Source organism: Gilliamella sp. B2887 (assembly GCF_026537015.1).
GTDB lineage: Bacteria > Pseudomonadota > Gammaproteobacteria > Enterobacterales > Orbaceae > Gilliamella.
Map to the genome: position 1 here is coordinate 309,818 of NZ_JAFNMX010000001.1, position 57,671 is coordinate 367,488.

Genomic DNA, 57,671 nt, shown 5'->3' on the forward strand with positions numbered 1-57,671 from the left:
GACATTTAAAATGCATTATAAGATACCAACCGATACTAGCATTCCCACCTACAACGAAGATCAGCTGATGGTCATTTGGCGTGACATTACCGATAGTATCAGGATCAGGGAGAGTGCTTTTGACGATGAATAAAAAATACTCTAAAATATCAATTTAGATGAATAGGTTAATGAAAAAATAAGTGGCTATTTAGGTCGTTAACTTAAACTGTTGAAGTACTATTTATTTTTGGTTGAGTAATAACCATTGTTAATATCTGTAAAAATAGTATAACTTTGATACTTTTTTAAGTAAAATAAGTCTAAATAGCCTTTGTTAGATGAATAGTGAGATTTTACATGTCATTAAGAATCATCAAAAAACAAAATTATCTTATTGCCATATTAACAATAATTTTTTTATTAGGTTATTTTGTTAACTATTTGTTTGTTAACTTTAATTTATCTTCGCCTGTGATTCAGGCTTCACAGCACAACGCATTTATGCCAGCAGTAAGCAAGAAACCTAGCAATTATCATCTTTTAGCCAAAAAATCCAAATTTTTCTCAAATTGCATACATTTTAATCACTACTCATCTTGCAAGATACTCATTCCTGATATTAGATTTGATCCGGTGTTATTGCCCCATCGTGAACCGTATGTTTCCTATAACTTTGCGCCACAATACAAAGAATGTATTCCTGAATTAAAACCACCTAGAATCGCTTAATTACATATTTAATTTGTATTTATTCTAAAAGTTAGTTCAAGTAGTTATCAGTCAAGTGACCGTTTTGCGATCAGTTTTATCGTTACTAACAAAAGAGTCATTATTTTATTTTATTTGAATGAAGATGAAAGGTATATTATGAAACGTCGACATTTTTTATTAAATATTACCACTGCAATCAGTGGATTAGCGGTTACCAAAGCCTTTGCCAAAATGGACCACTCAACTATGAGTCATGCCATGTGCACAACAAATTCTGATGAATGTCAAAAGGGGGACAGTATGCACCACGAACATATGAGTATGAATATGAATATGAGCCATAACAACTCTCCACAAAAACTTTTACCTACTTCAGCATTACCACAAGGTCGAAATTTACCAGAATTAGTACACTTAAAAAATACTAGTGATAAACAAGGTACTTTCGAAGCAGATATTGAAGCTAAACCCGTTAAAATTAAATTAACACCAGAATTAACAACAGAATTTTGGGCATATAACAATAGTATTCCTGGCCCAGCAATTGAAGCGTTTGAAGGTGATAAAGTCAAAATAACCGTTAAAAATAGTTTACCGCAAGCAACCACTGTACATTGGCATGGTTTACTGATTCCATCCAATCAGGATGGCAATCCGCAAGACGCAATCCCAGCTGGTCATAGTCGAACTTATGAGTTTACGATTCCTGAAGGTAATTCAGGTACCTTCTGGTATCATCCTCATGGACATGAAACTGTTGCTGAACAAATTGCCCGTGGCTTAGCCGGAATATTTATTGTACGCAGTAAAAACGACCCTCTCGCCTCTTTACCTGAACAAAACTGGTTCTTTTCCGATTTAAAATTGACCGATAAAGGTGAAATTGCCGATAACTCAATGGTTGATTGGATGAATGGTCGTGAAGGACAATTTGTATTAATTAACGGTGCTTATCGTCCTAAAATCACGGTGAATACTGCAACCCGAGTACGTGTTTGGAATGCGTGTTCTGGACGTTATCTAAATTTATCCATACCGAACTGTGATGTTTATTTAGTCGGAACGGATGGAGGATTGATGCCTGAATCCATTAAACTAACTTCACCATTATTATTGTCACCAGCTGAACGTGCTGAATTAGTTATTGTACCAAAGAAATCTGGAGTCGTTTATTTACAATCAATTGGTTACGATCGTGGTAAAATGGGCAATGTCCCCCCAGAACAAGATATCATACTCGGAGAATTAGTCTTAACACAATCATCCTCAATTACTTTACCGTCAATCTTACGTGAATTACCAAAAGTAGGACAAGCAACTGCCCATAAATCACTAGAATATACAGAAGTGATGGATATGAAAGAACCGCGTGGTGGTATGCTATTTTTAATTAATGGCAAACGTCATGATATGCAACGTATTGATTTAGAGAGTAAAATTCATGAAATTGAAGAGTGGACAATTTTTAATAACTCTCATATGGATCATAATTTTCATATACATGGTGCGCAGTTTACCGCTGTTTCACATGAATTCGACGGTAAAACGACACGACCTGAATATGTGGCATTAAAAGATACCATTAATCTACGCCCACGTGAAAAAATCACTCTAAAAATTCAACAAAATATGCCGGGATTACGTATGTACCACTGCCATATAGTTGAACATGAAACATTGGGCATGATGGGACAATTAATGGTGAAATAGTTTGACTATCCCCTCCCTATTTTTAATCGCTGTTTATTAAAATTAGAAGGGGGGGAAGATTTTGTTAATAAAGAAAGTTCTCAGACAGAGTTTAAAGATTAGAATATTAGCTAATCGCTTTTTAAACTAATTTTAATCACAACTTTCAAGGTACAACTTATTACCATGCAAGTTTTGATCAATTTAAATTACTTTTTATTGATAATAGGTCTTATTAGGTTTATCCGCTTATCACTTCAGTACTTCAAATAATCGCTTAACTTGTTGTAATAATTATTTTTGATTTTGACAAAAAATGCTAATATACTGCCAAAATGATCATGATCAATTATTGGCAAAAAATCAGCAAACGCTTGATTATCAATACTGCTTTATCGCACTTATTATTAGGTGTGATTGCTGCTGGGTTTGGATTATGTCAAGAAAATGCTTTACCGGTACAATTGTCAACATCCCAAGTTGGCATCATTACTATTACCCTAATCGTACAAGATCATCAAGCGCCGATAACAACAAAAACACAAACATTAGCCTTATCACAAAAACCACAATTTTATAAGTCATTTACGCCATTAAATTACACTGAGATTAGTCCAAATACCATTATTCGATTATCACCAAATAATGGCATAAGAGCTGGACCCGATGCTACTGCTTGATGAGCCTACCGCTCAATGTATTTAAATTGTTGTATAAGGTATCAGCCTTACTATATCTATTAAAAAGAATAAGAGAAAAGTTATGTTATTAAAATTATTAACTAAAGTATTTGGTAGCCGCAATGAACGCGTATTAAAAATGATGCGTAAACGTGTTGAAAGAATTAATGCCCTTGAACCGCAAATGGAAGCATTAACTGATGAGGAACTTAAAGCTAAAACCACAGAATTTAAACAAAGAATTGCAGATGGTACTAAGTTAGATGACATTTTAGAAGAAGCTTTCGCCGTTGTACGCGAAGCAAGTAAGCGCGTTTTTGGTATGCGTCATTTTGATGTACAACTTATTGGTGGCATGGTTTTAAATGAACGTTGTATTGCTGAAATGCGTACTGGTGAAGGTAAAACGTTAACAGCAACCTTACCCGCTTATTTGAATGCCTTAACAGGTAAAGGGGTGCATGTTGTTACCGTCAATGACTACCTAGCACAACGCGATGCTGAAAATAATCGCCCACTATTTGAATTTTTAGGATTATCCGTTGGCATCAACTTACCTAATATGCCACCACACATTAAACGTGAAGCTTACAATGCCGATATTACTTATGGTACGAATAATGAATATGGCTTTGATTACTTACGTGACAATATGGTATTTACTAAAGATTCGCGCGTACAACGTCCATTACACTATGCATTAGTCGATGAGGTTGACTCAATTCTAATTGATGAAGCCAGAACACCACTTATCATTTCAGGACAAGCTGAAGATAGTTCAGACCGATATATTAGTGTCGATAAAATTATTCCATTTTTAGTGCAACAAGAAAAAGAAGATTCCGAACAATTCCAAGGTGATGGTGATTTTTCTATTGATGAAAAATCTCGTCAGGTAAACTTAACTGAACGGGGATTAGTGAAAGTTGAAGAGTTGCTTATTAAAAACGGTATTATGAGAGGTGACGAATCACTTTATGCACCCGGTAATATTGTATTAATGCATCATGTTAATGCCGCATTACGCGCTCATCACCTATTCCATAAAGATGTTGATTACATTGTTAGAGATAACGAAATCATTATCGTTGATGAACATACTGGTAGGACTATGGATGGTCGACGTTGGTCGGATGGTTTGCATCAAGCCGTTGAAGCCAAAGAACATGTTAAAATTCAAAATGAAAACCAAACATTAGCATCAATCACATTCCAAAACTATTTCCGTTTATATGAAAAACTAGCAGGGATGACAGGAACAGCTGATACTGAAGCCTTTGAATTCAATCAAATTTATGGTTTAGATACCATTGTTATTCCAACCAATCGCCCGATGGTACGCAAAGATCAACCTGATCTTGTCTATATGACTGAGAAAGAAAAAATCAATGCTATTGTAACTGATGTGAAAGCTTGTGTAGAGCGCGGACAACCTGTCTTAGTTGGGACAGCCTCAATTGAAAAATCTGAATTAGTTTCATCTGCTTTTAAAAAAGCAGGGATTAAGCATAACGTACTTAATGCTAAATTTCATGCTCAGGAAGCGGAAATCATCGCTCAAGCTGGTCGTAAAGGTGCCGTAACAATTGCCACCAATATGGCGGGTCGTGGTACTGATATTATGCTTGGCGGTAACTGGCAAAGCGAGATAGCGAAACTTGAAGAACCAACCCCTGAAGATATCGAAACAGCCAAACAAGCATGGCAAGCAAGACACGAAGAAGTCATTGCGCTTGGCGGACTTTATATTTTGGGTACTGAACGTCACGAATCCCGTCGTATAGATAACCAGTTACGCGGTCGTGCAGGTCGTCAAGGTGATCCGGGAGCATCACGTTTTTACTTATCACTGGAAGATCCGTTAATGCGTATTTTTGCTTCTGATCGTGTAGGCAATATGATGCGTAAACTTGGTATGAAAGAAGGTGAAGCCATTGAGCATCCTTGGGTAACTAAAGCCATTGCTAACGCTCAAAAGAAAGTTGAAAGTCGTAACTTTGATATTCGTAAACAGTTACTTGAATATGATGATGTTGCCAACGATCAACGTAAAGCAATTTATCGACAACGTAATGAATTACTCGATAATTCAGATATTAAAGAAACGATCAATTCAATCCGTGGTGATGTCTTTAACGCATTAATTGATCAATATATTCCACCGCAATCCATTGAAGAAATGTGGGATGTTGCAGGACTCGAAACAGCACTTAAAAACGATTTTGATTTAGATTTACCTATTGCTAAATGGTTAGATGAGGAACAAAATCTGCACGAGGAAACATTACGTGAACGTATTTTACAAATAGCACAAGATACCTATATCGAAAAAGAAAATATTGCTGGTTCTGAAGCATTTAGACAATTCGAAAAAAGTGTTATGTTACAAACACTCGATACTTTATGGAAAGAACATCTTGCGGCAATGGATTATTTACGTCAAGGGATTCATTTACGTGGTTATGCTCAAAAAGATCCAAAACAAGAATATAAACGCGAATCATTTAACATGTTTGCCAGCATGTTAGAATCGTTAAAATATGATGTAATTGGTATTTTAAGTCGTGTACAAATTCGTTCACAAGAAGAAGTCGATGAAGCTGAACGACAACGCCTAGCAGAAATGGAAAAATTAATGGCAAAGCAACAAACCAACCATGAAGAGGTAACTAGTATGGGTAGTGAAAGTAAAGACCAATCAGCTGGATCGTCATCACAACCAATCGTAAGGAACCAAACCAAAGTTGGACGTAATGATCCATGTCCTTGTGGCTCAGGTAAAAAATATAAACATTGTCATGGTGCTGTTCACTAAGGCAAAAATTTAGTATCATCAAATAATATTGATATTAAATAACCGATTAAACTCGGTACTTACATTATCAGGGAAAGTAGCCACTTTCCCTGATGTTGATAACAAATAGACAGGATTATGAAAAAACATACTGAAATTGCTGTAGGTATAATTCGTTCACAAGATTGTCAGATCTTTATAACTCAACGCGGTGAAGACTCACATCTTGCTGGTTTTTGGGAATTTCCAGGTGGCAAGATTGAAGTAGGTGAAACCCCATTTCAAACCTTACAACGTGAAATAGCTGAAGAAGTTGATATCCAAATTCATCAAGCCCAATTTTTAAATATTTTTAAACACAGTTATGATGATCGTCATATCACTATTCATGCTTACCTCGTTGAAGAATGGGACGGCGTACCATTTGCTAAAGAAGGCCAACCTAGCCGTTGGATTGATCAACAAGATCTCAATGCTGACGAATTTCCAGATGCCAATAGACCGATCATTGAAATGCTTAAGAATCTAGATAAACAAATTTGATTTATTTGTCTGTTGGCTTTAAATAGCTTTGAATGTTTTTGAAGCTAGGGTGCTTTTTGTTTTTTTATCATATTAAAACTCTCTAATTTACTTATTCACTTTTGCAAAACGATGTCATCATCATGATTCTATATCATAATATTCACCAAAATTCTCTTTTTTATACTGAAACGTTTGCATTACCTGAAACGTTTTAACAAAATCAGAATTAAACAATTTAGATTGATTAATCCTAAAAATCATAAGGTTCAATATTTGTTTAATTGGCTAAAAAAGGTCTAATTTCTGTCTGTTTTTTAATATCACAATCAAAAAAATGACTATATTGGTAAATGGATTTAAGGTTTAACCATATGAAAGAATATAAAGTAGTACTCTATCGAGAAGGTACGTTATCTTCATTGCTTTAGGTATAGCTAACGCTAATCCAGTAAAATTGTCTGATTTTTTAAATAAATATGCAGTTCAAGGTTGGCAAGTTGTTACTATGGAAACAGACATACGTCGTTTGTTTCTATTTTGGCGTAGAGAAGCTTACTTAGTTATCATGGAACGTGAAGGCAACGAAATTAAACAAAACTTTTTCTAACCGGACAATTATGAAAGGAATCAATATCCCTAATAACTTTATTGATTCCTGATAATAAATAGATCCAATCAATAATCAATCTTAAAAGTTAGCAAGTCAAAAAAATAACTTTTGTCAAAAAGTTTCAGGTAATGCAAACGTTTCAGTATAAAAATTTACTTTTTGCATTGTAATTTTTGCTCAGCTAACGCTAAAAATACAATACCAATAATAATACATAGTCCACCAAGCAAACGAGTTAACGTTATATGTTCATTAAACACAATTATTGAAACTAGCATAACCGTCACCACTTGTAGATGAGAAGCAGCAAAAGCTGGTCCTACCGGCGCATTTTTTAATAAAACCATCCAAGTCATAAATGCACCAGTGTAGCCTAAAATTACCAAATAGACCCATCCATGACTAAAAATACGAATTAACCAATCGAAACTTATTTCAAATGGTAAAGCTGATAATGCGGTTAATTTGAAAGTAGTTTGACCAAACGTATCAAAAAACAATAATAAGATAAAACCAATGATATAAAATTTTTTCATTAAGTCAGTCCCACTAATATCACGCCGATAGTGATAAACAATATACCGATAAGACGAAATGCTGTTAGATGTTCTTTGAATAAGATGCGTCCAGCAACCATAACCGTGATGATATTAAACGATCCTAATAAAATACCTTGCGATAATGGAACTTCACTTAAAAAAGCCAGCCAAAAAATAAAACCAACAAAATAAGTACCAAAACCTAACCAAAGCCAGAAATTACCAAACAATTTTTGCCAATAATATAAACCTTGTTGATGTTTTGAAGTTATCGCGGCATATTTAAATGCAATTTGTCCGACAGTATCACAAAATAAATTAACAAACCAAAGAATAATAATTAAGGCTGACATGACTGACAAATTCCATGGATTTCAAGCACACTATGTTTTATTAAAAACTCATTTTGTTGCGCTAACTGCTTAAGTTGTGTTTCTATATCTTGAGAATGTTTTTCAATAATCTGTTGACACTTATCACAAATAAACAGTATGGAAATATGTTCTGGATCATGAAAATTTGGACAAATAATAAAACTATTAGACGATTCTACTTTATGGATAAAACCTTGTTCAAGCAAAAATTCCAATGCACGATAAATTGTTGGCGGTTTTGCTTTTGGTTCACTGACTTTAAGCAAATCTAAAAGATCATATGCACTCATTGCCTTATTTGCTTTGAGCATAATGCCTAACACAGTTCGACGCTGTGTTGTTAATTTAATCCCACGCTTCTTGCATAAATTTTCTATTTTTTCAATTAGCAGATTAAGCATTGTGTTTCCTTTGCTTCATAAACTATTTTTTTGCTGCTCTTCTTCGTCTGATTTCTTTAGGATCATTAATTAATGGGCGATAAATTTCAATACGATCACCATTTTTCACCAAATCATTAAGATCACAACGTTTGCCATAAATACCAATCAAATGCCCATCCAATTTTATCTGACATATTGATAAGATATTGGATTTTGTAATTGCTTGCAAGACATTCGTTTGCTCATCAACATCGCAAGTAATGATGGTTGGATTATTTGGTAGCGCATAAACAACTTGAATACTGTTCATCTTAATAAATCTGCCTTGCTCTTTGTGAAAATGCATTAACCATGTTAGACATCACCTCTTTAAAAACTGGAGTGAACGCTATATCAAGTAATTTATTTTTGAATTCAAAATCCAAATCGAAACTAATTTTACTTTTGTGTTCACCTAATGCAGTAAATTGCCATTTTCCCGATAAGTATTTAAATGGGCCGTCTAACAAACTCATTTCGATAGAATGAGGCTGATTAATTTTGTTTAATGTTGTAAAAGATTTCTTAAACCCTAATTTTTCAACTTCAATAAATGCGGCCATTAAATTATCTTGTTTTCTAATAATGCCAGTTGCGATACAATCAGGTACAAATTCTGGATAGTGAGTAATATCATTGACCAAAGTAAACATTTGCTCAATTGAATAAGGCTCGATAACCTCGTGAAAAACATGTGCCATAATAATAAAATGAAAAGTTAAAATTAATGGCATATAGTACCACGTAACTTTATAATATCGCACATTATGACTAAGAAAAAATCACACAAGCCGGGTTCGGCAACTATAGCACTAAATAAACGCGCACGCCATGAGTACTTTATTGAACAAGAAATCGAGGCAGGACTATCCCTGCAAGGCTGGGAAGTAAAATCATTACGTGCAGGTAAAGCCAACATAAGTGATAGCTATGTTTTACTTAAAGATGGTGAAGCATGGTTATTTGGCGCAACAATTACACCATTAAATGTTGCATCAACACATGTAATATGTGAGCCTATGCGCAATCGAAAATTGTTATTAAATGAACGTGAGCTCAACTCATTATTTGGTCAAATCAATCGCCAAGGTTATACTGTTGTCGCCCTTTCTTTATATTGGAAAAATGCTTGGGCGAAAGTAAAAATTGGTGTGGCGAAAGGTAAAAAAGAGTACGATAAACGCTCCGATATTAAAGAGCGTCAATGGCAGGTTGATAAAGCCCGTATTATGAAAAACGCCAATCGTTAATCATTGCGTGATTCATCGCGCTATGCTCAACTTAATGATGGCGTATTATTTGTGGTTTGATAAAAATTGCAGGGTTTTTTAACTCATTAAAGTTAAGTAAATTATCGATAACATCAACACAAACATGCGCCATACTTTGAAAATCCTGCGCAATTGCATCAATCGGGTAATAAGAGTAATCTAAATAAATATTGTAGTCATAAGAACATAAGCAAATTTTTTTTGGATCGAGCTTGATTTCCACCAAATAACTAAGCACTTCTTGTAACAAATTTCCTGATGGTGTAAAAATCGCTTTTGGTAATCGCCCTAATTTGTGATGTAAATTTTTTAGTAATTCGTATCCTTTATTGGGACAATAATCATCACTGACTAGCCAATGTGGATTAACGGTTAAACCAGCTTTATTCAGACCTTGCTTAAATCCTTCAAGCCTTGCATCAATCGATGTCAATTGTGTATCACAGCCAATAAAATAAAACTCATCTAATTGTTCGGCATAAGGTCGAATTAATTCAGCAACTGAATGCAATGATTCACTTGTAATAAAAGGTAATGAGGTGTCTTTAAGATAGCGGTCAAAAAACAGAACCGGAGTGTGTTGGTTAATACTCACATAAAATTCATCACTGTCTAAAGATGTCACCACAATCATCGCATCCACTTTGCGTTCAACTAAATTTTGGGCGACATTCACTTCGACATCTTTATTATAATGACTGCACGTAATTAATAATTGAATGTTTTTTTGCCGAAATGATGCTTCTAAATGATGCAAAAACATTGAAAAAAAAGAATTCGACATATCAGGAACAATCACACCCACCGTATTGGTACTGTTAGCTTTTATCAAACATTGACGAATATGAGATTGATCACTATATTGCTGAGCAATGGCTAATACCCGTTGTCGTGTGTGCGGTGAAATACGATATTTTTTGTCTCGTTTATTAAAAATATGACTGACGGTCGTTGCCGACACGCCAGCCAAACGAGCAATATCATTAATTTTTATTTTATTACTCGCCATTTACTCATCTCTCAATTATCGTGGTGTACGTTGTTGTTTATTCGGAAATACCGGATTATGGTTTTCCGATGGACTTTGATACCAATAAGCAACACTGGCAATATCATCACAACGTTCATATAATCTTATATCATCATTACCAATTTGTTGGAATGCAAGTTTGATATTTTTATGGAATGCGATTGGATCGGGTAAATGCCAACGATATAAGCCATGCATAGGTAGGCTATCATCACCAAAACCGTGTACGGGGTTAGAATCTCCTGTTTGAAAAAAATCACGCGTTGCATCACGATTGGTTTGATATGGATACCCCATAAATAACGTTTGGAAACATTTAGCCTTTGGCCGACCTTGAGTATCTCGGTTATGAAATGCCCATGCACCACCAAAATAGTCTTCTGAACCGGTTGAATGCTGAGTTGGGTAATTGCTATCATCATCTAGATAAAACTTAAACTCACCTTCTCCCCACCAATAGCGCTCAAGGGCAGTCAGTGCTAAGTAAGTACCAACATAATAACCATGACCTTCAACATTGTCTAATATTACATAGTCTTGCGCATAGTTGGTGACGCGTTGTCTACGCCATTGTGCATGGAAATAAAGCGGTGCCTCAAACGGTTTTGGCATAATGGCATAATTAATAGTGAAGAAGAAATGTTGTAAATCCGCTTCGTGCTCATTTTGAATTTCAATGCGCGCTTTTTTATTAAATGGCATTCTAAAATAGCTATTAAACCCACCTGTTGGATTAACAACAATTGGCACAGAATTAATATCGCATCTTGCCCCAAAACCATTACAGAAAAAATCCCCAATAGGGCTTTCAACGGAAGGAATTTTTTCATCGTCCCAATAGATGCGAATCACTACATCACGAAGCACAAAACTACCGCGATGCGTTCTATCAGTTAAGGTAAACCACATATGGCGAATCTCGGCCGGACCTGTGATTTGGGCAATGGTTACCGTTTCGCCTGAAGCAATTGAAATGCAACCTTGTCCCTTACGACTAGGACCTAATGCGCTGCTTTTCATGCACGATTGTCCTTTTTCACCAGTCATGTTTTCCGGTGAAATGGTGCGAGTTTGTTCAAAGTGAAATTGTGTTACAGAATTATATATGTTCATTGTGAATCCTTACTAACGTGATTAAATTCGATTAATGAAAATTAAAAACAGTGTTAACTTAATTAACTTCCTGCTCAGTTTCGATATTGATACTTTTCCTGTCACGACTTAGGAAGATGATGGCGAAAATCATAAAGCCTAGCACAACTAAACCAAGATTATTAAATGTAGTTGCCGCCCCTGCGGTATCATAAAAATCACCAACTAACGTTGAAAATAAAATGACCCCCACTGATCCTGCAACCTGATAACCAATTAAAAAAACAGTCGCAGATAAGCGAGCATTAAAGTTATTATCAATATATTTAAATACTGAAACCAAAATGGTTGAAATCTCTAAGCAGTGCATAAGCTTAATCACTGAGATAATTGCAATACTGCTAACGTGACCCGTTAGAAAGATACGAGAAGCCGAAATAAATGCTGCAAAAATCAATGCATTTTTTGCACCAACACGATTCACTACAAATGGTACACAAAACATAATGGCGGCTTCTAAAAAAACTTGGAAAGAATTTAAAATACCATATAAGCGATAACCATCATTGATATCGTCAAACTGTTGTGTGAAATAAACCGGAAATAACTGCTGATCATAAATATTATAAAGACTATAGGTTCCGAGTACATAAATAACAAATATCCAGAATTTTTTCAGGGTAAAAACGGAAAGGATCTCACTAAAACTGAGTTTATCCTTTTTCTGAAACACCGCTTCTGATGATTTACTCAAATCAGGTTTGAAGTTGAAATTAAGAATCATGAAACAAACACCAACTGCCGATGCCGCCCAAAAATTAAGGTGAGGGTTAAGACTAATTAAAATACCTGCAATAAAAGTACCAACAGCATAAGCAATACATCCCCATGTTCGACATTGACCAAACTCAAAACCAAACGCTCGGCTGATTTTTTCGCAATAGGAATCAATTAGCCCCATGCCAGCAATCCAACCAAAGCCTAAAAAGAAACTACCAAAAATCACTCCTACGTAGAAATTATGGCGTAATAGTGGCTCATAGACGTAAATTAATGCTGGAGCGGCGCAGGTAATAATAATACTTTGAAACCAGACAAGGTGTTTTTTTAGCACTAGTTTATCTTGGTAAACGCCATACATAATCATAATGATTAATGAAATAAAGTAGTTAAACGAATAAATAATGCCGGTCTGTTTTGCGCTTAAGCCTATCTCTTTACTTAGCCATATAGCATAAAAGGAAAAAACAAAACTTCCTGCTGCGTAATACATAAAACTGTAACAGGAAGCGAACCAATATGTTGGTTTATTATAAAATGCAGTTGTCATAATTTATCCTATATAGAGTGAACCACTGCAATTGAGTATGCAGAGCTAAAAATTTAGCTTTAAAAGGTTTATTAGATAAATGTGATCAACATCAAAGTTATTTTACTAAAGAAAAGTAAACAAAAATTCTAAGCTACCTAACGATCAGTCGTTGCTAAGTTTAGAGCTGGTCATGTAGACCGTAAAATAACGCACAAATTCTGTAGGTTGGTGTCATTAGCTATGAAATTAACAGCGCTGTTATCCGTTGGTCTCACCTTTCTCATGTCAATAAAGATTCATTACATTTTTTATGTGCAGCAGGATTTACCCCCAGCGAAGATAACTTCCACTCAAATGATAATGTGGTGTAAATTTGCAATGCATATTGGATAGATTTTAATGTGGATTAATTAAGTAAAAGGAATAACAGTAGATAAATCATTAAAACGTTTTTTGAATGTCAGAGTACCTCTGTTAAATGGTAAAAAATTATCGACAAGTTTATGCCAACCTATTTTTAAAAGGAGAATGCTTAAGTTATGCTTTTTAATGATAAAAATAACCGCTATTCAAGCGGTTATTTACTAACAATCACTGATTTTTTTAATAGAATTTAAAAGATCAGTGATAATGCTTTTAAACTTCCAGTTTAATTAATTTGCCATCCTGCTTCACAAATGTTTGATTAACATGAACATCAAGACTGTTTTTAACACAAAGTGGCTCACTCACAACATTATCGACAATAACGTTATTAAACAAAATACTTTGTGCATTTTCGATAAAAAATCCTTTACCTGCCTCTGATTTAACATCCTTAAACATATCAACTTCGCCGGCTTCGGCATTCATTTGCATTGATACTCGTACATTATCAAAAGAAATATTGGTAATGGGCGATTCAGGAATACCATATAAAAATCCAGCATAAGCACGCACATTTTTAGCAATAATATTTGAAAAACTAATATTATGGCAGGCTGGTGTTGCTTCATTTATTGGCATCGGATCTTTATTCCAAACAATTGGATCGTTCCCTTTTGGTCCACAGTAATAATAATAGTTCATCACAAAAGCTGATAGCACTTCATCCATAACAATATTACTAAAAGTAATATCTGAAATGGTGCCACCGCGACCACGACGTGTTTTAAATCTCACACCACGATCTGTTTTTTGAAATACACAGTTAGTAATCGTCACATTACGAATACTACCACTCATTTCACTACCCAATACTACCGCACCATGACCATGAATCATATTACAATTAGTTATTAAAATATTTTCACAAGGACTTTTGTCCGCTGTTTCCTCAGTACCAGCTTTGATTGCGATGCAATCATCACCCACATCAATATAACAATTTGAAATTCTAACATTACGGCAAGATTCAGGATTGATACCATCAGTATTAGGTGAATCAGCAGGATTTAAAATCGATATATTATCAACCACCACATTATTTGACTCCATTGGATGTACCGTCCAACTTGGAGACTGAGTTAAAAAGACTTTTTCAATCGTTATACGTTGGCAAAAATCAAAACCAATTAAGTAAGGTCTTGGATACCTTAGGCTATCACGATTATGACGGAAAGTATGCCACCATTTAGCACCATTGCCGTCAATTTTACCTCCCCCTGTGATAATAACATTTTCAAGATATTGACCATAAATACAGGGCATATACACATCTTGCTTTACCCCTTCCCAACGTGAATGAACGATTGGATAATCTTGCTCATTATCGGAAAATAATAAAGTCGCATTTTGTTCAATCACTAAAGTTAAATTACTGCAAAGCTTTATTGCGCCAGTCAAATATGTCCCAACGGGAACGATAAGGATTCCACCGCCTTGTTGTTCAATATGGTCTATTGCTTTGGCAAATGCAGCTGTGTTGAGCGATTTGCCATTACCTATAGCGCCAAAATCTTTAACAGATACCATTGTCATTGTTGCTTCCTTTTGTATTTTAGTGTGAACGGTAGACTTTAATCGTCTACCGTTCGCATTTTTTTGATAAGAAGGCCAGCTGGTTTAGCCTTGATTGTAAAGTGTTATAGCGTTACACCACTTTTTAATATCGCTAGATTTCTGAAATTATTTATTTCATTGCGAGTCTGCTGACCATTAGCAACCAGTACGATATAGTCAATAAATTCAATTAATAATTCTTGCATAGAGACACCTTCAATCAGTTTGCCAGCATTAAAATCAATCCAATTGACTTTTTTGTCAGCTAATTGCGAATTAGTAGCAATTTTCACCGTTGGTACGATTCCACCATAGGGAGTACCACGACCAGTAGTGAACAACACCATATGACATCCTGCTGCTGATAAAGCCCCGGTGGCGACCGCATCATTACCAGGTGCACTGAGTAAATTAAGACCAAGCTTTGTTAGTCTTTCACCATAGTTCAAAACATCAATCACTTCACTTCCACCAGCTTTTTGCGTACAACCAAGAGATTTTTCTTCTAAAGTTGTTATCCCTCCTGCTTTATTACCCGGAGAAGGATTTTCATAAATAGGTTGATTGTTTGAGATGAAATACTGTTTGAAATCGTTGATCATATGCACGGTTTTATCGAAAGTTGGCTCATCAACACAGTGCGACATTAAAATATTTTCAGCACCAAACATTTCCGGTACTTCAGTTAAAACACTGGTTCCACCATGAGCAATGACATAATCGGAAAACAGTCCCAACATCGGATTGGCGGTTATGCCTGAAAAACCATCTGATCCACCACATTCTAAACCAAATTTTAACTCACTCAAACGCCCTGCTTCGCGTTTATCTTGCTTCATAATGGCATACAATTCTCTTAGCTGCACCAAGGCACAAGCGACTTCATCGGCTTCTTGTTGAGCAATAAGAAATCTAACACGCGACTCATCATAATCACCAAGATCGGCTTTAAATTCAGAGATTTGATTATTTTCACATCCAAGTCCAATAACTAATACAGCCCCCGCATTAGGGTGTTTAACAAGATCTTGTAATATTAATTTAGTGTTTTTATGATCTTGCCCAAGTTGCGAACAACCATAAGGATGTTCAAGTACGGTAATTGCATCAATTTCTAATTGATTATTGAGCTCATCACAAAACTGTTTAACAATTTGCTGAGCAATACCATTAATACATGTTACCGTTGGTATGATCCAAAGTTCATTGCGGATCCCCACTTCGCCATTTTTTCGACGGTAAATGTTTACTGGTTTATCCGCTATTTCATGCAGTGCCTGATTTTTGGATAAATTAGGCAGATATTTATAATCATTAATATCACTTAAATTGGTTTTTAAATTATGTGAATGAATATGTTCACCAGTTTTAATTAAACAAGTGGCATGTCCTATTGGTAAACCATATTTAATGATATTTTCATTAGGCTCTATATCTTTAAGCGCAAATTTATGTCCTTGTTTGATCGCTTGTGGTAAATCGATGGCGTTTTCATCGATTATAATATTACTTTCATGTGCTTCAATATCAGATAATGCCACAGCAACATTATCTTTATTATTAATTTTTATATATTTTACCATTGCACCACTCATGTTATTTGCTACCAGTAACACATTTTTTAATAGCACTGCGCATTCCTTCTTGAGTAATGACAGTTAAATATTGTGTTAATGTTTGTGATAATTGCGGAATGCTGAGTAAATCACAATCCCAATGAGCACGATCACTGAGTACTGTTTGAACTAATTGTGCAAGTGTTTCATTGCCACTATTAACCTTCGCCCAGCCTGTACTGAAACGCTCTAACCAAATTGCTTCATCCTGTAATGGATAATTTTGATTACTTCTCACACCACGATAAAAAGCAATTAAGGCAGCGAAAGAGAAGACTAAATGATTAGGTAATGCGCTTTTTGCTTTTTGATAAGCGAGCAACTGCGGAAGTATACGCGTTTTAAATTTGGTCATACTATTTAGAGCGATTGACAATAATTGGTGCTCAATAAATGGGTTTTTAAAACGATTGATAACTGACTGTGCAAAATCAACTAATTCTTGGTGTGGTAAATCTAAAACAGGAATAATCTCATCAAAAATGGTCTCTTTAATGTACTCGAAGATTTGTGAATCATTCATTGATTCACCTACCGTATCAATTCCTGCCAGATAAGCAACAGGAACCAACGCGGTGTGTGCACCATTTAAAATCGCGACTTTACGCTCTTTATATGGCTTAATATCATCGACAATTTTGATATTCATGTTGCATTTATCTAAGCGCAATTTCTGTGCTAACCATTGTGGACCTTGGATAACAAAAAGATAGAAGTATTCTGCTGAATCAATAAAGTTATCTTTATAACCTAATTCCGATTCTAATTCAGCCATTTGAGCTTTAGGGTAACCAGGTACAATCCTATCAACCAATGTTGAACAAAATACATTATCATTTTCTAACCAGTTAATAAATTTGTCTGACAAGTTCCATTGTTTGGCATAGTTTAAAACTAAGTTTTTCAGTGCGTCACCATTATAATCAATTAACTCACATGGAATAATGATTAGACCACTTTCTTTGCTACCAGAAAAATGGCTAAATCTTTCATATAAGAAAGCGGTTAATTTAGCTGGATAGCTAGTAGCTGGCTGGTCAGTGAGTTTGTCACTTTCAACATAACTGATGCCCGCTTCAGTGGTATTAGAAAAAATAAATTGGATATTAGGATCTTTTGCAAGTTCAAGATATTGGTCATATTGTGTATAGACATTTATCTCAGTGTTAACCGAACGAATCATCCTAAATTCTTTTACCGTTTCATTGCTTTCATTTAATCCACGGATTAACGTGGTATATAAACCATCTTGCGTATTTAATGATGGTGGAAAGTCTGTATTAAGTGGACGAATAATAGCGACACCAGCATCAAGATCGGTTTTTTCATTCAAGATATCCAATTGCCAATCTAAAAAAGCACGCAAAAAATTGCCTTCGCCGAATTGTACAACACGCGTAGTATATTTAGCACCAGGAAAATCAACTCTGTTTAATGTTTTCATTACTATCACTCTAATCTATTAATTTAATTCAATACCAAAATAGTTTTTTGCATTATCAAAACTGATATTTTTGACCATCTGTCCTAATAATTCGATATCACCTGGTGCTTCACCATCTTCAACCCAACGACCAATCATACGGCATAAAATGCGTCTAAAATATTCATGACGGGTATAAGAAAGGAAACTGCGGCTATCGGTTAGCATTCCAACAAAACGACTTAATAAACCAAGTTGAGCAAGTTGGGTCATTTGCCGAATCATGCCATCTTTTTGATCGTTAAACCACCAACCTGAACCAAATTGCATTTTGCCTTGTATTGATTCCCCTTGGAAATTACCTATCATCGTACCCAAGATTTCATTATCAGATGGATTTAAACAATAAAGAATGGTTTTAGGGAGAGCATTTTGTTTAGCTTGTGCATCTAAGAGTCGAGACAATGGTTGAGCAATTGGCGAATCATTAATAGAATCAAAACCAACATCAGGTCCCATCAGTTTAAACATTTTTGAATTGTTATTACGTAAAGCGCCAATATGGTATTGCTGAACCCATCCACGTTTGTTGTATTCACTGCCTAAGTAGATGATAACCGCAGTCTTGAATTGAGCGATCTCTTTCGAAGTTAAATTTGCACCCGTTAACCGTTTAGTTAAAATTGCATCTAATTCTTTTTCTGTTGCTTCTTCATAAACTACTGTATCTAAAGCGTGATCAGAAACTTTACAACCATGTGCAGCAAAATGATCCATACGTTTTGCTAAAGCCTGACAAAGTTGGTGAAAGCTTGAGATGCTGATATCTGCTACTGTCGATAATTTTTCTATATAAGAAACAAAAAATTCAGAATCAATATTAAAAGCTTTATCAGGACGCCAACTTGGTAAAACTTTAATATCAAATGAAGTATCTTGAGCAATGGTTTTATGGTGAATTAAATCATCAATTGGATCATCGGTTGTGCCTACCATTTTCACATTCATTTTTTTCATAATACTACGCGCAGTAAAATCTTTAGTTTCAAGCATTGCATTACAGGTATTCCAAATGGTTTCAGCCGTTGCAGGTGAAAGCGTAATGTTATCGATGCCAAAGGGTCTACGTAATTCTAAATGGGTCCAATGATAAAGTGGATTACCTATCGTATGAGGTACTGTTTCAGCCCATGCTTTAAATTTATCAAAATCATTAACGTCGTTGCCCGTACAAAATTTTTCTGGTACACCATTAGTGCGCATGGCACGCCATTTATAATGATCGCCTTTTAACCATATATCGTATAAATTTTTAAATTGATAATCTTGCGCGATTTGTTCTGGCGGTAAATGACAGTGATAATCAAAAATTGGCTGTTGTGCCGCATAATTGTGATAAAGTTGACGAGAAAATTCTGTATCAAGTAAAAAATCTTCAGTTAAAAAACGCATGTTATTCTCCATAAACCGTATTTATCTATTGGATTGCACACGCCAATGGCATGTACAACTTGATTAATTTATTGTTGTTCAGTTGTAGATGGTGCTTTTAATATTGTCCATACCGCTAATGCAGCTAAAAGATCAAGACAACTTAATATTACAAATAATGGACTAAAACCAACTGATTCCGCAACCGCTCCCACAATTAAAGCAAAGATAGTACTTGCAAGCCATGCCGCCATACCTGTAAAGCCATTTGCAGTTGCAACTTCATTTCGACCAAATACATCGGAAGATAATGTAATTAATGCACCAGATAATGCTTGGTGAGCAAATCCTCCAATACAAAATAAAAAGATAGCAACATAGGGATTTGCAAACAGCCCAATTAACCCAGGAGCAATCATTAATATGCCACCAACAGTCACAACTAATTTGCGTGAGTTAATCAAACTGACATTAAAATATTTTTGGAAAAATGGCGCCATATAGCCGCCAAGTACACAACCAAAATCAGCAAACAGCATTGGCATCCAAGCAAAAATTGCAATCTGTTTTAAGTCAAAACCATAAGTTGTAAACATAAATAATGGGATCCAAGCGTTAAAGGTTCCCCATGCCGGTTCAGCTAAAAATCTAGGAATGGCAATACCCCAAAAGCGACGAGTACTCACAATTTTATATGCAGGTAATTTTTCAGTATTTGAAGTTTGGTGACTTACTTCTTGCCCAGATAGAATGTATTTTCTTTCTTCTTCTGATAATCGTTTTTGGTTAGTTGGATGACGATAAAGAGCAAACCAAAATACCCCCCAAACAAAACTTAATAAACCACAAATAATAAATGCTAACTGCCAGCTATGTAACCATATTGCTCCGGCGACTAATGGCGGTGCTATCATTGCCCCAACCGATGATCCTAAATTAAACCAACCAACGGCAATTGATCTTTCTTTCGCTGGAAACCATTCACTTGTTGCTTTTAAACCAGCAGGAATCATAGCCGCTTCAGCAGCACCCACTGCTCCACGAGTGAATGCAAGACCAACCCAACTGCCTGAAAATGCAGTACTAATACAAAAGATTGACCATAATAGAGCGAATACCGCATAACCTACGCGTGTACCCAATAAGTCAAGTACATAGCCAGCTACAGGTTGCATTACCGTATAACAGGCTGAATAAGCAGCAACAACATATGAATATTGTTGAGTTGTCATACCCATGACTTCATTAAGCACTGGGGCAGCAACAGCAATTGAATTTCGAGTTAAATACCCAAGAATGGTGCCAATGGTTACTAACGCTATCATATACCAGCGAAGATTTTTTATTGCTTTGTACATTTTATGCTCCCTATACATTATAAATTTTGGCGCATATTAACATGTCAGTCAACTTAAAAAGTTGACATACATCACAGAACATAACAATTAACCACCATAAAAATCAGGTTGTTCATTTGTCAGTCTTATTGAAAAAATATCAGATAAGGTTACAAAAATTTAATCAAAGCTTGTTTAACTCTAAGCAATTAGATGGTATTTTAAGAACCAAACTAGAATTATGGAATTATTCAAACATTATTATGATCCAAGAGCAAAATGAACATCAGCGTCTTTATCAAGTTATCGCTACAGAATTAAAAAACCGTATTATTAATGGTATTTATTCTGTTGGAAGTAAATTACCGTCAGAAAGACTTATTTGTGAAGAATTAAAAGTCAGTCGTTCGGTGGTAAGAGAAGCGATTATTATGCTAGAAGTTGAAGGTTTTGTTGATGCTAGAAAAGGGTCTGGTATACATGTTATTGCAAATAAGCAACAGACCATCAATATAATTAGTGACTCACACGGACTTAATTTTGCAACAACAGGGCCATTTGAATTATTACAAGCCCGTCAATTAATTGAAAGCAATATTGCTGAGTTTGCTGCAACTCAGATCACAAAAGATGATATTGTAAATCTATTAGAAATTCAGCACAATGCCAAAAAAGAAGATCACTATCGTGACTCTGATTGGGATCTGAAATTTCACACCCAAATAGCCATGATTACGCGTAATACAGCTTTAATAACCATTGTTGAAGAAACATGGCGACAGCGAACTTTAAATCCTTTATGGAAAAAACTTCATGAACATGTACAGCAACAAGATATCGAAAGCTGGTGGGAAGAACATGATAAAATTCTTGAGGCATTAATCAATCGAGATCCCAAAGCAGCCAAATTAGCGATGTGGCAACATCTAGAAAATACGAAAAAAATGTTATTTGATGCAGCGAGTGAAGATTTTGAAACTAAACGCGATCATTACCTGTTTTCAGATAATCCAGTTGTCAGTATTAATGAAAATGAATTTGAATAAATATTCAATTTATGCCTTGTTCATCCATATTCTTGATATCAAACTAACCTCATATTTTATATAGAACAAGTGAATGATCGGGGCTTTTACTCGTGTTATTTTGAACATGACAAGTTAATATCAAAAAGAACTTTTTATACATAACAATAGGACTCAATCAAACCGATATGGCATAATAATACTAAAAAAGATTCAATAAATTTAAAATATAAGTTATGTTATCGCTTGTTTAGTCAATGACAAATCAGTACGATTTTTTTAACCTAACTGATTCTAGATTGATACTCAATAAACTGATCTTAGAAATAAATATTTATAATATTTTTCATATAAACACTGAATGATCATATTGGCAATATTGAATGGCATAATTAAGTTCAGATAAAAGACATTCACTGATATTTTACAGAGTTCTCATCTTTTATCTGATAGCTTGTTAAAAGTCTTTAAAACTGATAAAGTTCATTACTCATTTTATTAATAACGGTTTAAAATAAAAAAATAAATAAGAGACATAAATAAATTTTCACATCACTTAAATCATCTCTACAGAGAACTAACGTTGATCATCAATTGTTATACCTGCTGGTGGAGTAAATTTAAATTTGTCTGAGTCAACTTTGCCAAGTTTTTGGCTAAATAATTCATAGTCGCTACGTTGCCCATCTTCTTCAATAATGGAAAAGTTAGAAATCATGCCCGTTGGTAACACCGAAATAACAAAAACCTGATTAGATCCATCTGTTGGTTTTAATGTAAATGAATCTTGTTTACGAGTCACATTATAAACATTCCAAATGGCATTGTGACTATCAGTAATCAGTAGCATCAATCGATTATCCACTGCTTTTTTTAAATCCATTACACTCACCTGCTCAACCGCTGGTATATAGACCCACATATCTGTTCCATCGGAAATAATTGAGGTTTCATCGGGTTCGTGCATTGTCCAATTAAAATAATAAGGTCTTGTAACCCAAAGCTCTCCTTTACCTTCTTGAACCATTTGGTTATCAGCAGTTTTTACCTCTTGAGAAAAATGTGCATAAAAACCATCTATTTTATCAAGGCGGCGTTGTAACAACTCTTTATCGCCAGCCCATACTGAAGCGCTAGCCAACAATCCCATTAACAATAAAAACTTTTTCATAACTCATCCTTATGTACTTTATTTGGCAGTATTGAAATCAACTTCGATAATTGAAATTACTTAAAATATTACTGTTTTTTAGTTAGAGGGAAAAGATATTTTCTTTTCTTTTTCACTAATTTCATTCAATAAGTATATAATACCTATAACTTTGTAAAACTGGACTCAATGTGTTATGCCTAGTATGTCTTTTGAATTTACGACAGAAGAATTTAAGCCGTTAGCGGCAAGAATGCGTCCTCGTACGTTATCAGAATATATTGGTCAAACACAACTTTTGGGTGCTAACAAACCTTTACCAAAAGCGATTACTGCCGGTAATTTGCATTCGATGATTTTATGGGGGCCTCCTGGGACGGGTAAAACGACACTTGCTGAAATCATTGCCCATCATGCCAATGCTAAAGTTGAAAGAGTTTCGGCAGTGACGTCAGGAATCAAAGATATTCGTGAAGCCATTGAAAGGGCGAAAATTAATCAGCAAGCGGGTATCCGTACCATTTTATTTGTTGATGAGGTTCACCGTTTTAATAAAAGTCAACAAGATGCATTTTTACCCTATGTTGAAAATGGTACCGTAACATTTATAGGGGCTACCACTGAAAATCCTTCATTTGAATTGAATTCTGCATTATTATCACGTGCTCGTGTGTATCTGCTTAAATCATTAACCACACATGATATTGAGCTAATCTTACAACAAGCGATAGATGACCCAGAACGCGGATACGGTAAATATAAAATTACCCTACCAGATGAAACCAAAAAACAAATCGCGGAATTTGTGGGTGGGGATGCGAGACGTGCCTTAAATACTCTTGAACTTTTAGTCGATATGTCTGATGGACAACCACTTACGCCTGCATTACTCAAAGAGATAATTGGAGAACGTAGCGCTCGATTTGATAATCAAGGTGATCGTTATTACGATTTAATCTCTGCTGTTCATAAATCGATTCGAGGTTCAGCACCCGACGCAGCACTCTATTGGTATGCTAGAATTATTTCGGCGGGCGGTGATCCACTTTATGTTGCTCGCCGATTGTTAGCTATAGCTTCGGAAGATGTGGGTAATGCTGATCCAAGAGCAATGCAAGTTGCACTAGCGGCATGGGATTGCTTTACACGTGTTGGTCCAGCTGAAGGTGAGCGCGCTATCGCACAAGCAATTGTGTATCTTGCTTGTGCACCAAAAAGTAATGCGGTATATTTAGCTTTTAAACAAGCTATGCTTGATGCGCAATCAAAGCCCGATTATGATGTTCCACAACATTTACGTAATGCACCAACAAATTTAATGAAAAAGTTAGGTTATGGTGCTCAGTATCGTTATGCTCATGATGAACCTAATGCATTTGCAGCAGGAGAAAATTATTTTCCGCCTGAATTAGCCGATAGCAAGTATTATTATCCAACCATGCGTGGTGCCGAAAAAAATTATCGTGATAAACTCGCTTGGTTAGAATCGCAAAATCAAGCCAGCCCTATTCAACGTTATAAACCATCCAAAGATTAAATCAATCTGTAAAATGGTCATATTATGACAAAATGATGACTTCCAATTATATAGAAATATATTGCTATTCATCATTGGGAAATACTTATAGTGCATTAAATTTAGTAACGCTTTCAATTCAACATTTGTTTACTAATATCAACTCTAAAGTCATGATATTGACAATTTATTGATTACCCTCAATCGTCAAAACCTATTGTTTTCCCTATATTTTCATCTTTAATTCAGCAAAAAGGCTATAACATTTTCTAAGTTACGATCCTAAAAGGCATTAACATTTTCAAGTATATTTTTAAAACTCCTGTGACTCGATACCGTTAATAATGGGTATCATTTACATTACGAAATATTACTCGGGTATGGACAATAACTTCTATTATTTTAAGCAAACAAAAAATTAAAAAACTTATTGTTTATTATGAATATATTTCATCAGATGTAAGACAGTGAATTATACCTATCATGTTCATTTTTACCTGTTAAAAAGGGTTATATCGCTAATATTTACTTTTTAAATACACAATAATTGACAAAAATTAAAAAAAAACGGTAGTTTTAGATATAATTGATCGACTAGCTATATTATTTTTATTATAATCAGCTCATTAATGATTCAGGTTATCGAATCATTAATTAAAATAAACTAATATATAAAACAAATAATTACATAATAAAATTAACAATTTTAAACATGAAAGTGAATACAATGATCAGATCCTTAAAAACAACTAGGTATGCTTTACTGCTATTACCTTTTTTTCAGTTAAGTTATGCTAACTTGACCATCGAAACAGCTAAAACAATACAAGGAACACAACCAAGATTATCAGAAGACTTAGAAAACGAATTACTAAATAATGGCGAATTAAAACAGTTATTTGGATTACGTATTGATCATAAAGATTATTATGGTGAAGAAGGGATAGCTAGCATGCCAGTTCCAATTAATCATCCATTTAAAAATCGATTTATTCCTGCACAAATTAAACAACCTAATGAAAATGAATATTTTGATAGGGACGGTGATAAATTATCGTACATTTTACCTGCAGATCCGTCAAAAGATATTAAAATGCAATGGTACTATACAGATTCAAGAAATAACGACATTGCCTTTACACCCAAAGACACTGATACATTTTGTTCATTGTCAGCAGAAGGAAAATTTGCGCCCTATAAAGTTAAATTATCTACAGATTTAGTTTTATTTTCTGAATCTGGTGATCCTGATCATACTACTTATCCTAATGACGTTATTAAAAATCAACCATCGGCAACATTTACTGTTATAGATGATATTGGCATTTGTTTTGCAAAACCATCATTAAGACCTAATCTTCCTTCAAGCGATAAAGATCAGTGGATTGCCCAAAAAGGGTTCAAAACTCAGTCAAATACAGACCCAACAAAAAACTTTCCAAATACCGGTTTTGTTGGTGCTAAATTTGAACTAATCCTATCTCAAACAAACCTTTATGCCAATTATGAATGGAATGTAAAACAGGGTAATGATCTTGTCACAGTTACCAAAGATGCTAGAACGAATATACCAACAGTAATCTTCAATGGACCTGATGCAAAAGATACAGAAAAAGCTTGGGAGCATGTTATGGGTGGCTCAGGAGATGGATATCCAGTTGTTATAGAAGGAAAAAACACTAAAACCGGTAAAATAATCCAATATGCCTTTACCATTACCAAATGGTTTGATACTTGGGAGCAAACTGTTATCAACAACATTTATTATGCAAAAATAGATACCGTTGCGAAAGTTGTTGCAGCATGTAAGAAAAAACCGGGTCATTACCGTTTAAGTCAAACTTCCGATGTAACGAATGCTATTGAACCAGATACCGCTAAGACTATTTATATTACGCGTGAAATAGGGACTTTATTTAGCGAATGGGGTGATGTGGATCAATTGAATTACCCAGGATCTTTTGCTCCGAATGTAGCAGGTACTTACAAATTCTTTTATGTAGAACAACCAAGTAATAACAAAGTTTGTGACATACATATTGATACAGGTATATATCATTGTCGTCCTGTTGACACAGAACTAAAAAATGCTGTCTGTGCATCCTATAGACCTTAATATCTAAATGCGGTAAATTCTATTTAAATAAAATGACCATCGAAAAAAGATGGTCATTGTCACTCAACTTATTATTCTATTCTTCGATACCTATCGTATTGTTTACTTCATCATCAAATCAATAAATTAATTTCTAATAACAATGCATTTTTATTAAAAAAATTCTGTAATTTAATGATTGATAGAATTTTATTCATTTTAATGATCTATTTTTCAGTTTGATCTTTTTTGAATGAATTTAACAATACACATTGCGATAAAATTTACAGCATGTTAAATATCCTTGCCAATATGAAGATACTGAAGATAAATTGGTGATGGTGAATTGATATAAAACTTGTAACTCAGTTATGTTTCTGTAAATAACACCTAGCATCTATGAAAAGATGGTCATTATCAATTAAATTGTCGTTTTTTTCTTTTATCTCTTTCTTTTATTCATTTCTTACTAAAAATTATCAAAGTACTGATCAGTGACCATTAACTTCATTATTTATCATTTTAGAAAGCTTTTCATTCGATTGTTAACACAATATATCCGTTAATCATATGAATAAATGAATGATTATTTAAATAGTAAATTCTCATATTTAATTTTATTTTCTTTTCGACTAAACTTAATAATTAAGTTATACTATTTGTAAATATAGAAAAGTTTATGTAAATAAACCTTCTTTTTTCCAATAAATATTTAATGAAAGAAATAAAATAATGAAATTAATAACTTTTAGCCGTCATATAAAAAGCATTACATGTACATTACTTTTGTTGCAATTTTCTACCAGCAGTTATGGATATTTTACATCTCAAACAGCGCAAACAATTCAAGGTAGTCGTCCATCTTTAACACAAGAAATGGAACTGAATATTGAGAATTTGGAGTTATTTGGTTTGAGTATTGATGAGCATAATTATTACGGTAATGAATTAGCGAATATGCCTGTTCCAATTAGCTATCCATTTAAAGATAAGATAAAACCAGCAAAAATTAAACAGCCAGACGATAAACAATTTTTTGATAGGGATGGTGATAAATTAGATTATCTCGGAGTTGATGGCGATATTAGTATGGTGTGGTACTATACGGATGCTAGCAACAGAGAGATTGAATTTAAACCAAAAAACAATGATACATTTTGTTCATTGGTCGCTGAAAAAAAATATGCACCTTTTAAAGTGAAGCTTTCTGCCAATTTAGTTTTATTTTCTAAATACGGTGATCCAGATAATAATACTTATCCTAACAGTGTTATCAAAACTCAGCCATCAGTAACATATACACTCATTGAAGATGTAGGCATCTGTTATGCAAAACCAGAATTAAAACCAACTGCCGTCTTAACTAGTGATAAAAAACACTGGGATTCAACCAATGGTTTTTTAACTCAATCCATTGTTGACCCAACAAAAAACTTTCCAACTACTGGCTTTTATGGTGCTAAATTTGATCTAATCTTATCTAAAAATGGCCTTGTCAATAATTATAATTGGCGTGTAAAACAAGGTAGTGAACTTGTTACTATTGACTATAGTAATGCCAATGTCGTAACCGTATTGTTCAAAGGACCAGATGCTCAAGATGTAAAAAAAGCTTGGGAACATGTTATGGGTGGATCTGGCAAAGGATATTCAGTTGTTATTGAAGGAGTAAATAAAAAAACCAATGTAGCAATTCACTATGCCTTTACTATAACCAAATGGTATGATGCTTGGCAACAAAATATTACCAATAACAATTATATTTCATTGACAGCTCCCGTTGCGAAAGTTATTGAACAGTGCAGTAAAAAACCTGGTCATTATCAGTTAACTTATGCTGAAGAAATAAGTAATGCTGTTGTGGGAGCGAAAAATGACGTGAAATTTACACGAGAAATCGGTAGATTAATCAGTGAATGGGGTGATGCAAGTCAAAAAACTTATCCTGGTTCTTTTGCGCCTCATGCAGGCGGAGCTTACAAATACTTTTATGTATGGGAACGAACAGAACAAGGGGGGAAAAAAGTGTGTGACATACATATAGATACAGGTGTATATCATTGTCGTCCCGTCGACACAGAAGCAAAAAATGGTGTATGTGTTTCAGTACCTGCACAAACACAAGAGTAATTTTTTTAAGCTCTATTTATTAATAGAGCTTTTTTTTAACTTTTAAATAATAACTTTAAACAATCATTCATAGATAAAGTCTTATATCCTCATATTTTTGTTATTTTAGTTATCATCTCGTTATCCTTATTGTATCATCTGAAAAGATTCATCATTTAAAATGGCTTTATCAATTTTAGCTGTTAAAATCAATAATATAAACTAAGTAACAAACATACTACATATAGTAATTAATTCATTAATAGGTACTATATATTGTATATTTTGACAAATATCAATTATTATAGCCTTCCACAAGACACATACGAAACCGGATGAAAAATGAACAAATCAATGCTTGTCACTAAACGAAATGGCAAAAAAGAACCGATTAATCTTGATAAGATCCATAAAGTAATTACTTGGGCAGCAGAAGGATTAGAGAATGTTTCCGTTTCGCAAGTTGAGTTACGCTCACATATCCAATTTTATGATGGCATTCATACTTCTGATATTCATGAAACAATTATTCGAGCTGCAGCTGATCTGATTTCACAAGAAACACCAGATTATCAATATTTGGCTGCACGTTTATCAATTTTTCATTTACGTAAAAAAGCTTTTAATCAATTTACTCCTCCCCCTCTTTTTGAACATGTTAAAAAATTAGTCGATTGTAAACGCTATGATAAACATTTACTTGAAGATTATACTCAAGAAGAATTTACACAAATGGATAAGATGATTGATCACTGGCGTGATATGTCTTTTTCCTATGCAGCAGTAAAACAGTTAGAGGGTAAATATTTAGTACAAAACCGTGTTACAGGTGAAATTTATGAAAGCGCACAATTTTTGTATATTTTAGTTGCCGCTTGCCTTTTTGCTCATTACCCAAAAGAAACCCGACTTGATTTTATCAAACGTTTTTATGATGCAGTGTCAACATTTAAAATTTCACTACCAACACCCATTATGGCAGGCGTTAGAACCCCTACTCGTCAATTTAGCTCATGTGTTCTTATTGAATGCGATGATAGTTTAGATTCAATCAATGCCACAGCTAGTGCAATTGTCAAATATGTCTCACAACGTGCAGGAATTGGTATCAATGCGGGACGTATTCGCGCTTTAGGTAGTTCAATTCGTGGGGGAGAAGCGTTTCATACCGGATGCATTCCATTTTACAAATACTTTCAAACTGCAGTTAAATCATGTTCGCAAGGCGGTGTACGAGGTGGTGCAGCTACCGTATTTTATCCAATATGGCATTTAGAAGTTGAAAGTTTACTTGTTTTACGAAATAACCGTGGTGTTGAAGAAAATCGAGTTCGTCATTTAGATTATGGTGTTCAAATTAATAAGTTGATGTATCAGCGACTGATTAAAAACGAAAATATAACACTGTTTAGCCCTTCTGATGTCCCTGGACTTTATGATGCATTTTTTGCGGATCAAAATACCTTTGAAACACTCTATCATCAATATGAACAAGATGTAACTATCCGCAAACGTGTGGTAAAAGCAATTGAACTCTTTTCATTGCTAATGCAAGAACGTGCATCTACTGGTCGAATCTATGTGCAAAATGTTGATCATTGTAATACTCATAGTCCATTCAATGCACAATTAGCACCAGTGCACCAATCGAATTTATGTATGGAAATTGCGCTACCAACTAAGCCCCTTAATAATGTTAATGATGAAAAAGGAGAAATTGCGCTTTGTACCTTGTCCGCTTTCAATCTAGGTAAAATTGATTCTCTTGATGATTTTGACGAATTAGCTGATCTTACCGTACGAGCACTTGATTCACTGCTCGACTATCAAGATTATCCCGTACCCGCTGCCCGTAACTCATCTATCAATCGACGAACGTTAGGTATTGGCGTAATTAACTATGCCTATTATTTAGCTAAACATGGAGTCAAATATTCCGACGGCAGTGCCAATCATTTAACCCACCGCACGTTTGAAGCAATGCAATATTATTTGTTAAAAGCGTCTAATAATTTAGCAAAAGAAAAAGGTGCTTGCTCACTTTTTAATGAAACAACCTACTCGCAAGGTATTTTACCGATTGATACTTATAAAAGAGATTTAGACACTATTTGCAAAGAACCATTACATTATGATTGGGAATCATTACGTGAATCAATAAAAACTTATGGTTTACGTAACTCGACCTTATCAGCATTAATGCCGTCAGAAACATCATCACAAATTTCGAATGCGACTAATGGTATTGAACCTCCTCGTGGTTATATCAGTGTTAAAGCATCTAAAGATGGTATTTTAAGACAAGTCGTGCCGGATTATGAGAATCTAAAAAATGCATATGAACTGCTATGGCAAATACCAAATAACACAGGTTATTTGCATTTAGTTGGTATTATGCAGAAATTTATAGATCAATCCATTTCTGCTAATACCAATTATGATCCAACTAAATTCCAAAATGATAAAGTACCCATGAAACAATTATTAGCTGATTTACTGACAGCTTATAAATTTGGTGTAAAAACACTCTATTATCATAATACACGTGATGGCGCTGAAGACATTCAAGGTGATATCCCATTAACTGAAAGTGATGATGGCTGTGAAGGTGGAGCTTGTAAAATTTAGTTAACTTTTATTATTGAAAGATTGATACTTGATATCGTATTTAGGGGGGAAGCTAATAACCCCTAATGATTTCCCCCCTCTTTTCTAATGACGAAAGGTGGCGGTAAAAGCAACCAACTCAATGAGGAATAATTTTATGAGTATGAATTACAGTACCTTTTCGCATGTACATAATGATCAACTTAAAGAACCCATGTTTCTTGGTCAACCCGTAAATGTTGCACGATATGATCAACAAAAATATGAAATGTTCGAGAAATTAATCGAGAAGCAACTTTCTTTCTTCTGGCGACCGGAAGAAGTGGATATCTCTCAAGACCGTATTGATTATGCCGCTTTACCAGAACATGAAAAACACATATTCATTAGTAATTTAAAATATCAAACCTTGCTTGATTCAATTCAAGGACGTAGTCCAAATGTAGCACTGCTTCCACTCATTTCGATTCCTGAGCTCGAAACATGGGTTGAAACTTGGTCATTTTCTGAAACTATTCACTCCCGTTCATACACACATATCATTCGAAACATTGTTAATGATCCTTCTGTTGTTTTTGACGATATTGTTACAAATGAAGAAATTCAAAAACGTGCTGGTGATATTGCGGGCTATTATGATGATCTTATCAGTTATGCAAGTTACTATAATTTATTAGGTGAAGGCAAACATACTGTTAACAACAGTACCATAACTATTGATTTGCGTGAACTTAAAAAAAAGCTTTATCTATGCTTAATGAGTGTTAATGCGCTTGAAGCCATTCGTTTTTATGTCAGTTTTGCTTGTTCTTTTGCCTTCGCTGAACGTGAATTAATGGAAGGTAATGCTAAAATTATTAAGCTTATTGCTCGTGATGAAGCTCTGCATTTAACAGGAACTCAATTTATGATCAACACCCTACGCAGTGGTGAAGATGATCCTGAAATGGCTGAAATCGCCAAAGAGTGTGAGCAAGATTGCTACGATTTGTTTTTGCAAGCTGCCAATCAAGAAAAAGAATGGGCTGGATACTTATTCGAAAGTGGCTCAATGATTGGTCTAAATAAAGATATTTTATGCCAATATGTCGAATATATTACCAACATCCGTATGCAAGCAGTTGGACTAAAATTACCCTTCCAAGTCAAATCTAACCCAATCCCATGGATAAACAACTGGCTCGTTTCAGACAATGTCCAAGTTGCTCCACAAGAAGCCGAAATGAGTTCTTATTTAGTTGGGCAAATTGACTCTGAAATGAATGAAGACGATTTAAGTGATTTTGAATTATAGTTTTTTACTTAAACGTATAGTTAACCTGAAACTTTTTTACAAAAAGAATCGTTTCTTTCATTAAAAATGCTGTATAAAAATACTAATAATCTTTTTTGTCATTCAAAACGATTATTAGTATTTCTTATTTAAATTGACGCGCTTATCGCATACTAATAATCAATTATCCATTAACAAGCTAATTTGCACATAATTTTTTTATCGATTAAATAATAAAATTATTATTAAAACTTATAAACAATTCAAATAACTGTAACTTGACAGTCATCTAAAATCAGGTGACGATATGACAATTGACTCATCCTAATTTAATATGATGACTATGACTCAAACGCATATGTTATACCCTATTTCTCCGCTTAATTTTAGCGATGAACAGATAAATATTAACTATCTCAAACAACAGCTCAATGACTTTCAACAATGGTCTGTTATACAATTTGAACAAAATGTCGATATTGATATTTTAGTGCATTTACGCAGTCATTTTATCGATCAACTGTTGCAACGTTTATGGTGCTATTTTCAAATTCCTGAACAAGTTTCTTCTCTTTTTAAACAAAATCGTATAGCTTTAATTGCCGTTGGCGGATATGGTCGGATTGAACTTCATCCATTATCAGATATCGATATATTGATCTTAAGTGATCATCCATTTGCTAAAGATATTGAAAAAAAAGTCAGTGATCTGGTTCGTTTGCTTTGGGATCTTCATTTAGATATAGGCCATAGTGTTAGAACGTTAAAGACTTGTCTACAAGAAGCAAAAAATGACATCACCATCATGACGAACTTGATCGAATCAAGGATAATAGCTGGCAGTCAATCATTATTAGATGAACTTCGTGAACACATTTTTAGTGATAAGATCTGGCCTTCTGCTGCTTTTTTCCGAGCGAAAGTGCAAGAACAACAAGACAGACATAAACAATATCATAGTACCAGTTATAATCTCGAACCCGATTTAAAAAATAGCCCAGGTGGGCTTCGCGATATGCAAATCATACAGTGGATTGCAATTCGCCACTTTGGAGAAGAATATTTACAAAAAATAGCTCACTTTGATTATTTAACCCCCGAAGATATTGAAGACTTTAAGACATGTCGAAATTTCTTATGGCGTATGCGCTTTGCTCTACACAGTGTCATAACGCGCTATGATAATCGCTTACTGTTTGATCGTCAGTTAAGCATAGCGAATATGCTCGGTTACCATGGTGAAGGCAATACACCAGTCGAAAAAATGATGCGCGATTATTATCGTGTTGCCCATAATATCACTGAGCTTAATCAAATGTTACTACAACTGTTTGATGAATCTATACTGGAACTTAATCCACAAAATAAAAGCTATGATATAGATGAACATTTCAAAATTAGGGAAAAACTCATTGATGTAAAAGATGACAATTTGTTCAAAAAAGATCCAGTCATGATTATGCAACTTTTTTATACTATATTGCTGAATCCACAAATTATAGGGCTTTATTCAAATACGATAAGACAACTACGTTCAGCACGAAGACAATTAACGACACTGCTGAGTGAAGATGCCAAAGCAAGATCACTGTTTATGAAAATAATTAAACACCCAGATGCAATAAAAAAAGCAATCTTACCAATGCATCAATATGGTATCCTCACTGTTTATATACCCGGTTGGAAACATATTGCAGGGATGATGCAATTTGATCTGTTCCATGCTTACACCGTAGATGAACATACTATTCGCCTACTGCTTGAGCTTGATAGTTATAAATCCGAATCCGGCAAACAAAGACACCCTAATAGTTCTAAAGTTTTTGCTAAACTATCTAAACCTGAGCTACTTGTGATTACTGGTTTATTTCATGATATTGGTAAGGGTCATCATGGTGATCATTCCGAAATCGGTGCCAAATTAGTAGAAAATTTTTGTCAATTACACGAATTAGAGCCTAGAGATACAGATTTAATCATTTGGTTAGTACGTTATCACTTACTTATGTCAGTAACCGCCCAAAGCCGAGATTTACAAGATCCAGCGGTTATCAGCGAATTTATTCAAATTGTAAAAAGTGAGCGACGTTTACAATATTTACTGTGTCTGACTGTTGCAGATGTCTGTGCAACAAATGAGACCCTTTGGAACAGTTGGAAGCAAAGCTTAATGCGTCAACTGTATGAAACAGCAAAACGATCATTTGATTCCGGTATTCATCAAATACCTGAGCAACGAAGTATTGCTCGTCAACATAAGCAAGAAGCATTAGCTATCTTACTTAAACAAAATTACGATGAACAAAAAATAAAAAATCTTTGGTTAGATTATCGTATTGACTACTTTTTACGCTATACCACAGAACAAATTGTCTGGCATGTACAAAATTTATTATCACATGATTTGAACCAAATTCTAGTATCGATCAATCCAAATCCTTATCACGGTGGTACTGAAATAATTATTTATTCACCTGATAGACCTTATCTGTTTGCTACTGTATGCAATACACTTAACAATCATAACTTAAGCATTCATGATGCACTCATTATTACAAATAAAAAAGGATTTGCACTTGATACTTTTATTGTATTAGAGCCAAATGGACAAACATTACAAAACGATAGGTATCAAAGCATTATACAAGCGCTAACTAAAGCCCTTAAACAGCCTGTTTACAAAGGTGTGACTATTAAACCACCTAAACAAAGGTTACGATCGTTTTCGGTACGAACACAGGTCAATTTTTTATCTGCTTTCAATGAAAGGCAAACATACATGGAACTCATAGCTTTAGATAGACCCGGATTGCTTGCATGTGTCGGTGAAGTATTTGCTAACTTAGATGTATCATTGAGTAGTGCTAAAATTGCAACTATTGGTGAACACATTGAAGATTTATTTATCTTAACCGATAAAAATAACAATGCGCTAGATGATAATACCTGTTATCAATTACGAGAATCGATTATTAAAGCTGTTGAATTATTGAATTAATTATTCAAATGCAGGATGTAATTTATGCAATTTTTTATTATTTTGTTTCCTATTTTTTGTATTTTTATTGTCGGATTTATTTCTCAGAAAATAGTAAAATTTGACGTTGCTAATCTTTCAAAAATGTCACTGTATGTGCTTTCTCCTTTTTTAGCTTTTAAAACCTTTTATGTCCATACTTTGACCATTGATTACCTATATTATATTTCTTATATTTTAGGACTCTGCTTATCATTAGTATGTATCATCTCTATTTGGTCAATCATCATGAAATATTCGACTAAAGAACGTTGTGCAATAATTTTAAGCTCTTGTTTTATGAATAACGGTAATTACGGTACCCCAGTACTATTAGTATTTTTTGGTAGTATAGGTTTTGAGCTTGGTGTAATTATGATGGTGTTACAGCAATTTGTGATGAGTACCGTTGGCATTTATTATGCGGTAAAAGGGAGTTCTCATAGTGACATTGTTAGCCAAAAAGATGTCATTAATAAAGTAATTCGTATGCCTGTTGCTTATGGTGCACTTTTAGGTATTATTTTCCAGTTATGCCACATCCCTTTGTCGAAATCCATTATGACATCCATTGGCATGATTGGGGATGCATCTGTTGTAGTAATTATGATTATTTTAGGGATGCAGTTGGCTAAAATAAAGATCACACAACTCGATTATCCTAAACTTTCATTTTCGTTAATAACCCGTATGATAATTTCACCGTTGGTGGCAACGTGTATGGTCTACTTTATGCCAATTTTACCTGTTTATAAACAAGTATTGATCGTGTTATCGGCAATGCCAAGCGCAGCTAATACCACTTTAATGTCTGTACAATTTGATACCAACCCTGAACTGGTTTCTAGTGCAACGTTAATAAGCACATTACTCAGTTTGATAACATTACCCACTGTACTATGGCTTGTTAACGCCCCCATCCCTTTTTGATACAAAGTCGCGTTCTTTTCAGCAAAGAACGCTAAATCAAACGATAAAAAAGGTCATCATCTATCCTAGACATACCATTTAAAAATGTTAATCCGTCATGACGTTAAGACCATAGCTTTCTATAAATTGTTCTAAGAAAGATTAATCTTCACCTTGCCACTCTTTTTCAAATTGTTGAACAAATGCAACTAATAAATTATGTCTGGATAAAGCCAATTTTTTTGCCTTTTCTGTATTCATCCTATCTTTCAATGAAAACAGTTTTTCATAGAAATGATTAATAACGGTATTGGGGCGTCTATAACTTTCTTCATCAATAACCGTTCTTGGTAAAAGAGTAGGATCGTGCATAATATTATGCTTATTACCTCCATAATAAAATGTTCGTCCTATACCTATTGCTCCAATGGCATCTAAGCGATCGGCATCTTGTACAATTTGCCCTTCAAGTGATAATGTTTTTTTACCTGATAAATTTTTTCGAAAAGACATATTTTCAATAATATCAATTATCATTTTTATATTATGATCTAATATGTTTAGTGAATTCAGATAATAATATAATTGTTCTGTCGCTTGATGGACATCATTGACAACTTTTTCATCAATAACATCATGTAAATAAGCACTTAAAATTACGATAAAGGCATCCGCTTTTGGTTCATAAGGTAAGATTTTTTTTGCTAATCTAACTACGCGCTCAATATGCGCCATATCATGACCTGAAAAATCATTAGCAAGTTTTTGCTTAACATAAGCTTGTATTTTTTCAACAATCTGATGTTGTTCTTTTGTTAATTCAATTGATTCGTTTATGCTCATTTAATTTATGATTATCCATTTAATTAAAAGAAAATTAGAAATTTAAAAGTTTTAGTAAAGATTATGCTAACCATAACTTAAATAGGTTACCACAATTGATTCGCTATTAATTTAATTAAACTTGAAAATATTAAGTTATTAGATGATTCAACGTTCTTAGATTTGTGTTTAACAATAAACATCAATTCGTTTCCATTCATTGATGTCATTCGTTTATTAAATACTCAAGAAATAGACAAATATTGTAAAAAAATTCTAATGATTAATGGTTTTTTTAAATTTCCTTTAGTTTCTCACGATTGTTTTCATTAGTTTGCAACGGTAGAATGCGCCAATCTAAAACACCATTAAAGCAAGTATCGGAGTTGCTCACGTGAAAATATTAGCGCGTAAAGTTCTGCCTTGGCAATTGATAGAATACTTCACTCGCTATCGTCAAATCATAACGTTATTGTTTGGATTATCCATCTTTTTTATTGCACTTATTTTATGCTGGCATTTACTTAAAGATATTAATCTATGCGATTTAAAAAATGCTGTTGACAACCTTTCAACTATAGCCATTTTGCTTGCTTGTTTATCTGCTATTGGCAGCTATTTGATGCTTATTGGCTGCGAATGGTGTGCAACACGATATGCAGGTGTAAAATTGAAACCATCAGTGATAATGCTTGGTGGTATCTGTGCTTCGGCTATTGGTAATGCGATTGGTTTATCCGCTTTATCAGGCGGTGCGATTCGTTGCCGATTATATTTCAAACAAGGATTAACGACTATCGACGTAGCCAGAATGTCGATATTTGTTACATTGCCATTAGGGCTTATTCTGCCCCTACTGGCTACGATAGCTGCTTTAATAAATATTCAAAATACTATGTTAGCACTGCATTTATCCCAAAAAAATGTAGTGTTAATCTCATGTGGCATAATTTGCTTTTATGCTGGCATGTTGATCTTTTTATATTGCAATCGATTAGAAACAAAACCGAATAAAGATACCCAATTATTCCAATTATTTCACTGGTCAATACGTTTACCTAATTTGCGCCTTGCATCTCACCAATTTGTCATTACATTAATCGATACAGTTTTAGCTGGGACTATTCTCTACTTTTTAGTACCAGTTCAACCTCATTTTATTACCTTTATTATGATCTATATTCTGGCTTTAGTTGCTGGGGTATTGAGCCACATTCCTGGCGGTGTAGGTATTTTTGAAGCAGTGATGTTGGCTGCATTTTCATCCGAAATTGGCCCTGCTTCATTAACTGTTGCGTTAATTATTTATCGTATCATTTATATTTTAATACCACTTGTTATAGCTAGTTTTTTACTTTTAATAAATGAAAGTAAACATTTTTTTGCAATGCCAGAAGTTAAAGAAACTGAAACAGGTATTGCGGCTATTATTATGGCGGCAGCTGTTTTTTTTGCTGGTATGGTAATGATGTTTTCAAGCGTTCTTCCCGGATTTAATCACCACTTAGTCAGTACCTTTATTCCCAATAAAATCATTAATACGGCTCATTTAGTCGCCAGTTTAATCGGAGTTTTATGTGTATTACTGGCAGTGGGCGTACGCCGAAGACTTTATTCTGCATGGGCGGCTTCGATCATTTTATTGTTTTTAGGTAGTATTTGCTCGCTTTTACGGGGCTTGCATTGGATAGAAGCTAGCACGTTATTCACAATCGCGATGTTATTAATCCATTTCAGACATGCTTTTTATCGCAAAAGTCGATTAAATGTATTGCCTTTTCCTTTTAAATCCTTCGCTGTCTGCTTTTGCCTAATCGCTGTTCTTGTATGGTTAATATTATTTATCTATCAAGATGTACCTTATAGTCATTCATTATGGTGGCAATTTGAACTCGACACTCGTGTACCACGAGTATTAAGAGCAACTTTAGGCAGTTTTATTTTATTAATTTGTATTATGCTCTATTGGTTATTTCATCCAGCTTTGCCAATATTAAACAGTCCAAAACGCGAAGAGTTAACCAAGGCTCATCAAATTATTTTAAATTCAGCTCAGCCAGAAGGTGGACTTGCCATGACTGGCGATAAATCACTGTTATTTAATGAATCACACACTGCTTTTATTATGTATGCCAAACGTGGCAGAAGCATGGTCGCACTGTATGATCCAATTGGTGATAACACGGATCGAGCGGATTTAATTTGGGATTTCAGAGATTTATGCGATGCCCACCATCTTCGTCCTGTATTTTATCAAGTTAAAGCCACTAATTTACCTTTTTATATGGATATTGGTTTGCGAACAATAAAATTAGGTGAAGAAGCTTTGGTGAATTTAGAAAAGTTTGATCTTTCATCTAAAGGATATAAAGATCTTCGTTATACATGGAACAGATGCCAACGCGATGGGCTTAGTCTTGAATTTTATGCACCAGGTTCGGCTCCACTTGATGAGTTAAAAGTTGTATCCGATTCATGGTTAAAAAGCAAACATTCTAGAGAGAAACAATTTTCACTGGGATCTTTTTCAAAGTCATATTTAGATAATTTCACTATTGCTGCTATCAAATTTGAAGGTCGTATTATTGCTTTTGTAAATTTACTTGAAACAAATCAACATTACTCAGCTAGCATCGATCTAATGCGATTTGCTGAAAATATTCCTAAACTCACCATGGAATTTTTAATGATTGGTTTAATTCTGCACTATAAAGAAAAAGGATTTGAATATTTTAGTTTAGGTATGGTACCTCTATCAGGCATGCAAAGAAGACGCGGAGCCCCATTAATTCAAAGGTTTGGTGCATTAGTATTCAGGCGTGGGGGTCGATTTTATAATTTTCAGGGATTACGTCGTTTTAAAGACAAATTTGCAACTCATTGGGAGCCGCGTTATATGGCAGTTCCTGCTGGACTTGATCCATTTGTTGCTTTAATCGATACCACTATGCTGATCTCAGGTGGATTAACTGGCTTAAAAAAGAAAAAGAGCTGATTTTATGAAAAAATTTATTCGCTATTTTTTGTTATTCATTGTCATATTACTAATTATTTTGTTTGTATTTACTAGCTGGCATTATATAAAAAATCGCGGCAATGCAACTGTGAAAACCGTGGCTGTAAACAATGATTTTTCAGTAGTATTAGCTAACCCAAAAAATTCAGTAGAAGCAGCCGCGATGATTGTTGCCACTCAAAAAGATCATTTTACTGAAAAACAATTATTGGATTTATCTCAAAAAATGGGTGCTCGGTTGGTTCAATTTGAATTGAAACCTCAGGCAAGTTGTGCAGAACAACAAAATCGTTTTAATCAAGCATTAAAAATTTTAAACGAGCCTGAATTTGTGGTTGCGGGTATGGAAGAAGGCGCGGCTTTTGCTTACCGTTGGCTGGCTAAACAACAAAATGATGATGCTAAAGCGTTATCAATAGAGTTCACTTTGGATAATCAAGATTGTGAAGCACCCTTACCTGCTCAAGCAACACGAGGAGCATGGCAAGTAATTTGGAACAACCCGCCTGATGAACAAGTGGCAATTTTTCCTCGCCAACAAAAACAAATTAAAGTAACGACTGAAATTGGCGAATATCAAGCATCACCAACCGAACTTTTAAGTTCACATTTATCATCCATTTTATTTGGTGAATATAAACCACTGCCAGTTATAGAATTACCGGCTAAAAACAAACAACAACATCCTAATACCGTTACATTTTATTATTCAGGTGATGGTGGATGGCGAGATTTAGATAAAGTTTCAGCAGAATATATGGCTTCACATGGTTATTCCGTTGTTGGCGTTGATGCACTAAAGCTATTTTGGCAACATCGTTCAGTTGAACGTAGTACTAAAGATTTAACTTATTTAATGCAACAATATCGAGAAAAGTGGGGAACGACTAAGTTTATACTAGCCGGCTATTCATTCGGTGGTGATATCTTACCTGCACTATACAATCGTTTATCTAAGGAAGATCAACATAGTATTCAAGCTTTAATCATGATAGCTTTTTCAAAAGACGCTAATTTCGAAATAGAAGTTAGTGGTTGGCTTGGTCAATCTGGTGATGAAATGAAAACTGCTCCTGAAGTGAATCAGATTCCAGCAAATAAATTATTTTGCATCTATGGAGAAGAAGAAAAAGAGGATACTGGTTGCTTACAACCAGAGATGAAAGGTGAAGCTTACCAATTACCTGGTGGTCATCATTTCGATGAAAATTATGAACATTTAGGGCAAATTATTATGCAAGCAATTGACAAACGAATTCTATAAGTAAATAAAGTTAGATGAGTTCATTAAAATTAACCAATTAATAATAAATTTCAAAACATCAATGCTTTTTGAGTTTTATTTTACCTTCTGACAAGAATACACCGAAAAGTGTTAGTACTGTGCCGAATGCTGCAATCCAAGTAAAAGGTTCATTTAAAATAAGAATGGCAGCAATTACAGTAAGTATGGGAACTAAATATAAATAAACGCTAATTTTTACAGCCCCCACTAATTTCACTGCATAATTCCATGAGGCAAAACATATAGCTGAAGCTCCTACCCCTAAAAATAGAATATTGAATAAATTAACTGGGTTAGTGAAACGCATTAAATCCCATTGAAAATCAGAAAAAGACAGTGCAGGAAACATCATTATCAAACCATAAAAGAAGAAGCGCCGAGTCAATAAAATCGTATTGTAACCGTAATTACTGCATTTCTTGGTTAAAATTGAATAACATGCCCAAAACAGACAAGCTAACATCGCAAGAATATCGCCGATTGGATTAAGAGAAAGCACAAATTTACCATTAAAGCTAATTAACCCTACTCCAATAATGGCAAACAAGCAACCTATATAAAAACGCTTAGGGGGTGTTTCGATTTTTAAAAAAAATAGAGATAATATAGCAGTAAAAATGGGAGATAAAGTGGTTATGATTCCCACATTAGATGCCGTGGTATAAGTTAGTGCGATATTTTCACACAAAAAATAGCAAGTCACCCCACATAATCCCGCACATAAAAACATAACTTCTCGCTTAAAACCTTGCCAAATAAAAAAGTGAGGTTGTAAGATCCATAAAGTAATGTAACCAAGCCCAAAGCGAAAAAATGAAATTTCAATTGGTTTAAAATCGACTAATAATACTTTAGTTGCAATAAATGTGCTTCCCCAAAAAAATACGGTCATTAATGCAACTAAATTTCCTTGTACCCTTTTTGACAATAACATAATAACTTTATCTGCTTACTAAAATGAAATGCGACTAATATAAATTATAATATATTATTCATACATCATTTTAATTAAAATGATTAGTAAGACTTGATAACGAAAAAAAAGGCTACTATTTTAACTAATTGCAGTACTTGCTTTCTATTGATCAAAATACAATTTGTTTTTAGTTTATAAAATAATTTATGATAAGGTGTGGTTGATAATCACTGTATCTAAAACTGAATCATTTATCTAAGCAAGATAATTTAGGATAAAAAAAATCCACTCGAATATTCGAGTGGAGGGCAAAAAATGAAAAAACGTAATCTGCTTATATAGACATGCTAAATCATAAAAAGTTCAATTTAAATTCATATATTTTTCCTATTTTCGCAAAATAAAATATAACATAATAATTAATAACAATTTATTATTTTAATTTTTTTAATAAAGTTAACGTTTGATTATTCATCCTTGCATTTTTTACTTATTTTCAATTTGCTACTGAATACTTAACGACTCATGTTATTGAGCTAAATATTCAAATTAATTGAACTGCCTTTAATTATGATCAATTTACCTTTAATCATCTAATGACAAAATAGTATGTTTCTTTTAATAAAAACTTTTTATAGCGAGGTATTTTCGTTTTTACTTCGATACAAAGTTATCGGTGAATGAGTGATGCTTTGATAAGATTAATTGTCAATCATGGCATACTATATATAAACTGTTTTATGTGCAATTTACGCAATTAATCGGTTTGAAATTAAAAACAGCATATGTTGTAAAAGTGATTTTGCACGATTTAACCCAACGATTTCCAATCGGTGTTTCATTAAAATCTTCTTAGTAATATATGTCACTTGGTTTTGACCATCTGTTGATTGTTAGTATCCTAGTACTCATCAATGGTAAGGGTGTTTATTATAAAAAATATCCATTAGCCACTAATCAATTAATCACTTTAATCAATAGAACTTTTGCTTTACCGTTCTTTGTTGTATTAATATGTTAAATATTTTAAAAAATCATGAGCCGATTAACATTTCTCTTTGTCGGTATCGCAACAATTATTAGGCAACATCATCATGACGGTTATATTGCACATTGATAATGTTGTGGCTTTGAAAGGCGCAAAACAACAGGAACTGGATTAATCACAAGGTAAGTTAACTTGTATTACAACTTGAATTCACCTATAATGCCCCGATATTGTTTACATTAACAATTCACAATTGGGGCTGATTCTGGATTCGACGGGATTTGCGAAACCCAAGGTGCATGCCGAGGTGCGGTAGGCCTCGTAAATAAACCGCAAAAAAATAGTCGCAAACGACGAAAACTACGCACTAGCAGCTTAATAACCTGCATAGAGCCTTCTCTCCCTAGCCTCCGCTCGTAGGACGGGGATAAAGAGGAGTCAAACCCAAACGAGATCGTGTGGAAGCCTTGCTTGGGGCGGAAGCATTAAACTTAATCAAGCTAGTCTATCGGTAGCGTGTTTGTCCGCAGCAGGTAGGCGAAATTTAAAGACAAACTACGCATGTAGTACCAAGGATGTAGAGATTTCGGACGCGGGTTCAACTCCCGCCAGCTCCACCACAACTTAAATCAATAGATGTAAACCGAAATATACTTTTATCATAAAATAATAAGGGGCTCTTTTTGTATATAATAATTTTATCCCTCTTATTATAAGGTGAATAGATTATGTCGAAATCTGTAAAACCTTTAACTTTTGTATAGATATAAAATGCTAAACCAAAAGAAAAAGATATTAAATTAATGGATGGTAATGAATTATTCCTTTTTATTAGTCGTAATGGTAATAAAATCGATAATTTCTTTATAAATCATCTTATTGGAATAAAGAAGCCGATATTACCATTGGACGTAATTCACAAATTAGTTTAACCGACACAATGGCTAATATTGAACACTACCTCAAACAGCTTGCTCAAAATATAGATCCTAAAACCTACCTTGAAGAACAAACGAACCAAAAGCGAAAAGAGTTGTTTAACACATCTGAAAAAGTAGCAGAACAATAGTTTAAATATTGTGAACAACGAGCTAATTTTTATAGACAAAACCGCAAAAGAAACACGGCGATTAATCGAATGTAATTTATTTCCTGCTATCGCAAAACTTCCTATTTCATCTATTACCGCTTATAAGGCTATTGAAACACTTAAACCACTTCAACAAAAAGGAACATTGAAAACACTTAAATATTCTATTCAAAACCCAAATGACATAATGTTTTTTGCAATTTACCGCATATCGTTAAATATCTCATATATAAAATCTGAAAAGTTAACTGAGTAGAAAAGATACTTTGAAATAACATGAAGTAATCTGTTTGATTCACAATTTTTTCAATTACTCATTAAATGACGTAAATAGATGCTCAAAAAATCTCATAAAATACCGCTGTGTTTTAATTAAAATTATTGATAATTTAAAAAATCGCTTTTAAGTCATGAAAAACTTTTTTAGAAATGAGAGATAAATAATTATCTGATATAATTAAAAAAATAATGGAACAAATCTAATTGGTTGCAAAGTCCAATGGACGTCTATTGATCAGTATTGGTGATCAAAAATAACGATATATTTAGACTGTATAACCATTAAATTTGAAAGGAACATTTTATGAGACTCGAAGAGAAATATATAAAATTTGGTTATTTTTGGTTACCTGAAAATCAACAGAATTCAATAGCTGGTGTTCTCTCCATTTATGATGGTGGACGGGCAGAATTAGAAATCATGGGTAATTTTGATGAAGATAAAGGAATTGGATTTATTTGTGAACATGAAGATTTTCGTCTAAAAAGAATAATTGGATGTGTCGAAGACGATAAATTAGTAACACTGGAAAATTGCATTTATCTTAAGAAAAGTTTTGGATTTGGAAACATAACTAAATCGAAAATTTTAGCTAATAAAGTTTTGACTGGCGCTAAATGGGCAGCTGATGAGGTTATTACTTTAAATACATTTTCTTTTTCTGTTGATTGCTTGGATGAATGGGTTGGAATAAGCGGTATTCATGTAGAGTATGATTCGGAAAATAGAATAGCAAATTTTTCTTATAATAAACCTGAGGAAATAAAATTTGTACTTGATAATGGGATGGAAGTTGAAATTAATTTTAACTACACATTTTCTATTCTCACCCATTTAACAGAGGCAAAGATCACTCAAAAAGCTCATTTTACATTAAAATCTGAAGCGTTACGTAATTTAAATGATTTCATAACTATTGCCTCTAAGATAACCAACCTTATGTGCTTTGCTATGGACGAAGTTGTGACTATAAAAAATGTTTCAGCAACATCATCTGAAAAACTAAATGATTTAGGTAAAGACAAATACCCAACTAAAATCAAATTATTTTATCAAGCCATACCATTTACAGAAACTGTACCTAAAAAAGATGGTTTTAAGGATATGGTATTTAATTTCGAAATTATTAGAAATAATGTTCAAGAAGTCTTCAACAATTGGATAAATGCTTATGAATTTCTGTCACCGGCATTCAGTTTATACTTTTCAACTCAAAGGGGAGATCAAAAATATCTCAATGGTAAGTTTTTAGCTCTAGTACAGGGATTAGAAACATATCACCGAAGAACTAGTGATGAAAAATTAATGGAGAACGAAGTTTTTGAATCATTAGTATCTAAAATTCTTGGTACATGTCCCGAAGAACATTTAAAATGGCTCAAAGGCAGACTCATGCATGGAAATGAAATTACCCTGAGTAAAAGATTGAAAATGCTTATTGAACCATTTAAAAATTTTCTAGGTACAAATAATGAAAGATATAAACTTTTGAGACAAATTGTTGATGCTAGAAATTATTTAACTCATTATGATGAAAATTTAAAAGATAAATTAGTTACTGGACGAGATCTTTGGATTCTATGTTTAAAAATGGAAGTTATATTCCAGTTTCACTTTTTACATGTTATTGGCTTCACTACTGAAGATATTAAAAAGACAGTTGAAAATTGCACTAAATTACAAAATAAAATTGAAGAAATCAAAAAAAAGGATAAGGCCCAATAAAATATTCGATTTTTTATGTTCAAACCAAATCATCATATTTGATATAAATTATATTTTTGTATAACAATTGTTAGGTATGCCATAAAGAGATATTCAAGGAGAACAGCAACGCTGTTGCCTGATAGTTAATTAAGAAAATTAAGCTATTAATAAAATAATGCCCTGTAAATATGTTTTTTGATTGGTTATCAATATAGAAAAACTATGATTATCAATTACCTTTAATAGATAAAATGATTGTTAACCTATTTTTGTATACAGGCGAAGCAAGTTCTTTAACTCAACCTACTTATACCACAAATGTTATTATTATGATCAAATTATTATTTACATTTTACTGTTTTCAATTTTAATTTTATGTGGTCTAATATTTTTTCATGATAAGTAAGGAAGAATTTTTTATGGCTAATTTTTTAAAAAAAACATTTGGTGGATTAGAAAAAAGTTATTTGTTGCGACAATATTTATTCGGTTTTGTTTTTGTTATACTTATATTAATGCCTATATCTCAGTTGAAATTATCTGATACTATAGTTCCAACTACAATTGCTTTAATCCTGTGGGGATTTTATCCATATTCTAGGTTCGTTTATGAAAGCATTATAGAGTTTATAATAGGTGATAATATAATTATCTCAAATATCTTTTTATTTTTATTCTTAAAAATAATGACTATGGGAATATGCTTTTTTTTCTCTGTTTTTATAGCTCCTTTTGGATTACTGTATTTATATTTTTATCACTCTAAATTGGAAAAACAATCCAAAGCTAATGTTATCGATAACTAGTTAAAAATATATCTCAACAGAAATGAGGAAAGAAGAATAAAGCCTTTATTTCCTCTTAGATGACATAAAAATTATTTATCAATAAAAATAAGATCCTTTATTGACTTTTCATTAGACCCTATCCTGAATTTTGTGTATTTGCCAGTTAGAGGTAGTGAGTCATTCTGTCACCAAATTCTATAATAAATTGATTCATCGCATTTTTCGAGTTTTTAATAGGCATAGTCCATTTTTTAGATGCTTGCTGTATCGCTAAATAGATAACCTTTATAACCAAGTCATCGGTCGGGAAAACCTTACGTTTATTGATAGCATGAAGAATAACACTATTTGATCCTCGGTTAGCTCTCGGTGGCTGGTTTTATTGGGTGGCAATTGCCTTACCCACCCATCAAGGGTTGATTTACCAACACCGAAGTGGTCTGTGACCTCGCTCATAAAAACATGTACATTTGATAATACATAATGAGCCTATTATTGTTTAAATTCAGGACTAAATTTTTGACCATGAGGGTTCTTATTTGATTAATTATGATATTTCAAAACAGAATACAGATTGACTACACGCTTTTATAACTTTAAGCGTTATAAATAGAAAATGTGATACAAAGTGTGTTATATGTTAATAAACAGGCTTATATACTGAATAAGTATCTAGATCGACCACATAATCTACCTGAATACTTTCATCATATGGATAAATATCATAGATATAACGAGCACAAAAAACAGACATAAAATCTTGTATATCGCAATCGGCTACTACTGTCATCACTCGATATTTCAATTGCCCAATAGAAGACACTTTACCAGAAAGCAGTGAATCACCATAAAAACTTTCTATTTTAATTAACATATCAGCATTTTGTCTTATTTGGCTAAACTACCGATTATAGATGGTTGTTGATTAAAACTCAATTTCCTTTAATTCGTGATAAGACCCATAGACAATTCTATGTCATTTAGTGGTGGCGACTATTTGTTCTAAATAAATGGATGTCATCACAATTATGAAGCCGTTAAACTCACAAATGCATTAGGCTTTTGTTTTTTTAGCTTGTTATATTGAATAATAAAATCGGCTAATTCATCATCTTCAGCATAAAAATAAGCGCTAGGTACATCAAGAACTTTTGCGAGACGTTTTACAAGAGTAAAATCAGGAGAATGAACTTCATTTTCATAAGAACTAATGCGGGAACTTGCTGATTCTTCGTCTAATCCTGCTTTTACTCCAAGTTCAGTTTGTGTCAGATCTGCATTAATTCTAGCTATTTTTAATCGCTTACCAATCATGATTATTGCTGCTCATCTTATATAGTTTTGATTAATAATTATCCTCTTCTTCGATTTAAATTTCGTAATAGAATACTTTAATAAATCATGTATAACTTGAATTTTGTTTTTAATTTAATCATAATTAAAGTTTTAAATTAATAATTCATGTAATTTATGATTTTAGGAGGTATTATGAATAGCAAAAAGGACTGGCATTCTGCCGATATTATTGCTGCATTGAAAAAGAAAGGAACAACGCTATCTGCGTTATCTAGACAATCTGGCTATGCACCTTCAACGCTCTCTAACGCACTTGTTCGCCCATGGACAAAAGGCGAACTGATTATTGCCAATGCATTAGGTATAGAGGCTAAACGGATTTGGCCCTCTCGTTATAAAAAGAAAATTCGGTCATTGCGAATTAAAAAATGTGAATAGAAACAATTTGATATCTATTACGGACAATACTAAAAAGTCGGGTCAATAAAATGCATGGCTTAAGGCACGCTTATACTTTACACGATAAAAAACGTTTACTGGTTGGAAATCACCAAGAACAGGAAATTGACTAGTAAAGAGCTAATTCCTAGCAGTAAAACAAGATCAATAGTCGCGGTAAATAATTAGCAGAGAATTGAGACATTAGCAGGTTTGTTTGGTTATGGTTTATTTAGGGAAGATAAAAATATATTTCACATTTAATATAAGATAAAATAGCTCACATATATTATTGATGTATTTGATTATTTCAGGTGGCTTTTTAGTTATTTTATTTAACATTACAGGTAATAAGATATGAGTGTACAGTTTAATTTTAACCAGCTTCATACTATTTATTCTAAAGCATGGCTAGATAAAAAACCAACAATAGCCTTTGAATTAGTCATTGGAAGAGGCCATTTTGTTTTTATGATCTTTTTTTCACCAGAAGACACTAAAGCATTAGGTGAAAACCTTTTTATATATCTTCGTAATGCAAACTCTTTATTAAAAATAAAATTATACGGAAGTCGTAGAAATGGTAACTTTAAAGTTTTTGTAAATGAAAGGCAGCAACAGCTAATGACTGACGAACTTCAATTAGTCGCAGGACAAGGAAATTTTAATTTCGAACAATTTCTCTCAGAACTAAATAATCAAATTCCCCAAGAACTACCAGAACAAAAAAATATTGATACATTAAGGAATATTTGGCGAAATGTTAAGCATCAATTAAAAGACACTGTTGATCAAGCAGATAGAACAATTCTGATTGGTGTAACAAAACTTCCTGATAATAAAAAACCGCAAGATAAGACCTTAAGAAAGTTATACGTTTTCACTGATAGTACAGCTGATGATATTAATGACTTCATTAAAGCATTAAAAGAGAATAACTATACATTGAAATGGACTGATGACGCGACAAAAATTCCTAAATCATTTGCTGATTTGATTATAAAAATCAAATAATAATTAAGAGTAAACTATAGTAATTTTAAGCAACTCATTATTTAAATATGTTACATATGCTTAAAAATAATTTATTTAATGGATTATTAAAATGACTAAAAAAATAAACAAGAAAAAAGTATTAAAAAATAGAATTAAAAAAATAGAGAAAAAAAGAAGGAAGAAAGATACTAAAAGTAATTTCAATGCTAATGTTACGCCTAATTTATCCAAAGATAAATTAAGCCATTTTTCCCCAATACACACAGCCGCAGCTTTTTCTTCATTACTTTTGGAACCAAGACATCAGGCTAATCAAGATTTGATTGAAACCATTATTTCAGAATGTCTCACTCTATGTAAAGGCACAAAGAGACCTTCATTGAAAATCATTAACTCAATTTTGGAGAGTTTTTCTTTTAAAGAACAAGTATTATCGGAAGACTCTGTTGAAGATGTCTTTATTTCAAAGATTTGGTTTGAAGATATTCCTTATAAGGTTTGTACAGGATTACATGAAGGTGGAATATATCAATTACAAATTTTTTGTGATTTAGTGGCAAATATGCCTTTTGCTGAAGATATAAATAATCTGAAAAACTCTATCAAAGCAGTTCTTATCGCATCAGACCAAATTATCACTCGTAACAATCTTCTTGTATATACTGTTGGTGGTATGGAAGAAAATAACAAAAGTATTTTCTCAGATTCTAAATTAGATAGTTATATCAATAAAATAAAAGTGAATGAATTTATAAACATAGAACTTCTTCCTTGTTTAAATTTAAATGAGATATCCCCACAAACTTCACTTATAGACGGTATAGATAAAACTCCTTTTATAAAGTGTCAAGAAGGCATTCTGCTATTGCTATCCTCTTCAATCATCATTTGTATAAAAAAATTAATCATTGAATTTTTTAATACAAATAGAAGTATTATTGAATTAGATAAACTTTATTTTAAAGAGCAATGTAAAAAAATATCAAATATAAAAATCCTCGGTAAGTTATCTGATACTGTTATTATACCTCGATATATTTCAAATAATACCGGATGGAAAGTTGCTGATACAGTTGCAGAATTTGATCAAGGGTATTTATATCATTTTATTTTTATTTTTGATTCAATGCGAAATATTTTACCTAACTGGTTTCATTCATACGAAAAAAACACCTCAGAAATAGAAATATTCGTTGGTAATTTAATTAATAAAACAAAAGAGTCTGCGATAAAAAATAAAAACGCTAAAAAAGGATGTTCTATCATTGTATTATGCGGATATGGACGCCCAATGATGTATTCTTCAGAAATAAAAAATGAAGACTCATGGATGATTGAATCTACTAACAGTCATGATCTTGATACTTTAAGTAAGTATTCTGCTTGCTCCCCTCATAAAGTATGGAGAGTTATTGAATCTGTAGAAAAGCTAGAGAAAATAGGATTTAAAATTTTTAATTCAAATGGTTTTCTAAATTTATTTGCTTATGCTAAGAATAATAACTACTGCATAATTTCATATAAAAATTTTCAAGGTACATCTAACAGTTCAAGTAATGTAGTTGTTCACCTTCCTTCAAATTGCCAAGCTAAATTAAGGGAAGAAGTTTTATATAATAATAATGAAATGCTAGTTAACCATCCCACATTGGGATTAACAAAGGTTACTCGTCGTTTTGTTGGGGGAGAGTTTACTAAAAACCCTAAATTTCATATTTATTGTCCTAGCTATATAGATAACATTATGAGAAGTATATATATAAAAGGCTCATTATCTTTATGGATAGAAACTGAACTAGTTGAAAATATTCCAGTTCCCTTTCAATGTGTATTATATGAGTCTGTCTTATCATGGTTTGGTATACTCACTCAATATATTCAAGATAATAATATTTTTATACCTAAAAATATTATTTGTTGGAAAATAGTATTTAAATACCCAGATGATTATTTTGAATCACTTGAAAAAAAAATAGATTTAAATCTAGTTGACTTTTGTTATCAATACGAATTTGATGAGGATACAAAAACATTATTTACCTACTTCAATCAAAACTTAATTTATGGATTACGTCTGCCTACAAATAATTCCGAAAAAGCTATTACCAGATCCTTTCTTAGTTTCCTTAGTGAATATAATCTAGACATTGATATTGAAAAAACGCTTAATAAAATTATTAAAAATAATGATGCTAGATTTATTCATGGATTTAAATCAGAAAAATATAGAGCTCATTTTAATCTTGAACAAGAAGAGCCTATTTATATTGAAGATGCAGATCAGGAAAATATTAAGATTGGGTTAGGTTGGAATATCAGACAAAAAGAACAAGGAAATAAAATAGTCGGTAAAGATGCGTGTAAGGAATATTTAAGAGAGCTTGTAGCATTTATCTGGAGTAGGTTAAGAACATCGTTAAGAGATCTGGATCGCAATGACCTTATTTCAAAACTAATTTTTAATATTGAATGCTTGGAACAACAAAAAGAAAGATGGTTAAAAACAAGTAAAGCGAATGTAGCCTTACATGATTATGATGAAACAATCACTGTTTTACATAAAATGTTACCATTATTGAATGGAGCATTACTGTCTTCAAGACTCATTATTGAAATGGCAATTTGTGAGTCTCCAATTATAAATGGGAAAAAAGCTGGCAAATTAGATATACAAGAACTTATGTGTTTGGCTATGTCAATGCATCAATATGGTGGTTTATCAGAGGCAATTAATTATGAGGCCATTCTACCAGAAATAGTTATTTCATCTTTTGGAGATATTTTATTCGATAGTTCTTTTATTGATAAATTGATGCCCTCCTATTTTTCCAGAATAAATAAAAGTCAAGTCAATAATTCTATCTCTGATTATGAAAATAATTTTTCCACGAAAGAATATGATGGAAATAACATTACTGAATTATTTGATAATAGATTTAATGAAGCTTGGTTAGAGGAGTTTGGTTTTACTTTAGATGATGCAAAAAGTGTTATCCATTTATTAGCAAAGCATGGACTTAGTCTTAATCAGGTTTTTTATTCCATAACTTCCAAAGAGTTATTATCACTTTTCTCTAAAGAACAGCAAAATATTTGTGAGAAAGTGATTGATGCGTTAACTATATATTCCAGAGATTCATGGCAAACAATACCAAAACCATATAAAAAAGAAGATTGGCAACCTTGGAAGTTTAGGCGTAGATTTTCGCTCGCAATGAAACCAATAATAAAAAGTTCTGATGACAAATTTATAATTTCACCACAATTAATAATCAACTGTTTTTTATACCTTCTATATAGTTGCTATGAAGCAAGTATTGATGAAAATCATTTTGTTAGTAAAAAAATGAAGCAATGGATTGGTAGTATACGTAGTGAAAATGGGCTTCAGTTTAACACTGAAATAGCAAATAAATTGAGTGAAAAAGGATGGATTGTTAGATCAGAAATAAAAATCACCGAGATCTTAAATAAAAAACTAGATAAAGATTATGGTGATGTAGATGTTTTTGCTTGGAATAAAGAAACTGGTCGGGTATTAGTCATTGAGTGTAAAGATCTTGAGTTTGCCAAGACACAAGGAGAGATTGCAAGACAGTTACATGAGTTTAAAGGACAATTAAATCATAAAGGAAAACAGGATCGATTACTAAAACATATATCCAGAATTGATATTATTAATGAAAATTTAAGCAATTTAGCTAAGTTTACTGGAATTAATTCAACAATAAATATTGAGGGCTATGTAATTACATCTCGTATTGTACCAATGCTTTTTGCTAAGAGTTTTTTACATCAAGATAAAATTAAATTTCTAGCTCTAGAAGATATTATTGATAATGCTATGTATATTTAACTATCACATTTGAATTATCAGGTAACACATGGTCTAAAGCGTTTTCAACTAAGCAAAATGATAGCGGCGTAAAAAATGCAAATAGGACTGATGTGGTAGAATGTGATTCGACTTTAGATGTTGCGTGATAAGTTGCAAAGCATTTATAAGTAATTTCTTATTTCAAATTTCAATTATAAAAAAATTAAAAATTTTTTTATAATTGAAACACAATTTGTTAGAATAGGCTCTATCTAAATACATTCGATATAGCCATTTGGACATTAATCAACAATTACCCTTCCATTCAATGGTTGAACTGGTCGGTTGTTGTCATGATGCATGATTGAATGGAATTTTTGAATTTGTTCATCTGAAGCAGTAACTGATTTTTCAAATACAATCCATCTTACACCTTCTGTACAAGGTGGAGTGGTAAGTGATCCACTAAAGCGATAATAATCCAATTTTTTAGGAAATAATTTTTTAATATCAATTGTTCTATCTAAAATAGTTTTATTGCCTGATTCTGTTGGCATTTGTTGCCATGCTTTTGCTATTTCTTGATTCTCCTTACCATAATCAAACATTAATGCCACTACGGTAAGCTCTCCATCTTTATTTTTGTAAACAAAGTGGGCTTCCATTGGATAATGTTTACCTTTAATGGTATTTTCACTTATTGTATGAAAATGGAATTGCTGTAATTTAAAAATTTGATCGTCCAACGTTAATTGATTATCTCCAGAAACACTAATCTCAATAGTATGTCCATTATTAATAATTTCTTGTTTACCAGCCTCAAAAGAAAACTTTAAATTTTCATGATGAGTTTTTAAAACATGGTCAATGTTAATAGGTGACTGATTTTTTCCGTTTTCACATGTAGAATATTCAATGGATAATTTACCCCAGTTTTCTGGTTTTTCTTGACCTTCATATCCCCAATGTGAAGTATCCTCTGCTGCCGTACAAGATAGACTAATTAACATTAGTGCTACAATTATTATGTTTTGTTTCATTTTAGATTTACATTAATAAATTAAAGGAAAACAAATTATACGTCACAAAAAATAACCTTACTACACGAGATTAACATTATTTTTTCTTTTTTTTATTATTTTTTTAATTGTAAGACGAAATAATTTTAATCAAAAAATTATCAATCTAGTCAGTCTGTTTTATAGTTTATGCTATAGATAACCTATCAATAATTAGGGGGTCTATAATGATGAAGATAGGATTATAAATCGAAAATTAAGAAGTAAAACTCTTCTAGGTTTGTTTGAAATAACACCCTATGATTAAAGATATAAATATTGAGTTGTTGTAGTCTAATTTGCATTTAGTGAGAAAATAAAAAAGGGCAAATGCCCTTTACCGTTAAAATATAATATTAGAAGGTGTAACGAATACCTGCTAAGAAATCCATCGAACTTAATTTAGCGCTCGCTTTTACATTAACACCCTCAATATTGGTTTTTATAGAAGTTTTACCAGCATTAACATAACGTGCGGTAAAATCAATATCGACATTTTCGTCAATGTTATATGTTACGCCAGCAGCTACATTCCAAGCAAATTTTGTTTTAGTATCTGATATGCCAACTGAAGCTGATTCTTCAGTAAATTCACTTTTATAATATCCTGAGTATTTCTGATCCAACTTAGTGAAAGCAATACCTAGTCCAGCTCCAACAAAAGGAGTAATGGAATAATTAGTTTCAATATCATAGTATGCATTTACCATCAAAGTATTCATGCGAACTTTGTGTTTATCGCTAGTTTGAAGATAATCGTCTTCCAAATCTACATCACTATAAGCGTGACGGTATTTTTTATCTGAATTACCGCGTATTGTAAAAGATAGCTCAGTACGAAGGGGAAGTTCATAATCATATTTGAAGTTATAACCAATATTTAACGCCCCTGCGATTTTACCGTTTTTGAAAGATCCAATTTTAACCGTTTCGGACTCATCGAAATAAGACAATGTATCTTTAATGCTGTTAGCCTTCAAAATACTCGCACCTAATTGCCCCCCTAGATATATTCCTATCGTTTCAGTTTGAGCAAACGCTGGGAAACAGGCGATAGTTGCCAGAGTAATAAGTGTTTTTTTCATATTTTATTTTCCTTTCCTTTTAAATTACTTTTTTGTCATTTAATTAACGTGGCAAGTTTAAACGAGCAAATAAGATAAAGCAATAAAAAATAAGAAATTTATAAAAGCTGAAGGTAACAACTAATTATTTATATAAGATATACGATAGAGGAATGATAAAAATAAAGGGAGTGGGTTAAAATTGGCTCCTCCAACAGGACTTGAACCTGTGACATACGGATTAACAGTCCGCCGTTCTACCGACTGAACTATGGAGGAACACTCGGGATAAGATAGTAACGATCTATAATGATTATGTCAATGTGAAAAACAATATTTAAATTTAATTGCTCAGCTTGTAATCAAATCTCTTAATGGCATGCTAAAATAGATAAAATTATATGGTCAAGGTAAATAAATAGTTATGAAAAAAAATATTTGTGTGTTTTGTGGTGCAAGTGAAGGTAATCGCGCAGAATATCGTGTAGCGGCAGAACAATTAGGGGTATTAATTGCAAACCAAAATAGACGATTAATTTATGGTGGTGGAAATAAAGGTTTAATGGCTGTTATCGCCAATTCAGTTTTAGCTCATGGAGGCGAAGTTATTGGAATTATTCCAGAGCGACTAGTCAAAGCAGAAACAGCACACCATAACATTACTCGTTTAGAAATTGTTGAAAATATGCATCAACGTAAAGCACGTCTTTGTGAATTAGCCGATGGATTTATCGCTATGCCAGGAGGAACTGGTACTTTAGAAGAGGTTTTTGAAGTTTGGACTGGTATGCAGATTGGTTATCATGAAAAACCAGTTTCATTGTATAATCCAGCCAAATTTTGGGAGCCTATGATGAATTTTTTACAGCATGCTGTCGATGAAGGTTTTATTAGAGAAAGTTTTTATAAAACTTTAATTGTGTCTAATGATCCACAATCTATTCTACAAAAAATGGACGATTTTACTGCTAAAGATTTACAACGTTGGGTAAAAAAATAATTCAAAAAATAAAAAATGCCATCAATTGATGGCATTTTAGTATAAATAAATAATTTAAGCAGAAGCCGTTTCTGTGCTTAATTCAGGTTGTTTAAATACCGCATAGGCAACACCAGAAACAAGAGAACCAATTAAAATTGATAGTAAATAACCACCAACAGGCTTCACTACTCCAGGGATAGCTAAAGCGAATAATCCACCATGTGGTGTCATAAGCTGTGAACCAAATGCTAACGCTAAACCGCCTGTAATTGCCCCACCAATAATACAGCAAGGAATCACTCGTAATGGATCACGTGCCGCAAATGGAATCGCTCCTTCAGAAATAAAGCATAAACCAAGTACTAATGAAGCTTTACCACTTTCTTGTTCAGCTTTAGCAAATTTTTTACGAGCAATTAATGTAGCAATACCCATAGCCAAAGGAGGAACCATGCCACCTGCCATAACCGCCGCCATTGGTGCGTATACTTGAGCTGAAATTAAACCTGTACCAAACGCATAAGCAACTTTATTAATTGGTCCACCCATATCAGTACACATCATACCGCCTAAAAGTGCACCTAACAAAACAGCATTGGCGGTTCCCATT

45 protein-coding genes, 1 tRNA gene, 1 other RNA gene and 1 pseudogene (1 of these 48 cut by a window edge) are annotated in these 57,671 nt (G+C 33.2%); 25 read left to right on the forward strand and 23 right to left on the reverse strand.

The window, feature by feature from the left end:
• Positions 1-339 precede the first annotated feature (339 nt).
• The 6 genes from J3U13_RS01385 (at position 340) to J3U13_RS01410 (ending at position 6,988) form a co-directional block, all read left to right on the forward strand.
• Complete coding sequence (locus J3U13_RS01385; RefSeq protein ID WP_267339599.1) at positions 340-711, forward strand: hypothetical protein; 372 nt, start codon at positions 340-342, stop codon at positions 709-711.
• 138 nt (positions 712-849) lie between these two features.
• A complete protein-coding gene (locus tag J3U13_RS01390) occupies positions 850-2,403 on the forward strand; it encodes a multicopper oxidase family protein (RefSeq protein WP_267339600.1) in 1,554 nt (517 codons plus the stop codon).
• A gap of 314 nt (positions 2,404-2,717) precedes the next feature.
• The gene (locus J3U13_RS01395) at positions 2,718-3,062 is read left to right on the forward strand and encodes a hypothetical protein (protein WP_267339601.1); all 345 of its coding nucleotides are present in this window, start codon (positions 2,718-2,720) and stop codon (positions 3,060-3,062) included.
• 82 nt (positions 3,063-3,144) lie between these two features.
• The gene (secA, locus tag J3U13_RS01400) at positions 3,145-5,877 is read left to right on the forward strand and encodes a preprotein translocase subunit SecA (protein ID WP_267339602.1); all 2,733 of its coding nucleotides are present in this window, start codon (positions 3,145-3,147) and stop codon (positions 5,875-5,877) included.
• A 117-nt stretch (positions 5,878-5,994) separates the two neighbouring features.
• Positions 5,995-6,399, forward strand: a complete 405-nt coding sequence (gene mutT, locus J3U13_RS01405; protein ID WP_267339603.1) for an 8-oxo-dGTP diphosphatase MutT — start codon at positions 5,995-5,997, stop codon at positions 6,397-6,399.
• Between the two features lie 436 nt (positions 6,400-6,835).
• Positions 6,836-6,988, forward strand: coding sequence for a DUF4177 domain-containing protein (locus J3U13_RS01410; protein ID WP_416380281.1), 153 nt, complete (start codon positions 6,836-6,838; stop codon positions 6,986-6,988).
• A 155-nt stretch (positions 6,989-7,143) separates the two neighbouring features.
• Here J3U13_RS01410 and J3U13_RS01415 read toward each other — a convergent pair whose 3' ends face one another.
• From J3U13_RS01415 to J3U13_RS01435, 5 genes are read right to left on the reverse strand one after another with little or no spacing between them, the layout of a single operon-like run.
• Positions 7,144-7,527, reverse strand: coding sequence for a DMT family transporter (locus tag J3U13_RS01415; RefSeq protein WP_267339604.1), 384 nt, complete (start codon positions 7,525-7,527; stop codon positions 7,144-7,146).
• On the reverse strand, positions 7,527-7,883 hold the full coding sequence (locus J3U13_RS01420; RefSeq protein ID WP_267339605.1) for an EamA family transporter: 357 nt from the start codon (positions 7,881-7,883) through the stop codon (positions 7,527-7,529). Before J3U13_RS01420 ends, J3U13_RS01415 begins: the two co-directional genes overlap by 1 nt.
• Positions 7,871-8,305, reverse strand: coding sequence for a zinc uptake transcriptional repressor Zur (zur, locus tag J3U13_RS01425; RefSeq protein ID WP_267339606.1), 435 nt, complete (start codon positions 8,303-8,305; stop codon positions 7,871-7,873). The genes J3U13_RS01420 and zur overlap by 13 nt, the downstream gene beginning before the upstream one ends.
• 22 nt (positions 8,306-8,327) lie before the next feature.
• Positions 8,328-8,597, reverse strand: a complete 270-nt coding sequence (locus tag J3U13_RS01430; protein ID WP_267339608.1) for an RnfH family protein — start codon at positions 8,595-8,597, stop codon at positions 8,328-8,330.
• A gap of 1 nt (position 8,598) precedes the next feature.
• Positions 8,599-9,060: a type II toxin-antitoxin system RatA family toxin gene (locus J3U13_RS01435; protein ID WP_267339609.1), complete on the reverse strand. Its 462-nt coding sequence runs from the start codon at positions 9,058-9,060 to the stop codon at positions 8,599-8,601.
• Positions 9,061-9,093: 33 nt separating this feature from the next.
• Between J3U13_RS01435 and smpB the strand changes: the two genes are divergently transcribed.
• Positions 9,094-9,576 carry an SsrA-binding protein SmpB gene (gene smpB / locus J3U13_RS01440; protein WP_267339611.1) on the forward strand — a complete coding sequence of 161 codons (483 nt, stop codon included), beginning with the start codon at positions 9,094-9,096 and terminating at the stop codon, positions 9,574-9,576.
• Positions 9,577-9,607: 31 nt separating this feature from the next.
• Here smpB and J3U13_RS01445 read toward each other — a convergent pair whose 3' ends face one another.
• From J3U13_RS01445 to J3U13_RS01480, 8 genes are all read right to left on the reverse strand, one after another.
• Positions 9,608-10,606: a substrate-binding domain-containing protein gene (locus tag J3U13_RS01445; protein WP_267339613.1), complete on the reverse strand. Its 999-nt coding sequence runs from the start codon at positions 10,604-10,606 to the stop codon at positions 9,608-9,610.
• Positions 10,607-10,621: 15 nt separating this feature from the next.
• Positions 10,622-11,740: a glycoside hydrolase family 172 protein gene (locus tag J3U13_RS01450; protein WP_267339614.1), complete on the reverse strand. Its 1,119-nt coding sequence runs from the start codon at positions 11,738-11,740 to the stop codon at positions 10,622-10,624.
• 58 nt (positions 11,741-11,798) lie between these two features.
• Positions 11,799-13,049: an oligosaccharide MFS transporter gene (locus tag J3U13_RS01455; protein WP_267339615.1), complete on the reverse strand. Its 1,251-nt coding sequence runs from the start codon at positions 13,047-13,049 to the stop codon at positions 11,799-11,801.
• 618 nt (positions 13,050-13,667) lie between these two features.
• Complete coding sequence (locus J3U13_RS01460; protein ID WP_416380580.1) at positions 13,668-14,984, reverse strand: glycoside hydrolase family 28 protein; 1,317 nt, start codon at positions 14,982-14,984, stop codon at positions 13,668-13,670.
• Between the two features lie 110 nt (positions 14,985-15,094).
• Entirely contained in the window at positions 15,095-16,594 is a 1,500-nt protein-coding gene (locus J3U13_RS01465) for an altronate dehydratase family protein (RefSeq protein ID WP_267339740.1), read from the reverse strand.
• A 13-nt stretch (positions 16,595-16,607) separates the two neighbouring features.
• A complete protein-coding gene (locus J3U13_RS01470; protein ID WP_267339617.1) occupies positions 16,608-18,071 on the reverse strand; it encodes a tagaturonate reductase in 1,464 nt (487 codons plus the stop codon).
• Positions 18,072-18,089: 18 nt separating this feature from the next.
• A complete protein-coding gene (gene uxaC / locus J3U13_RS01475; protein WP_267339618.1) occupies positions 18,090-19,502 on the reverse strand; it encodes a glucuronate isomerase in 1,413 nt (470 codons plus the stop codon).
• 68 nt (positions 19,503-19,570) lie between these two features.
• Positions 19,571-20,839, reverse strand: coding sequence for an MFS transporter (locus tag J3U13_RS01480; protein ID WP_267339619.1), 1,269 nt, complete (start codon positions 20,837-20,839; stop codon positions 19,571-19,573).
• A gap of 242 nt (positions 20,840-21,081) precedes the next feature.
• Between J3U13_RS01480 and exuR the strand changes: the two genes are divergently transcribed.
• Positions 21,082-21,864 (forward strand): transcriptional regulator ExuR, encoded by a 783-nt coding sequence (gene exuR, locus J3U13_RS01485; protein ID WP_416380283.1) that lies wholly within the window; start codon positions 21,082-21,084, stop codon positions 21,862-21,864.
• Between the two features lie 556 nt (positions 21,865-22,420).
• On the opposite strand, the gene lolA is transcribed toward exuR, so the two are convergent.
• A complete protein-coding gene (lolA, locus tag J3U13_RS01490) occupies positions 22,421-23,014 on the reverse strand; it encodes an outer membrane lipoprotein chaperone LolA (RefSeq protein WP_267339622.1) in 594 nt (197 codons plus the stop codon).
• Positions 23,015-23,189: 175 nt separating this feature from the next.
• Here lolA and J3U13_RS01495 point away from each other — a divergent pair, with 175 nt between their 5' ends.
• The 7 genes from J3U13_RS01495 (at position 23,190) to J3U13_RS01525 (ending at position 36,539) form a co-directional block, all read left to right on the forward strand.
• Positions 23,190-24,530: a replication-associated recombination protein A gene (locus J3U13_RS01495; protein ID WP_267339623.1), complete on the forward strand. Its 1,341-nt coding sequence runs from the start codon at positions 23,190-23,192 to the stop codon at positions 24,528-24,530.
• A 706-nt stretch (positions 24,531-25,236) separates the two neighbouring features.
• On the forward strand, positions 25,237-26,625 hold the full coding sequence (locus J3U13_RS01500) for a hypothetical protein (protein ID WP_267339624.1): 1,389 nt from the start codon (positions 25,237-25,239) through the stop codon (positions 26,623-26,625).
• Positions 26,626-27,336: 711 nt separating this feature from the next.
• Positions 27,337-28,734 carry a hypothetical protein gene (locus tag J3U13_RS01505; protein ID WP_267339625.1) on the forward strand — a complete coding sequence of 466 codons (1,398 nt, stop codon included), beginning with the start codon at positions 27,337-27,339 and terminating at the stop codon, positions 28,732-28,734.
• A 321-nt stretch (positions 28,735-29,055) separates the two neighbouring features.
• The gene (gene nrdA, locus J3U13_RS01510; protein WP_267339626.1) at positions 29,056-31,341 is read left to right on the forward strand and encodes a class 1a ribonucleoside-diphosphate reductase subunit alpha; all 2,286 of its coding nucleotides are present in this window, start codon (positions 29,056-29,058) and stop codon (positions 31,339-31,341) included.
• 142 nt (positions 31,342-31,483) lie between these two features.
• Entirely contained in the window at positions 31,484-32,614 is a 1,131-nt protein-coding gene (gene nrdB / locus J3U13_RS01515) for a class Ia ribonucleoside-diphosphate reductase subunit beta (RefSeq protein ID WP_416380284.1), read from the forward strand.
• 322 nt (positions 32,615-32,936) lie between these two features.
• Positions 32,937-35,591, forward strand: coding sequence for a bifunctional uridylyltransferase/uridylyl-removing protein GlnD (gene glnD / locus J3U13_RS01520; protein ID WP_267339629.1), 2,655 nt, complete (start codon positions 32,937-32,939; stop codon positions 35,589-35,591).
• 24 nt (positions 35,592-35,615) lie between these two features.
• Complete coding sequence (locus J3U13_RS01525; RefSeq protein ID WP_267339630.1) at positions 35,616-36,539, forward strand: AEC family transporter; 924 nt, start codon at positions 35,616-35,618, stop codon at positions 36,537-36,539.
• 141 nt (positions 36,540-36,680) lie between these two features.
• Here J3U13_RS01525 and J3U13_RS01530 read toward each other — a convergent pair whose 3' ends face one another.
• Positions 36,681-37,361 carry an HD domain-containing protein gene (locus J3U13_RS01530; protein ID WP_267339631.1) on the reverse strand — a complete coding sequence of 227 codons (681 nt, stop codon included), beginning with the start codon at positions 37,359-37,361 and terminating at the stop codon, positions 36,681-36,683.
• A gap of 373 nt (positions 37,362-37,734) precedes the next feature.
• On the opposite strand from J3U13_RS01530, the gene mprF reads away from it, so the two are divergent.
• Positions 37,735-40,335: a bifunctional lysylphosphatidylglycerol flippase/synthetase MprF gene (mprF, locus tag J3U13_RS01535; RefSeq protein WP_267339633.1), complete on the forward strand. Its 2,601-nt coding sequence runs from the start codon at positions 37,735-37,737 to the stop codon at positions 40,333-40,335.
• A 4-nt stretch (positions 40,336-40,339) separates the two neighbouring features.
• Positions 40,340-41,620 carry a virulence factor family protein gene (locus tag J3U13_RS01540; protein ID WP_267339634.1) on the forward strand — a complete coding sequence of 427 codons (1,281 nt, stop codon included), beginning with the start codon at positions 40,340-40,342 and terminating at the stop codon, positions 41,618-41,620.
• A 58-nt stretch (positions 41,621-41,678) separates the two neighbouring features.
• Here the strand turns inward: J3U13_RS01540 and J3U13_RS01545 are convergent, their stop codons facing one another.
• Positions 41,679-42,575 carry a DMT family transporter gene (locus tag J3U13_RS01545; RefSeq protein WP_267339635.1) on the reverse strand — a complete coding sequence of 299 codons (897 nt, stop codon included), beginning with the start codon at positions 42,573-42,575 and terminating at the stop codon, positions 41,679-41,681.
• A gap of 1,225 nt (positions 42,576-43,800) precedes the next feature.
• Between J3U13_RS01545 and ssrA the strand changes: the two genes are divergently transcribed.
• The 4 genes from ssrA (at position 43,801) to J3U13_RS01560 (ending at position 47,428) form a co-directional block, all read left to right on the forward strand.
• Positions 43,801-44,165: a transfer-messenger RNA gene (ssrA, locus tag J3U13_RS01550) on the forward strand.
• Between the two features lie 459 nt (positions 44,166-44,624).
• Positions 44,625-44,891: a phage integrase central domain-containing protein gene (locus J3U13_RS11425; protein WP_416380632.1), complete on the forward strand. Its 267-nt coding sequence runs from the start codon at positions 44,625-44,627 to the stop codon at positions 44,889-44,891.
• 327 nt (positions 44,892-45,218) lie between these two features.
• On the forward strand, positions 45,219-46,640 hold the full coding sequence (locus J3U13_RS01555; protein WP_267339636.1) for a HEPN domain-containing protein: 1,422 nt from the start codon (positions 45,219-45,221) through the stop codon (positions 46,638-46,640).
• Between the two features lie 401 nt (positions 46,641-47,041).
• Entirely contained in the window at positions 47,042-47,428 is a 387-nt protein-coding gene (locus tag J3U13_RS01560) for a hypothetical protein (RefSeq protein WP_267339638.1), read from the forward strand.
• 145 nt (positions 47,429-47,573) lie between these two features.
• On the opposite strand, the pseudogene J3U13_RS01565 reads toward J3U13_RS01560, so the two are convergent.
• From J3U13_RS01565 to J3U13_RS01575, 3 genes and pseudogenes are all read right to left on the reverse strand, one after another.
• A pseudogene (locus J3U13_RS01565) lies at positions 47,574-47,759 on the reverse strand (IS256 family transposase); the annotation flags it as partial.
• 291 nt (positions 47,760-48,050) lie between these two features.
• Positions 48,051-48,203 (reverse strand): hypothetical protein, encoded by a 153-nt coding sequence (locus J3U13_RS01570; RefSeq protein ID WP_267339640.1) that lies wholly within the window; start codon positions 48,201-48,203, stop codon positions 48,051-48,053.
• A gap of 233 nt (positions 48,204-48,436) precedes the next feature.
• On the reverse strand, positions 48,437-48,724 hold the full coding sequence (locus J3U13_RS01575; RefSeq protein WP_065563680.1) for a helix-turn-helix domain-containing protein: 288 nt from the start codon (positions 48,722-48,724) through the stop codon (positions 48,437-48,439).
• 174 nt (positions 48,725-48,898) lie between these two features.
• Here J3U13_RS01575 and J3U13_RS01580 point away from each other — a divergent pair, with 174 nt between their 5' ends.
• The 3 genes from J3U13_RS01580 to J3U13_RS01590 all read left to right on the forward strand — a co-directional run bounded on the left by J3U13_RS01580 (position 48,899) and on the right by J3U13_RS01590 (position 53,996).
• On the forward strand, positions 48,899-49,144 hold the full coding sequence (locus J3U13_RS01580; protein ID WP_267339642.1) for a helix-turn-helix domain-containing protein: 246 nt from the start codon (positions 48,899-48,901) through the stop codon (positions 49,142-49,144).
• Between the two features lie 357 nt (positions 49,145-49,501).
• Complete coding sequence (locus tag J3U13_RS01585) at positions 49,502-50,158, forward strand: hypothetical protein (RefSeq protein ID WP_267339644.1); 657 nt, start codon at positions 49,502-49,504, stop codon at positions 50,156-50,158.
• 91 nt (positions 50,159-50,249) lie between these two features.
• On the forward strand, positions 50,250-53,996 hold the full coding sequence (locus tag J3U13_RS01590; RefSeq protein ID WP_267339645.1) for a hypothetical protein: 3,747 nt from the start codon (positions 50,250-50,252) through the stop codon (positions 53,994-53,996).
• 263 nt (positions 53,997-54,259) lie between these two features.
• On the opposite strand, the gene J3U13_RS01595 is transcribed toward J3U13_RS01590, so the two are convergent.
• From J3U13_RS01595 to J3U13_RS01605, 3 genes are all read right to left on the reverse strand, one after another.
• A complete protein-coding gene (locus tag J3U13_RS01595) occupies positions 54,260-54,997 on the reverse strand; it encodes a carbonic anhydrase (protein WP_267339646.1) in 738 nt (245 codons plus the stop codon).
• 374 nt (positions 54,998-55,371) lie between these two features.
• Positions 55,372-56,100 (reverse strand): outer membrane protein, encoded by a 729-nt coding sequence (locus J3U13_RS01600; protein WP_267339647.1) that lies wholly within the window; start codon positions 56,098-56,100, stop codon positions 55,372-55,374.
• Positions 56,101-56,282: 182 nt separating this feature from the next.
• A tRNA-Asn gene (locus J3U13_RS01605) sits at positions 56,283-56,358 on the reverse strand.
• A 145-nt stretch (positions 56,359-56,503) separates the two neighbouring features.
• Between J3U13_RS01605 and J3U13_RS01610 the strand changes: the two genes are divergently transcribed.
• Positions 56,504-57,079: a TIGR00730 family Rossman fold protein gene (locus tag J3U13_RS01610; protein ID WP_267339648.1), complete on the forward strand. Its 576-nt coding sequence runs from the start codon at positions 56,504-56,506 to the stop codon at positions 57,077-57,079.
• 54 nt (positions 57,080-57,133) lie between these two features.
• Here J3U13_RS01610 and fruA read toward each other — a convergent pair whose 3' ends face one another.
• Positions 57,134-57,671, reverse strand: partial view of a PTS fructose transporter subunit IIBC gene (fruA, locus tag J3U13_RS01615; RefSeq protein ID WP_267339650.1) — the 3' end only. The gene runs 1,160 nt beyond the window's last position; only the last 538 of its 1,698 coding nucleotides appear in the window; the start codon falls outside the window, past its right edge; the stop codon is at positions 57,134-57,136.

Excerpts from the sequence above, each read along its gene's own strand:
- secA (WP_267339602.1), top strand. The coding sequence starts at position 3,145 with ATGTTATTAAAATTATTAACTAAAGTATTTGGTAGCCGCAATGAACGC.
- J3U13_RS01495 (WP_267339623.1), top strand. The coding sequence starts at position 23,190 with ATGCCTAGTATGTCTTTTGAATTTACGACAGAAGAATTTAAGCCGTTA.
- J3U13_RS01455 (WP_267339615.1), bottom strand. The coding sequence starts at position 13,049 with ATGACAACTGCATTTTATAATAAACCAACATATTGGTTCGCTTCCTGT.
- J3U13_RS01385 (WP_267339599.1), top strand. The coding sequence starts at position 340 with ATGTCATTAAGAATCATCAAAAAACAAAATTATCTTATTGCCATATTA.
- zur (WP_267339606.1), bottom strand. The coding sequence starts at position 8,305 with ATGCTTAATCTGCTAATTGAAAAAATAGAAAATTTATGCAAGAAGCGT.
- J3U13_RS01610 (WP_267339648.1), top strand. The coding sequence starts at position 56,504 with ATGAAAAAAAATATTTGTGTGTTTTGTGGTGCAAGTGAAGGTAATCGC.
- J3U13_RS01555 (WP_267339636.1), top strand. The coding sequence starts at position 45,219 with ATGAGACTCGAAGAGAAATATATAAAATTTGGTTATTTTTGGTTACCT.
- J3U13_RS01590 (WP_267339645.1), top strand. The coding sequence starts at position 50,250 with ATGACTAAAAAAATAAACAAGAAAAAAGTATTAAAAAATAGAATTAAA.
- J3U13_RS01415 (WP_267339604.1), bottom strand. The coding sequence starts at position 7,527 with ATGAAAAAATTTTATATCATTGGTTTTATCTTATTATTGTTTTTTGAT.
- J3U13_RS01595 (WP_267339646.1), bottom strand. The coding sequence starts at position 54,997 with ATGAAACAAAACATAATAATTGTAGCACTAATGTTAATTAGTCTATCT.
- smpB (WP_267339611.1), top strand. The coding sequence starts at position 9,094 with ATGACTAAGAAAAAATCACACAAGCCGGGTTCGGCAACTATAGCACTA.
- J3U13_RS01450 (WP_267339614.1), bottom strand. The coding sequence starts at position 11,740 with ATGAACATATATAATTCTGTAACACAATTTCACTTTGAACAAACTCGC.
- lolA (WP_267339622.1), bottom strand. The coding sequence starts at position 23,014 with ATGAAAAAGTTTTTATTGTTAATGGGATTGTTGGCTAGCGCTTCAGTA.
- J3U13_RS01460 (WP_416380580.1), bottom strand. The coding sequence starts at position 14,984 with ATGGTATCTGTTAAAGATTTTGGCGCTATAGGTAATGGCAAATCGCTC.
- J3U13_RS01560 (WP_267339638.1), top strand. The coding sequence starts at position 47,042 with ATGGCTAATTTTTTAAAAAAAACATTTGGTGGATTAGAAAAAAGTTAT.
- J3U13_RS01480 (WP_267339619.1), bottom strand. The coding sequence starts at position 20,839 with ATGTACAAAGCAATAAAAAATCTTCGCTGGTATATGATAGCGTTAGTA.
- J3U13_RS01530 (WP_267339631.1), bottom strand. The coding sequence starts at position 37,361 with ATGAGCATAAACGAATCAATTGAATTAACAAAAGAACAACATCAGATT.
- J3U13_RS01465 (WP_267339740.1), bottom strand. The coding sequence starts at position 16,594 with ATGGTAAAATATATAAAAATTAATAATAAAGATAATGTTGCTGTGGCA.
- exuR (WP_416380283.1), top strand. The coding sequence starts at position 21,082 with ATGATCCAAGAGCAAAATGAACATCAGCGTCTTTATCAAGTTATCGCT.
- J3U13_RS01505 (WP_267339625.1), top strand. The coding sequence starts at position 27,337 with ATGAAATTAATAACTTTTAGCCGTCATATAAAAAGCATTACATGTACA.
- J3U13_RS01470 (WP_267339617.1), bottom strand. The coding sequence starts at position 18,071 with ATGAAAACATTAAACAGAGTTGATTTTCCTGGTGCTAAATATACTACG.
- J3U13_RS01580 (WP_267339642.1), top strand. The coding sequence starts at position 48,899 with ATGAATAGCAAAAAGGACTGGCATTCTGCCGATATTATTGCTGCATTG.
- J3U13_RS01435 (WP_267339609.1), bottom strand. The coding sequence starts at position 9,060 with ATGCCATTAATTTTAACTTTTCATTTTATTATTATGGCACATGTTTTT.
- J3U13_RS01575 (WP_065563680.1), bottom strand. The coding sequence starts at position 48,724 with ATGATTGGTAAGCGATTAAAAATAGCTAGAATTAATGCAGATCTGACA.
- J3U13_RS01420 (WP_267339605.1), bottom strand. The coding sequence starts at position 7,883 with ATGTCAGCCTTAATTATTATTCTTTGGTTTGTTAATTTATTTTGTGAT.
- nrdA (WP_267339626.1), top strand. The coding sequence starts at position 29,056 with ATGAACAAATCAATGCTTGTCACTAAACGAAATGGCAAAAAAGAACCG.
- nrdB (WP_416380284.1), top strand. The coding sequence starts at position 31,484 with ATGAATTACAGTACCTTTTCGCATGTACATAATGATCAACTTAAAGAA.
- uxaC (WP_267339618.1), bottom strand. The coding sequence starts at position 19,502 with ATGCGTTTTTTAACTGAAGATTTTTTACTTGATACAGAATTTTCTCGT.
- mutT (WP_267339603.1), top strand. The coding sequence starts at position 5,995 with ATGAAAAAACATACTGAAATTGCTGTAGGTATAATTCGTTCACAAGAT.
- J3U13_RS01545 (WP_267339635.1), bottom strand. The coding sequence starts at position 42,575 with ATGTTATTGTCAAAAAGGGTACAAGGAAATTTAGTTGCATTAATGACC.
- J3U13_RS01500 (WP_267339624.1), top strand. The coding sequence starts at position 25,237 with ATGATCAGATCCTTAAAAACAACTAGGTATGCTTTACTGCTATTACCT.
- J3U13_RS01445 (WP_267339613.1), bottom strand. The coding sequence starts at position 10,606 with ATGGCGAGTAATAAAATAAAAATTAATGATATTGCTCGTTTGGCTGGC.
- J3U13_RS01390 (WP_267339600.1), top strand. The coding sequence starts at position 850 with ATGAAACGTCGACATTTTTTATTAAATATTACCACTGCAATCAGTGGA.
- glnD (WP_267339629.1), top strand. The coding sequence starts at position 32,937 with ATGACTCAAACGCATATGTTATACCCTATTTCTCCGCTTAATTTTAGC.
- J3U13_RS01430 (WP_267339608.1), bottom strand. The coding sequence starts at position 8,597 with ATGAACAGTATTCAAGTTGTTTATGCGCTACCAAATAATCCAACCATC.
- J3U13_RS01585 (WP_267339644.1), top strand. The coding sequence starts at position 49,502 with ATGAGTGTACAGTTTAATTTTAACCAGCTTCATACTATTTATTCTAAA.
- J3U13_RS01395 (WP_267339601.1), top strand. The coding sequence starts at position 2,718 with ATGATCATGATCAATTATTGGCAAAAAATCAGCAAACGCTTGATTATC.
- J3U13_RS01600 (WP_267339647.1), bottom strand. The coding sequence starts at position 56,100 with ATGAAAAAAACACTTATTACTCTGGCAACTATCGCCTGTTTCCCAGCG.
- J3U13_RS01525 (WP_267339630.1), top strand. The coding sequence starts at position 35,616 with ATGCAATTTTTTATTATTTTGTTTCCTATTTTTTGTATTTTTATTGTC.
- J3U13_RS01540 (WP_267339634.1), top strand. The coding sequence starts at position 40,340 with ATGAAAAAATTTATTCGCTATTTTTTGTTATTCATTGTCATATTACTA.